Raw genomic sequence first — 56,516 nt, 5'->3', positions numbered from 1 at the left:
ACGCAGCCGTGGCCAGCCGCCAGCACGAGCAGCAGCCGCGCACCAAGGTGGCCGTCATCATGGGCGGCTACTCCTCGGAGCGGCACATTTCGGTGGAAAGCGGCCGGAACATCTTCGAGAAGCTGTCCTCCTCGGCCAAGTACGAGCCGGTGCCGGTGTTCCTGACGGGCTCCTCCGAGAGCTACGAGCTGTACGTGCTGCCCGTCAACGTGATGCTCAAGGACAACGCCGACGACATCCGCGACAAGGTGAAGCACTACGAGGCCGGCCACGGGCAGCACCCGATTCTGGAGCGCATCCGGCAGCAGGCCACCAACATCACCCACACCTACGCCGCGCAGTCGGTAGCCACGCCCGAGAAGCTGAGCTTCGAGCAGCTGGCCCAGCGCGTCGACGAGGTGTTCATTGCCCTGCACGGCCGCCCCGGCGAGGATGGCGCCCTGCAGCAGCAGCTGGAGCGCGTGGGCCTGCCCTACAACGGCTCGGGCGCCGAGTCGAGCAGCATCACCATCAACAAGTTCGAGACGAACAAGCGCCTGCGCGAGGCCGGCCTGCGCGTGGCCGAGCACCGCATGGCCGCCCGCCTGGAGTGGGAAGCCGACGCGGAAGCCTTCTACAGCGCCCTGGAAAGCCAGTTTCACTACCCCTTCATTGCCAAGCCCGCCGACGACGGCTGCTCCTCGGCCGTGAAGAAAATCAAGAACCGGGCGGAGCTGGAGGCCTTCTGCCGCCTGATGTTCCGCGACCAGGAAGATTTGCTCGAAGACGCGGCCAAAGTGCTGAGCCTGGGCTTCAAGGAGGAATTTCCGCGCAAGGATGCCTTCCTGGTCGAAACGCTCATCAGCCGCGACGGGGCCCGGCACTTCCTCGAAGTCACCGGCGGCCTGCTCACGCACCGCCGCCCCGATGGTGGCCGCGACATTGAGGTGTTCGAAGCATCGGAGGCCCTGGCCACCGGCGAGGTGCTGAGCCTGGAGGAGAAATTCTTGGCCGGCGAAGGCCAGAACATCACTCCGGCCCGCTACGCTGCCGATGCCGAGGAGCGGCAGCGCATTTCGGAGGAGGTAAAGGCCCAGCTGAAGCGCGTGGCCGAGGTACTCAACATCGAAGGCTACGCCCGCATCGACGCCTTTGTGCGGGTGCGCGAGACGGGCGCGGTGGAAGTCATCATCATCGAGGTCAACTCCCTGCCCGGCATGACGCCCGCCACCTGCATCTTCCACCAGACCGCGCTGGCCGGCTACACTCCCTACGACTTCATCGACCGCATTCTGGAGTACGGCAAGACTAGGGTATGAGGGTAAGAGCGTAAGAGTTTAGGAGTTATCGTTCTGACAACTTGTAACCTCTTATCCTAAAAAGACTCTTACCCTCCTAGCCCCATCCCCTCCTACCCTAAAAAACCCTCCCTGCCGAATGGCTTTCCTCAAATCCGATACCTGGCTGGACCTCGTCAAGCACCTGCTGGTGATTGTGGGCGTCTCGCTGCTGCTGCTGTTCCTGTTCTTCTTCGTGTACCTGCCCATTACCACCAACCACGGCGAAACCATCGTGGTGCCGAAGGTGACGGGCATGCAGCTCGACGCGCTGGAAGACTACCTCGACGAGCGTGATTTGGCCTACTTCGTGGACGACAGCACCTACCGGCCCAACCTGCCCCCCGGCATGGTGCTGACCCAGGAGCCCAAGCCCGGCGAGAAGGTGAAGGAGGGCCGCAAGATTTACATCCAGGTGGCCATGAAAAACCCGCCCGTCATCAAGATGCCCAAGCTGACGGAGGGCTCGGTGAAAAACGCCCAGATGATTCTGAACAGCTACGACTTGGTGGTCGGCAAAATCACGCTGGTGCCCGATCTGCAGCAAAACCAGGTGCTCAAGCAGGAAGTCAACGGCAAGGAAATCAAGCCCGGGGACCCGATTACCAAGGGCACCAAGGTGGATTTGACCGTGGGCGACGGGCTGGGCAACCAGGAATTCCCGGTGCCTAACGTGGTGGGCATGCCCGCCGACGAGGCCACTACCCTGCTGGCCGGTCAGGGCCTGCAGATCGGGGAAACCTTCTACCAGGCACCCGAGGAAGGCCAGACCGAGGGCACCGTGGTGAAGCAGCGCCCCGAAGCGGCCAGCGGGGCTACCATCCGCTCGGGCCAGCTGGTGGACCTTTGGGTAGCCGGCAAGGAGCCCCTCAAGGCCGTCGACTAACGCCCGCCCCTAAGTAACGAGCCGCCCGGTCAGCCGGGCGGCTTTTTTTGGACCTATCATGGAGCGGATAAATCGGCGGCGGTAAAATCTTTTCGCCTGCTGCCTCGTTTGGGGTGCGTAACTTACCCGCTCATGAAATATCAGCTACGCCTACCTTTTCTCGTCTGCAGTCTGCTGCTCAGCTTGGGCTACTCCCCGTTGGTACGGGCGCAGCAGGCCGCGGTGCAGCCCCTTCTGGCCGACCCGGGCCGCGCCCGGCAGGGCCGGCCGGCGGCGGCCCTGCGCGGCAACGCCACCACGCTCACACTGCCCTTCTTCGAGGACTTTGCCGGACAGCGCGAAGGCGGCCCCAGCCCGGACCGCTGGCAGGGCGGCCAAGTGCTGATAAACGAGCGGTTTGCCCAGGCCCCGCCCTCCCGCGGCGTGGCCACCTTCGACGGGTTCGATGCGCTGGGGCGGCCCTACGCGGCCATCAGCACCTACGGCCCCACCGACTCGCTCACTTCCCACGCCATCGATTTGAGCGGGCGCAATCCGGCCGACAGCGTGTTGCTGAGCTTTTTCTGGCAGGCCGGCACCATCGTCCGCAGTCCGTCAAGCAACCTGTCCTCGCGGCGGGTGGGCATTCAGCTAGAGTTTCTCTCGAACACCGGCACCTGGGACAAGGTCTGGGAGGCCCTCAGCACCGGCGTGCGTACCCCTTTCCAGCAGAAGTTTGTGGCCGTGGATCAGGCCAAGTACCTGCACGCGGGCTTCCGTTTCCGCTTCAGCACCTCGGGCAGCCGCTCCGGCACCTTCGATGCCTGGAACCTGGACTACATCCTGCTCGACCGCGGCCGCAGCGCCCGGCGAGTGTCGTACTCCGACGTGGTACTCAGCGCCCCGCTCACCTCGCTGCTGAAGCGCTACTCGGCCATGCCCCCCTGGCAGTTTAATGCCGCCCCGAATCCGACCTTGGAGCTGAACGACTCCACCTTCACGACCTTCAACAACCTGGATCTGGGGACGCCCCCCGTGCCCTTCTCCTGGCGCGGCGTGGTGCGCACGCTGCCCGGCGGGGCGGAGCGGCAGTTTGTGGTCGGCGACACCATCCTGAATGCGGGCACCCGGCAGTTTCCCATCCGCGGCTCCGTGCGCAACACCCCGCTGACCATTTCCGGCTCCACGCGGGTGCAGCACAGCATCTACCTAAACCTGCTGACCTCCGGCGACCTGCGCAAGGCGCCCAACGACACGGTGCGGCGCACCACCGAGTTTAGCGACTATTTCGCCTACGACGACGGCAGCGCGGAGGGCACCACCTCCATCAATCCGAACTCCAACGCGGCCACGTCGCGGGCCGTCCGCTTCAATCTGAACCGCCCGGATCAGGTGACCAGCCTGCGCGTGTACTATGCCGGCACCACCGCCGTCGGGGTGCCCGTGCCAGCCACTATTTCGGTTACGTTCAGCGTGTGGGACGTGGGCGCCGACGGGCTGCCCGCCGCCCAGCCCAAGGCCACCAAGACGCTGACGTTGCCCACCACCGTTGATAGCACCCGCTGGCGGGTCATCACCTTCGATCAGCCCGTGCCGGTGAGCGGCTCGTTCTTCATCGGCTACACCCAGCCGGCCACCAGCTTCCTGATTCGCTTCGGCCTGGATCTGAACACCCAGCAGCCCCGCCAGACTTTCTACGACCGCGACGCCAGCGCACCCTGGCTGCCTGTCGTCACCGGGTCTCCCCTGATGCGGCCGGTGATGAACGGCGTCGTCACCAGCACCCGTAGCTCCGCCGCGGAGGCCGCCGTGCGCCTCTACCCCAACCCCAGCAGCGGGCTGGTGCAGGTGCAGGGCCGCTACCTCGGCGCCACCGCCCTCGATGCCCTGGGCCGCACCGTGTGGCAGCAGCCCGCCGCCGACGCGGGCAAAGCGCAGCTGGATTTACGCCAGCTGCCGGCCGGCGTGTACCTGCTGCGCCTTACGCTGCCCGGTGGCCTAGTCAGCACCCAGCGACTGGTGCTGCAGCCCTGACGCCGCCACGGGTCGGGGCGTAACTTCCGGTTGTTTTTGCTTGTTTAGTGGCCCCAAGCGCTGCACCGCGCCTGGGTCCACTTGTTTTTCGCCTTTACCCTCTCCACCTATGAACGACATTACCCCCGCCGAACTCAAAGAGCGTCAGCAGCAAAACCAAACGCCCGTCATCATCGACGTGCGGGAGCCGTGGGAGTACGAGGAAACCCACATCGACGGCAGCCAGAACATTCCGCTGGGCGAGCTGCCGGGCAAAATCGAGGATTTGGAAGACCTGAAGCACCAGGAAATCGTGGTGCACTGCAAGGGCGGCGGCCGCTCGGCCACGGCCAAGGCCCTGCTGCAGCAGCACGGCTTCGACAAAGTGCGCAACCTGCTCGGCGGTATCACGGCCTACAACGCCGGGTAATTCCAATCAGTAGCACGTCCAATACAGAACGTCATTCCGAGCTTGTCGAGGAATGACGTTCTTTTTTATTCACCTGATTATCAGGCCACGGCCAGCTGCCCGCCGGTGGTGTAGCGTAGCTGACCGGTATCCACCAGGTCGCGCAGCAGGGCTTTCAGGGCGTCGGCCTGGGCGGGTGCAAAGCCGGACAGCAGCTCGCGCGGGGTAAGCGGCGCGGTGCGCAGCTGCGTAAGGATTTGCTCGCGCAAATCCGTGGCTACCACGGGCGGCTGCTGGCGGCGCTTCTCGGCCAGGCAATGGTCGCAGATGCCGCAGGGCGCGCTATCCAGCTCGCCGAAGTATTCCAGCAGCAACTGCTGGCGGCAGCGCGTGCCGGCGGCGTAGCGGATGACGGCCTCGGTTTTGAGCTGGTCCCGCTCCCGGGCCGCGTCGAGGGCACGGGCGTCGAGGGGCAGGCGGGCGGCGTCGTGGCGCGGGGTGGTGAAGAGTACCTGCGGCGCGTCGTGGCGGGGCTGGTACTGCACGATGCCCGACTTGTGCAGAAACTCCAGCGTTTTGCGCACGTCGGTGGTGCTCCAGCGCAGGGCCTGGCTGAGCTGGCCTTCGGAAATGTTCTTGAAGCCGCTGAATACCTCCCCGCCGTAGAAGCGCAGGATGGCCTTGATGAGCTGGTCGTGCCGCTCGTTGGCCACCTGGAAGCGGTACAGGTCGCGCGCATCGATGGGAATGAAGACCTTGGCAGGGCTGAACACGGCCTCGTTGAGCTGCACCAGCCCGGCTTTTTCCAGGGTGCGCAGGGCGTTGTGCACATCCAGAGGCTTGAGGCGGTAGGTGCTGGCGAAGGCGCCCAGGTCGAAGTCGAAGGCCACCAGCTCGCCCCCGCCCACGGCCGTGCCGGAGTAGTTGGCCAGGGCCTGGTACACGCGGCGCACCACGTCGAGCGGCGGGTGGCTCGTCAGCACGCGGCGGCGCATTTCGTCGGCGTCGTTGGGGGCCCACAGCAGCACGGCAAAGGCGTACAGCTCGTCGCGCCCGGCGCGGCCGGCTTCCTGGTAGTAGGCCTCCAGCGAGTCGGGCGCGTCCAGGTGCACCACGCAGCGTACGTCGGGCTTGTCGATACCCATGCCGAAGGCATTGGTAGCCACCACGATGCGCGTCTTGTCCGAGGTCCACTCCTGCTGCACGCGGGTGCGCTGGTCGGCGGGCAGGCCGGCGTGGTAGGCGGCGGCGCTCAGGCCGTGCTGCTGCAGCCAGGCGGCGGCGGTTTCGGTGGCCTTGCGGGTGCGGGCGTACACCACGGCCGTTTTGCCGGGCCCCACGCCCTTGAGCACCTGCAGCAGCCGTTGCAGCTTGTCCTCGGTTTCGAGCACCGAGTACGAGAGGTTGGGCCGCTGGAAGCTGCGCTGAAACGTCTGGCCCGTCGCACCGAAGTTCAGCTTCTCGCGGATGTCGCGGCGCACTTCCTCGGTGGCGGTGGCGGTGAGGGCCAGCACCGGCACTCCCGGCAGCAGCTCCCGCAACGCGCTGATCTGCAGGTAGGGCGGACGAAAATCGTAGCCCCACTGCGAGAGGCAGTGCGCCTCGTCGACGGCAATGAGCTGGATGCGCATCTTCGGCGCCCGGGCCCGGAACATGTCGGTGAGCAGCCGCTCGGGCGACACGTAGAGGAACTTCACCGGCCCGTACACGCAGTTGTCCAGCGTCTGGTCGATGTCGCGGTGGCTCATGCCCGCGTACACGGCCTCGGCCTTGATGCCGCGCTTGCGCAGGTTTTCCACCTGGTCCTTCATCAGCGCAATCAGCGGCGAAATGACCAGGCAGAGCCCTTCCCGGGCCAGCGCCGGCACCTGGAAGCAGACCGACTTGCCGCCGCCGGTGGGCAGCAGGGCCAGCGTATCGTGGCCAGCCAGCACCGAGCGGATAATGTCCTCCTGCCCCGGCCGGAAGGCGCGGTGGCCCCAGTGCTGGCGTAGAACGGAAAGAATATCTTCGGTGGGGGCGGACACGGCGGACGCGGGCTTAACAGCCGGCGAAGGTACGGACGAAAGCCCTGAAAAGCAGCCCTAGCGGCAAGCACAACGCCCGACCCGGGGCCCAGGCCGGCCGGTCCATTCTAGCGTCCGGCCCTGACCCGGGCCTGCCGGTCCATTCTAGCGTCCGGCCCTGATCCGGGCTTACGTGTCGGCACGGAGCCGAAAATGCCCGGCCGCGGGTATTGCCGCCAGGGGCGGGTGCAAGGCAGTTTTGCAGCGTTGGCGGCCCCGGCTGCCGGCCGCTGCTTTGCCATTCATCCTTCTGCTTCCTATGCTGCATTTCTCCGCTTCCGCTACCCGCCTGCTGCCGGTGGCCGCCCTGCTCCTGCTGCTGACCAGCTGCGGCAAAACCAAAGTCGACCCGACGCCGGCTACGCCCACGGCCCCGCAGGCCGCTACGCCCACCATCCGCAACACCAGTGGCACGCTGGTAGCCCTGCGCACCGACTTCACCTACTCGCTGGCCCAGGCGCCCGTACCCGTCACGCTCAGCCTCGAAACCGGCCTGGCGGCCTTCTACAACAGCACGCCCACCCCCCTGCTCGACGCCGGCGCCGTCCGCCTCAACAACAACGGCCTCGACAAACAGGGCAACAACGCCTACCTCAAAACCGCCACGCCCGGCCTGAGCACGCCCACCGACCTGGGCCTGAGCAGCGGCGCCAGCTGGAGCGTGGCGGGCAGTGGCAGCGTGCCGGCCCTGAGCTACGCGCACACCGTCAGCTTCCCCAGCTACGGCGGCACGCTGCCCAGCAGCATCGCCAAGGCCAGCGGGCTGAGCATTGCCCTCAGCGGCCAGCTCAGTGGCGCCGACTCGGTGTACGTGGTGGTGGCCGCCGGCGACAAAATGGTGCTCAAGCGGGCCCGCGGCACGGCGGCTTCGGTGAGCTTCTCGGCCGCCGAGCTGGCCGCGCTGCCCACCACCAGCAACAGCACCCTGGGCTACGTGGAGGTCATTCCCTTCCGCTACAACCTCGTCACGCTCGGCGGCCGCACCTACGCCTTCGTGAAGGAAACGGCCGCTATCAGCACCGTCACCATCCAGTAGTCACAGCGCCACTTGTACGACCATCGTTTCTCGGTAAAGCTGGAATGGCGGGCAACGCCTTCGGCCACAAACGAAAAGCCCGGCACCTTGCGGTACCGGGCTTTTCCCTATCAATACAACACTAACTTCCTTAAGCGGCCACCTGACCGTTTTCGCGGTCGTCGATGGTCTTTTTCAGGTTGGCAATGGCCTGGTTAGCACGCTCCTGATCCAGCTTGTTGATGTTAAGCAGCATCTTGGTCTTTTCCTGGCGCGTTACCACCGGGTGATTCAGCAGGCGGATGATTTCCTCTTTCTGCTGGGCCGTGGCGTAGGCCGGGTTGTTGGCAGCCGGAGCCAGCGGCTCGGCTACGGCCGGGGCGGGTTGCTCGGTCACCACGGCTTTCATCGGGGCGGGCTCGGTGGCTACCGGCTGCTTGGCTTCCGGCATGTTGCCGCCGTACTCCATTTCTTCGGCTGGGGTGGGCTCGTAGCCGGCGGCGCGGATAATCCAGGCCAGGATGTTGCGGTAGGCCTTACCGATGGCGCGCGTCTGGGCCATGGAGGCAATGGCAAACTCCTGGTAGAATTTCTTGCCCTGCTCCTTGTTCGAGCAGATGGCGAAACCGGCGCCGACGGTGTGCTGGCTGCGCAGGTCAAACAGCGTCACCTTGGCCTGGTATTTAATTTCCGAGTCGGTGCTCATGTTGATGACGTGGTCGACGATGGGCACGATGCCCAGGCGCGAGCCAGCGTACTGCCAGCCTTCCACGTTCACAAACTCTTTGCCCTGCACCGAGGTGGTGAGCTTGTTTTCCTTGATGAAGTTCGCCAAGTCTTTGGCCAAGGTCAACGTCTCATCCGAACGCGAGATGTCGTAGCTCTCGGCTTTCGGCTTGCGAATCGGTGCTTTGGTGTTGTCTTTTTGTGCCTCAGTCATGGCTTTGTCCTTTAGTCTCCTGTAGTACGTTTGTTTGTTGTAAAGGTAACGAATCGGCCCGCTGAAAGGTGCGAAAAACTACAGATTTTTTAGCATTTTTTATTATTGATTATCAACACATTACACCGAGTATTCAAAAATATAAAAGCTAAAGCCGTTAGCAGAACATTTCCCTTAGCACCGAAGTGCCCGAAAACGGCACAAAGTCAGTGGCGGCGAAGCCCTGAGCTCAACCCCTGATACGTAAAAAAAGCCGCCACGTCTATCCAACGCGGCGGCTTTCAGGCCGGCCCACTGCCTGCGCAGCGGCTTATTCCAGGATGTGCCCGTCGCGCATGGTGATTTTGCGGTCGGCCATGGCGGCCAGCTGGTCGTTGTGGGTCACGATGACGAAGGTCTGGCCCAGCTCCTTGCGCAGCAGGAAGAAGATCTGGTGCAGCTCGGCCGCGTTCTTTGAGTCGAGGTTGCCCGAGGGCTCGTCGGCAAAGATGATTTCGGGCGAATTAATGAGGGCCCGGGCCACCGACACGCGCTGCTGCTCCCCGCCCGACATTTCCGAGGGCTTGTGCTCGGCGCGGCGCTCCAGGTTCAGCATGCCCAGCAATTCGCGGGCGCGCACCCGGGTTTCCTTTTCCGAGCGGCCCGCCAGGTAAGCCGGCAAACACACGTTTTCGAGGGCGGTGAATTCGGGCAGCAGGTTGTGAAACTGGAACACGAAGCCGATGTGGCGGTTGCGGAACTTGGCCAGCTCCGAGCGTTTCAAGCTGCTCACCGACTCGCCGTCGAACAGCACTTCGCCGGTATCGGGCGTGTCGAGCGTGCCCAGCAGGTGCAGCAGGGTGCTCTTGCCGGCCCCCGACGAGCCGACGATGGACACGATTTCGGACTTTTCGATGGTGAGGTCGATGCCCTTGAGCACTTCCAGCGAACCGTAGCGCTTACGAATGTTGACGGCCTGCAGCAAACCGGCGGGGAGTTAGGAGAAAAGAAAACGGATACGGGCAAAGCTACGCAGAACCGGCCGATGCGGGTTGCCGCCTATCTTGGCCGGGATGCGCAACCGGCGGCTTATACGCAACCTCGCCCGCGGCGGCCTACTCCCGCTGACGTTGGCCCTGCTGGCGGGCCGCTGCGAACCGCCCGCGGCGGCTACCTCTACCGTAATAATTCCCCCGGCCGAACGCCTGCGCGGCGTGAGCTGGGTAGCGGCCGACTCCACCACCGAAGATGAAATTCTGGAGCTGAAGCGCAACCACGTCAGCTGGATTGCCCAGACGCCCTTCGGCTGGCAGGCCGACTCCGCTTCGCCGGAAGTGCAGCTGCAAACCGGTGGCGGCCGGCGGCGGCGCGTCTTCTGGGGCGAGGCCGACAGCGGGCTGGTGCACACGGCCCGGCTGGCCCGGCGTCACGGCATCCATACCTTATTAAAGCCCCACCTGTGGCTGCGCGCCCGCGGGCAGTGGCCGGGGCAGGTGCAGATGCGCACGGCGGCCGACTGGCAGCGCTGGTTCACGAGCTACTCCGCTTTCATCCTGCACTACGCTCGCCTGGCCGAGCAGCACCAGATGGAGGCCTTGTGCATCGGCACGGAGCTGCGGCACGCGGCAGTGGGGCACGAGGCGGAGTGGCGCCGGCTGATCGGGGAAATCCGGCGGGTGTACCACGGCCGGCTCACCTACGCCGCCAACTGGCACCAGGAGTACGACCAGATTCGCTTCTGGGACGCGCTGGACTTTATCGGCGTGCAGGCCTACTTCCCGCTCACCCCGCAGCCCCGGCCCGATACCGCCGCGCTGCGCCGGGCCTGGGCGCCGCACCTGCAGGCCCTGGCCCGGGTGCAGCAGCGCTACCGTAAGCCGGTGGTCTTCACCGAGGCCGGCTACCGCGCCATTCCGACGGCCGCCGCCGCGCCCTGGCAGTGGCCCGATGCCCGCCGCCCCGAGCCCGAGGACGACGCCACCCAGGCCGCCTGCTACGAGGCCCTGTTTCGCAGCTGCTGGCGGCAGCCCTGGCTGGCCGGCATCTTCATCTGGAAGTGGTACCCCGGCCTCCCGCCCGACGCCCCCAGCCGCCGCCGCGCCGACTACACCCCGCAGCACCGCCCCGCCGAGCAGGTCATGGCCCGCTGGTACGGTTCGGGTGAGTAGGTGATTGGGGCAAAAGAACGTCATCCTGAGCACAGCGAAGGACCTTCCTCGCACCCTGCACCGTCGTTAAGGAAAAGGCTTAACGTTCTGATAATAGGGCGTTAGCAGCTACGCTGATCAGCTGATGGCAAGTCTGAGGAAGGTCCTTCGCTGTGCTCAGGATGACGTTCTTTTGCCCCAATCACCTACTCACCTACTCACCTACTCACTCCTTTTGCCTACTTTCGCGGGCACATTTCCGGAACCCGAAAACCCACTCCCGTTCACCGTATGAACATTCACGAATATCAGGGCAAGGACATCCTTAAGCGCTACGGCGTCCGCGTGCAGGAAGGCATCGTGGCCGAAACTGCTGACGAGGCCGTAGAAGCTGCCAAAAAGCTCACCGAGCAGACCGGCACCGGCTGGCACGTAATCAAAGCCCAGATCCACGCGGGCGGCCGCGGCAAAGGCGGCGGCGTGAAGCTGGCCAAGAACCTTGACCAAGTGCGTGAGCTGTCGGAGCAAATCATCGGCATGCAGCTGGTGACCAAGCAAACCGGCCCCGAAGGCCGCAAAGTGCACAAGGTGCTGGTAGCCCAGGACGTGTACTACCCCGGCGAGTCGGAAACCAAGGAATTCTACATGTCGGTGCTGCTGGACCGCACCTCCGGCAAGAACGTCATCATCTACACCACCGAGGGTGGCATGGACATCGAGGAGGTAGCCGAGGCGCATCCCGATAAGATCCTGAAAGAGTACGTGGACCCGCGCGTGGGCTTCCGCCCCTTCCAGGCCGGCAAGATTGCCTTCAACCTGGGCCTCTCGGGCGAGGCTTACAAGGAGATGGTGAAGTTCGTGCAGGCCCTGTACAAGGCCTACGACGACACCGACTCGGCCATGTTCGAAATCAACCCGGTGCTGAAAACCTCGGACAACAAGATCCTGGCCGTCGACGCCAAGGTGACGCTGGACGAAAACGCACTGTACCGCCACAAGGACTTCGCCGCCCTGCGCGACACCAACGAGGAAGACCCGCTGGAAGTGGAAGCCTCGGCCTCGAACCTGAACTACGTGAAGCTCGACGGCAACGTGGGCTGCATGGTGAACGGCGCCGGTCTGGCCATGGCCACCATGGACATCATCAAACTCTCGGGCGGTGAGCCGGCCAACTTCCTCGACGTAGGGGGCGGAGCCAACGCCCAGACCGTGGAAGCCGGTTTCCGCATCATCCTGAAGGACCCGAACGTGAAGGCCATCCTGATCAACATCTTCGGGGGCATCGTGCGCTGCGACCGGGTAGCCAACGGGGTGGTGGAAGCCTACAAGAACATCGGCGACATCCGCGTGCCCATCATCGTGCGCCTGCAAGGGACCAACGCCGAGGAAGGTGCCCGCATCATTGACGAGTCGGGCCTGAAGGTGTACTCGGCCGTGCTGCTGAAGGACGCCGCCCAGAAAGTGAAGGAAGTACTGGCCATGCAGGAGCAACAAGCTTAAGCAGGGGCCTGACACCTTCGAGTGAGTGAAGCCCCGCCGACAGCCTCGGCGGGGCTTCTTCTTGCAAAAATAATTCTGTAAAAACAATCACATATATTTTTTTATCATATCGTACATTAGACGAGTTATATTTGAGGGCTGCGTTTTTGAATTCTGACGACACTGATAGGCTTTTGCCCAGCTAGTCAGCGCCTTAACGGCAGCCTTCACTACCGCGGCCTTTGGCGCGGCGCCAACCTCGCGGCGGCTTTCTCCGTTTGCAGGCACTCCACCCCTGTAACCATCCACCCTCATGCATAAGACATTTACGGGACTGTTGATTTTGCTTGGGCTGGGGCTGGGTCAGCTTGCCACGGCCCAGTCTGCACCTTCGACCGACGCACCGCTGCGTTTCAGCAACGCGCCCACCACCGTGGCCGCTTACGACTTCCGTTTCAGCACCCCCGACGACTTCTACCTGCAGACCCTGCGCGACCGGTACGGCCTCGAAGCCGTTGCGGCCAAGGAGCAAACCACGCTGGGCAAGGTGAAAGCGCTGAGTTTGTGGGTGCACAACCGCCTCAGCCACGACGGGCACACTTCCACGCCCAAAACCGACCCCATGGAAATCCTGGACCACGCCCTGCTCGGCAAGCCGGTGCAATGCGTGGAGTTTGGCCGGGTAATGGCGGCGGTACTGACGGCCATGGGCATGCCGGCCCGCCCGCTGTTCCTGAAAGCCGCCGACGCCGACAAGCGTAGCTCGGCCGGGGGCCACGTGCTGACGGAGGTATGGCTGGACGAGTTTCAGAAATGGGCCATCGTGGACAGTCAGTGGGACGTGCTGCCCACGCTGAACGGTACGCCCATCAGCGCCGTGGAGCTGCAGCACGCCCTGGCGAAAGACGCGCCCGGCCTGAGCGGCGAAACCTCCACCGACGCCAAGGTGCGGTACTACTTCCGCTGGCTGCAGCCCTACCTGTTTTACTTCGATACGCCGCTCGACAACCGCTACGGCGTGAAGACCATGTCGACCAGCCTGATGCTGACGCCCATCGGCGCCAAGAAGCTGACCATGTTTCAGCGGACCACCAAGCTGCACGGCATGCGCTACACCAACTCCACGGCGGTGTTCTACCCGAATCCGCTGGAAACCCACCAGGCGGCCGAACCGCCCTCCCTTGGTCAATAACTTCTGCGCCTGATAAGCAAGCGGCCCGGCTGGATAATCCAACCGGGCCGCTTGCGTTTCGGGGGCGTGAGGGATTAGCCTTTCTCGGCTACGCCGGCGTTTTCGGCGGCTTCCACCGGAATGGCCTGCCCTTTCACGCGCAGCTCCACTTCCATGTTGCCGCGGGTGCCCACCGAGTACGGGCAGATGCGGTGGGCCTGGCGCACCATTTCGATGGTCTTCTGCTCATCGAACTTCTTCAGGTCTACGTCGAGCACGGCGCTCAGGCCGTAGCCCTCCCCTTCCTGGAACAAGCTCACCGAGCAGTTGACGGTGGTGTCGGGGTCGAGCCGGTCGCCGGCGCGCTGGGCAATGACGAGCAGCGCCTGCTGAAAGCAGGACGAGTAGCCGGCCGCAAACAGCTCTTCGGGGTTGGTGGCGCCGCGCTTGCCGCCGAGGCCCTCGGGCACGGACATTTCCAGGTCGATGACGCCGGTGCTGGAGCGGACGTGGCCGCTGCGGCCACCTACGGCCTGGGCATCAGCGGTGTACAGGGTTTTCTTTTCGGATGAGGCCATACAAATGCAGTGGGTGTTTTGGTTGGTTATCAGGCTTAACTGCCGATGGGCGGCGAAGGTTACGGTTGGCATTTTGCGAAAAACCCGGCGTAAGTTTGGCCGCAGCGCATTTTTGCCTACTTTTGCCGCCCACTACCCCTCACTGGCCACATAGTACAACGGATAGTATAGGAGTCTCCGAAGCTCTTGATTCAGGTTCGATTCCTGATGTGGCCACAATCATTTATTCGGAAGCTTCAGCCGCCCGGCCGCCATTCTGGTAGCCGGGCGGCGGCTTTTTCGGGCACTCCCAGTTGGGTGGGGCAAACGTAGTAGGAGTAGGGCAATCCGAATGGTATGTGGACAGCGTAAGTGGGTCGTTAACCAACCCACACCCAAAACCCCACTACCATGTTGAAGCAGATGTTTGCCGCCGCCCTCGTGCTGGCTCTCGGTACCGGCTTGTCGTCTACGGCCCAGGCCCAGACCAAAGTGAAAGCCAAGGAGGACCGGGTGAAGATGAAAGACAAGGACAAAAAGGCCATAAACGGCACCACCGGCGGTAGCATGGGCGCCGCGGGCAGCATGAGCGGTTCCTCGGCCGGCGTGATGGTGGGCGGCGCCATGATGACGCCCGACAAGGACATCGTGGCCAACGCCCTGGGTTCCAAGGACCACACCACGCTGGTTACGGCCGTGCAAGCCGCCGACCTGGTGCCGACGCTGCAGGGAGCCGGACCGTTCACGGTATTCGCCCCGACCAACGCGGCCTTCAGCAAGCTGCCCGCCGGCACGGTGGAGACGCTGGTAAAGCCCGAAAACAAGCAAAAGCTCACCACCGTGCTGACCTACCACGTAGTGCCCGGCCGCTACCTCGCTTCTGACCTGCAGGATGGGCAGAAGCTCACCACCGTGGAAGGCGAAACGCTGACGGTGATGAAAAAAGGCGGCAGCGTGATGCTGCACGACAGCAAGGGCGGTATGGCCACCGTGACCATTCCGAACGTGGTATCGAGCAACGGCGTGACCCACGTGGTGGACACGGTGCTGATGCCGGCCCGCTAAGTCGACAATTCCGACACCTCAAAAAAGCCTTTCCAACGCGCTGGAAAGGCTTTTTGCATTTTCAAAACGGCATCAGCCGGCCCGGGAGTTATCCAGATTGGCGTCGGTGCGTATAAGGGGCACACAGGTTCCTTTCCTAACCTCCCAACCAAGACTCCCATGTTTAAGAAAACCATTTCCGCACTTGCCCTGGCCCTGGCCTTCTGTACCGTGGCCGAAGCTCAAACTACCAAAACCTCGGACGACGGCACCAAGACCAAGTCCAAGGAAATGGGCACCAAAACCAAGACCAAGGACGACGACAACGGTAACCAGAAGGTGAAGGGCAAAACTGAGGCCGGCGACAAGATGAAGGCCAAGATGAAGCCCATGAACGGTACCACCGATGCCTCCATGGACGCCAGCGGCACCAGCGGCTCGATGATGAACTCGTCGACTACCACCACGACTACCGAAACGACGACTATGCCGGCTTCGGGTACTATGGCCGCTCCGGCTTCCGGCACGATGTCGACTACGCCCGCTTCGACGACCACGCCGGCCACCGGCACCATGACGACCGACCCGTCGATGAACTCGACGGGTACGATGTCGACCACGCCGGCCTCGGGCACGATGAGCACGCCTTCCTCGACTACGACCATGGACGCCACCACCCCGGCGCCGGCCGACGACATGCGCGTGGGACGCCGCATGAAGCCCGATAACAGCGGCAAAATGAAAGAGAAGAAGAACAAGATGAAGGACAAGTCGGGCATGTAAGCCGGCCTGCCTGCTACCCGCCGCGGCGGTTCACGAAAGCTTAATCGTGAACCGCCGCTTTTTTTGGGCCCTACATGCTGGTGCAAGCCAATGATTTTCGGACCTTTGCGGTCCTTTTGCTTTCCCCAACACCTTCTTTCTCTGCATGAAGCACTTCTTCGCTGCCCTGCTGGTATCGGGTCTGACCGTGGTTTCGGCCGCGGCACAGGTACGCCCGCCGGCCCCGCCCGCCAACCTGCAAGGCGTAGCCCTGCGCGACTGGCTGCGCCAGAACTGGTACGACGGCCTGCGCGTGGATTTGGGCTACAGTGACGCCCGCGGCAAGATGTACAACTACGTGGACGTGTTCAACGGCCAGCTGACCTGCGTGTACTCGGGCTACTCGGTGCCCAAAACCATCGACTCGACCAGCACCAGCACCGCCAACGTGGGCCGCATCAACTGCGAGCATACCATTCCGCAGTCGTGGTTCAACGAGGTGAGCCGGATGCGCTCCGACATCCACCACCTCTACCCCACCTACGACACCTGGAACTCCAACCGCGGCAGTGACCCGTTCGGCGAAATTCAGGATTCGCGGACCACGCTCTGGATGCGCGGCACCACCAGCCAGAGCAGCATTCCCACGAGCAACATCGACGAGTGGAGCGAGGACACGAACACCATGTTCGAGCCGCGCGAAGACCACAAGGGCAACCTGGCCCGCTCGGCCTTCTACTTCTACACCATGCACGCCAACGAGGCGTTCGACACGGGCAAGGGCGTGATTACGGCTCTGGCCGACCTGCAGACTCTGTACCAGTGGCACCTGGCAGACCCGGTGGACGCCCACGAGCGGGAGCGGAACCGCCGCACGGCCAAGGCCCAGGGCAACTTCAACCCCTACATCAGTGACCCCTCGCTGGTGGCCCGGGCCTGGGGCTTCCTGCCCGTCGGCCCGACGGTAACCTTCGCCGCCGCCAGCGGCAGCATCGTGGAAGGCAACACCGGCACCAGCACCTACACGGCCACGCTGACGGTGAGCCCCGCCCCCACCAGCACCGTGACGGTGCAGGTGAGCGTGGACGCGGCCAACTCCACCGCTACCGCGCCCGGCGACTACAGCTTCGCGACCCAGACGGTAACCTTCAACGCGGGCCAGACCTCGCAGACGGTGTCGGTGACCATCAACGGCGACACCCAGCCGGAACCCAACGAAACCGTGCGCCTGGTGCTGGGTGCCACGTCTACGGGGCTGTCGGTGGGCGCGCCGAACGCGCACGACCTGACCATCACCAACGACGACGGCCAGCCCCCGCTGGTGAGCTTCGCCTCGGCCACGGGCAGCATCGTGGAGGGCAACGCGGGCACGAGCACCTACACCGTGAACGTGACGCTGAGCGGGGCCGCGCCCACCGGGGCCTTCACCCTGCCCATCACGGTGGATGCGGCCGGCAGCACGGCCGGTGCCGCCGACTACACCCTGAACACGACTTCACTGAGCTTCGGCGCGGGCGTGGCCAGCCAGCCGGTGACGCTGACCATCAACGGGGACACCCAGGTGGAGCCAAATGAAACCGTGCGCCTGGTGCTGGGCACGCCCAGCGGCGGCGGAGTGAGCATCAGCGCCCCCACCAGCCACGTGCTGACCATCACCAACGACGACGGCCCGGTGGTGGGCCCCGGCGGCCCGGGCAACTGCCAGGAGCTGTTCTTCTCGGAGTACGTGGAATCGAGCGGGGCTACGCGCGCCGTGGAAATCTACAACCCCACGCCTAATGCGGTGAACCTGACGGGCTACCGCCTGCTGCGCTTCGCCAACGGCAGCCGCACCCCGCAGACGCCCTACTCGCTGTCGGGCACCATTGCCCCGGGCGGTACCTACGTGGTGGCTACCACCGGCTCGGTGGCGGCCGTGACGGCCGTGGCCAACGTGACCAACAACGTGGTGGACTTCAACGGCGACGACGCCATGGCCCTGTTCAATGGCACCGACACGCTGGACATCATCGGCGTGATTGGGCAGCAGCTGAACTGGCCGGTGACGGGCGGCACCACCCTAAACAACACCCTGCGCCGCCTGCCCACCGTGGGCGCCGGCAGCCTGCGCTGGAGCAGCGCCGCCGCTGGCTGGACGGCCGTGGGCGTGGACGACTTCTCGGGCCTGGGCAGCCACAGCAGCACTGCCTGCGCCACCACGGGCACGGTGAAAACCCTGGCCCTGGGCGCTGGCATCCAGGTATTCCCGAACCCCGCCACGGCCAGCGTGCAGCTGCGCCTGCCGGGCCTGACGGGCCGCCACGCGGCCAGCATCGGCCTCTACGACGCGCTGGGCCGCGAGGTGCTGCGCACGGAGCGCAGCCTCAGCGGCGCCGAACCTACCGCCCTGGCCCTGCCCGCGCTGCCGGCCGGCCTGTACTCGGTGCGCGTGACGGTGGCCGGCGTGCAGTACACCGCCCGCCTGGCCGTGCAGCGCTAAGCCTTACTGCTCAGCCAGCCACCCGCGGCTGCTTAACCGAAAAAGCCTTCCTGCCTGGTGCGGGGAGGCTTTTTCATTAACAATCAACGCAATATAATTCAGTGCTTCGTTCTGACTATTAGCGCAATACCGGCGTTGCAAATACCCTGACCTGCGCCGTAACTTGCAGGGGCGGATGCCCGGCTGCCGGGCGCCCGTCTGTACCGCTCTTCCTGCACTTTCCCACCCATTTGCGTATGCAACAATCTTACTCCCGCCGCAGCCGGCGCTGGCCGCTGCTGCTGGCCTTGCTGCTGCTGTTTGGCCTGACGGGCCAGGCCCAGCAAACCCACAAAAAAGTAGTACTCCAGGCCTTCTGGTGGGACTACTGGAACTCCAACTACCCCGCCGGCTGGGCCAACTACCTGGTAGACCTGGCCCCGCGCCTCAAGAGCATGGGCATCGACGCGGTGTGGATTCCGCCGACCTCGAAAAACAAGAACGCCGTGTCGGACGTGGGCTACTCGCCCTTCGACCACTACGACCTGGGCGACAAGTACCAGAAGGGCGGCACCGGCACCCGCGTGGGCACCAAGGACGAGCTGCTGCGCCTGATTGCGGTGCTGCACGCCAACGGCATCGAGGTCATTCAGGACGTGGTGCTCAACCACGCCGACGGGGCCGGCACCAACACCGGTGCGGGCGGCCAGGACCCGGAGCCGAATTACTCCCTGCCCACCAACTCGGGCTACAAGACCTTCCGCTACGCCTGCTACGCCACGCCCCTGCCCGAAACCGGCGAAACGGCGGCCGAATACCTCGTGCGCCAGGGCCGCTGGACCAAAAACTACCCCAACTTCCACGGCCACCTCGGGCACAACGACACGGGCCAGCCCATGACCGCGCCCTACTTCGGGCCCGACTTCTGCTACGGTGACGACGGCGGCTCCGACGGCTACGGCCCGAGCACCAACTCCGGCTACAACCCCACCCAGGGCCCCGGCTACTCCCGCGACCAGGCCCGCAGCTGGCTGCTGTGGCTCAAGAAGCAAACCGCCGTCGACGGCTTCCGCTGGGACGCGGTGAAGCACTTCAGCTACGCCGCCCAGCAGGACTGGAGCTACAACCTGAAGTACCTGGCCGGCTGGGCCAACGGCGGCGAGGCCATGTTCAACGTGGGCGAGTACGTGGGCGGCAAAAACGAGCTGGACGGCTACGTAAACGACGTGCGCTACCGCAACAACGGCTCGGAGTTTCTCATGGGCACCTTCGACTTCGGGCTGCGCGAGGGGCTCAACAACATGGTCAACGGCAACGGCGGCTTCGACATCGGCACGCTGCCGGACTACCAGCAGGCCCAGGCCGTGGCCCAGTACGGCTCGGGCGCGTCGGCGGTGTACGTGCACCGCACGGTGCCCTTCGTCAACAACCACGACACCTTCCGGCCCCAGCTGTCGGCCACCGGCAACTACACCGGCTGGAATACCGGCTCGGAGCTGGCCCCGCACATCGACCCGTTCAACCCGCGCCTCTCGGTCGCCTACGCCGTGGCCTTTGCCTTCGACGGCAGCCCGCAGGTATTTTTTGAGGACCTGTTCAACGTGGGCGGCACCGGGAAGCGGTTTTCGCACCTGCCGTCTTCCACCACCGACCTGCCCGTGCGCGACGATTTGGTGAACCTGATCTGGTGCCACCAGAACCTGCGCTTCAAGGACGGTGCCTTTAAGAAGCGCGGGCAGAGCCCCGACCACCTCATCATCGAGCGCAGCGCCAAGGCCCTCATCGGCATCAACGACAACTGGGACACCTGGCAGCAAACCTGGGTTGATTCGGACTTCGCGCCCGGCACCGTGCTCAAGGACTACTCCGGGGCCAACGGCTCGGCCACCTACACCGTGCCGCAGGACCAGCGCGTGCCCGTGAACACGCCGCCCTGCAACGGCTCGGCCCTGGGCGGCCGGCGCGGCTACTCGGTGTGGGCGCCGGTGGGCCAGGATGCCAACAACGTGCTGCCGGCCCGCGCCACCGCCACCACCCAGGAGTGGGAGCTGGCCGACGACCTGGGCGACCGGAACTGCCAGAGCCTGGGCCAGGGCGGCCGCCTGCCCGATAACTCCACCAACCAGCGCGTGGTGGGCAAAATCTACGTGCAGGCCGGCCAGGCGGTGAGCTACGAACTGTACCCCGAGCTGCCCAACACCGGCCGCCAGCTGACGTTTGGCCTCTACGACTTGCAGGGCAGCCGCCTGCACACGGCCAGCGGTGCGGCTACCATCACCGGCACCTACACGCCCGCCACTACCGGCTGGCTCGCGCTGAAGCTGCGCAACACGGCCGCCACCTACGGCGGCCAGCGCTGCTACGTGAAGGTAACCTACACGGCCCCGACCGGCCCCGACGCCCGCACCACCCTGGCCGCCAATACCGCCGCCATCTGGACCGGCAACGACAACAGCACCGACCCCACCAACTGCCGCAACTGGGAAGGCGGCCTGCTGCCCGCAGCCGGCGTCGACGTGCTGGTGCCCGCCGGTAGCAGCGTGATGCCCGACCTCAGCGGCGGTACCCTGCTGGCCCGCCACCTGACGGTGGAAGCCGGCGCCGCGCTGACCCTGGACGCCGGCACGACCCTGCGCCTGACGGGTAACCTGACCGCGGCCGGCACCCTGACGGCCGGCGGCACCGTGGAGCTGGCCGGCAGCAGCACCCAGACGCTGAGCGGCCCGGGCCTGAGCTTCGCGGGCCTGACCATCAACAACCCCGCCGATGTGCGCCTGCTCAGCCCGGTAAGCGTGACGGGCGCGCTGACGTTCAGCAGCGGCCACCTCGTCCTCGACGACCAGAACCTGACCCTGACGGCCACCGCCACCATCAGCGGGGCCGACCAGAGCCGCTACGTGGTGACCAAAAACGACCCGGCCAGCGGCGGGGCCGTGGTGCGCCCGGTGGCCGTGGGCACCACGGTGCTCTACCCGGTGGGCACGGCTGCCAGCTACACCCCGCTTAGCCTGCTGAACACCGGCAGCACCACGGCCACCGTGCCCGTGCGCGTGGCCGGCGCGGTGCTGCAAAACGGCACCAGCGGCGCCCCGCACGCCCAGGCCACCGCCTTCGTGAACCGCACCTGGGACGTGAGCCCCAGCGGCCCGCTCACGGCCGATATGACCTTCCAGTGGAACAGCAGCGACGAAAACGCCGGCTTCGACCGCAGCCGGGCCGCCGTGATGCACTACAACGGCAACGGTAGCTGGGGCTCCTACGCCTCGTCGGCCGTGAGCGGTAGCGGGCCGTACACGCTGACGGCGGCGGGCGTGAGCAGCTTCTCGCCCTTCAGCGTGGGCACCAGCGGCACGGTGTTGCCGGTGATGCTGCTGCGCTTCGCGGCGGAGCGGCAGAGCGGCGGGGCGGTGCTGCTGCGCTGGGCCACGGCCCAGGAGCAGGACAACGCCTATTTTGAGGTGGAAAAATCGACCGACGGGCGCAGCTTCCGTGCCCTCGGGCGGGTGGCGGGCCAGGGCACCAGCAGCCACCGCCACGACTACCAGCTCCGCGACGCGGCGGCCCCGCAGGCGGCTTACTACCGCTTGCGCCAGGTGGATACCGACGGCCGGGCCACGCTGAGCGCGGTGCAGTACGTGGCCGGCGGCACGCCGAGCCTCACGCTCACGCCCAACCCCACCACCGGCGAGGTGCGCCTGCTCGGCCTGCCCGCCGACGCCAGCCTGCAGCTCACGCTGCGCACCGCCGCGGGCCGCACCGCTTACGAGGGCCGGCAGCTGACGCCCGCCGCGGCCGAGCAGCAGCTCAGCGAAACGCTGCGCCGCCTCGCGCCCGGCGTCTACATGCTCACCATCGGCCTCGAGGGGGGCCCGCAGCAGCACCTGAAAGTGCTCAAGCAGTAACGCCAGCCGCGGACTAATACTTACCGCAGCAACGGCCGCTCCCGGTTTCGGGGGCGGCCGTTGGCGTTGGGTGGGTAATGGGTAGTCGGACAAAAGCTATCCGTCCTATTACCAATTACCTCCTACCAACTACCTGGCTCAGTCGACGGCTTCGGTTTCGGGGGCGTTCGGGTCCAGCAACTCCTGGTACTCCTGGTGCTGCTCCACAAACTTGCGCATGTAAGGGCAACCCGTGCGCACGCGCAGGCCCTCGGCGCGGGCCCAGTCGAGGCCGGCGCGGGCCAGGGCTTCGGCGGCGCCCTTTCCGCGCAGGTGCTCATCGACGAAGGTGTGCTGGAAATCGACCACCCCGCCGGCGGGGCGGCTGTAGGCCAATTCGCCCTCGTAGCCGTGGGCCGTCAGGTAAAAAGTCTGGTCTTCGGATTGGTGTTCGACGTGCATGGAGGCTGGCATTCAGAGCGGAGTGGCGTTGGTACGGAATAGCGGCTTGCTGAGTACGCACCGCGGCCCTCGTCCGTTCGGGCCGGTTTTGCGTACAAGCCAGGGCCGGTGCTCCCACCACCGGCTGCCAAAGCTCTTACCCCCTATGAATCAAACTCCTACCTCCCCAGGCCCCGCCGGGTCGGCTCAGTCCCCCACCGCCCCGGCCAGCCCCGCTTCCCCTGCCTCCCCGACCGCCCTGGCTTCGGTGGCTACCCGCCCGGCCCTGCGGGTGCGCTACTGGGAACACATGGACCCGGCCAGCCGCAGCCTCTACCCCGTCGACTAATTCCTTTTCCGCCCCTTGAGTTTATGAGCAAGTCCACGCCTGAACCCGCCCCCGAGTCCCAGCAGCCCCATAACGCCGGCGCCCTGCCGCCCCAGCCCAATCCGGAAGGCACCACGCAGTCGATGCTGGACCGTGAAACCTACGGCCAGATTCTGGACCAGCCCGCCCCCGACGCGGACACCTCCGATTTGACCTCGGCCATCAACCAGCCGGCTTCCCAGCACCTCGGCAACGAGGAGCGCGTGCCCGGCGAGGAAAACCGCAACGTGCGCGCCGACTAAGCCGCCCTGCCTCCCGTAGCCGCCCCGGCGGGCCGCTTCTTCCCGATGGGTTGGAGCAGGCCCGCCGGGGCGGCGGCGTTCAAGGCTAAAAGTTAAGGTCCCCTGCTCAGCTGATTCCGCGCATCAAGCGGCGTGGGGCTGGGGGTGGTTGGAGAACCAGAGTTAGAAATTACTGTCTATAGTCAGCACGCGAGATGTCTCGCGGGGCTCGACATGACAGATGATTATAGCCTAGGCTTTTCTAGCTCTGGTTTTTCAACTATCCCCCAGTCCCACGCCCCTTGGTGCGCGAAATCAGCTGAGCAGGGGAACTAGCTGTTAGCTCTGCCTTGGCCGGCGCTTGAAACCAAGCAACCAGGTTTACAATCAACCACTTTCATCCCCTTGCCGCAGCCGAATTCGGCCACTGCCGCGCCGGCTGCGTACAGCCAGTAGTACGTTCCATCTTCAATCCCACGCAACCATGGCATCGAATTCCAAGTCCGGCGGCGCCGATAAGCCCGAGCGCCAGCAGCCGGCCGACCACGCCGCCGACCGCCCCGACGCGGCCCAGGAAAACAACAACACCGAGGGCGGCAGCACGGCCATGCTCAACCGCGAAACCCACGGGCAGATTATGGCCCGCAACGTGGCCGACCGCCTCTATTCCGACGGCAGCGACGACACGGCCACCCCGCGCCCACCCACGCTCAGCGACGATACGGCCGGCTTCGACCCGGAAAACCGCACGCACTAACCCCCTTGCTGCCCCAAGCCGCCCGGCCGCTTCCTCCGCGAATCGGCCGGGCGGCTTTTTGGCGCCCATGCGGTAGATATGGCCCGCACCCTGTTTCTTCGTAGCATGAGTATTCAGCCCCTGATGGAAGCGCACTGGCCCGCGGTCAGCGCCATTTACGCGGCTGGCATTGCCACCGGCAACGCCACCTTTGCCACCACCGTGCCCGCCTGGGACGAGTGGCACCGCGGCCACCTCGCGCATAGCCGCCTAGTGGCCCTCGACGAGGCCGGGCAGGTGCTGGGCTGGGCGGCGTTGTCGCCGGTGTCGGGGCGCTGCGTGTACGGGGGCGTGGCCGAGGTGAGCGTGTACGTGGCGCCCGCAGCGCGCGGCCGGGGCCTGGGCCGGGAGCTGCTGCTGGCCTTGATAACCGAATCGGAAGCCAACAGCATGTGGACGCTGCAGGCCGGCATCTTCCCCGAAAACGAGCCGAGTGTGCGCCTGCACGAGGCCGCCGGCTTCCGGCTGGTGGGTCGGCGGGAGCGAATCGGGCGCATGGCCGACGGGCGCTGGCGCGACACGCTGCTGCTGGAGCGCCGCAGCGCCCTGGTAGGCACCGAACAGGCCCTGGAGGTGACGGACGGGCGCTATGCGTAACCGGGCCTGGCAAGCGGCTTTGCTGTCCGAAGTCCTGGGCACGGCCTTTCTGATGCTGCTGGGCACCGGCGCGGTGGTGGTCGACGAGCTGCGCGGGGGCATCGGGCACGGCGGGGTGGCGGCGGCCTTCAGACTGGTAGTCGTAGCGCTGATTTACACCTTCGGCGAAGTATCGGGCGCGCACCTGAACCCGGCCGTGACGCTGGCTTTTGCCGCGGCGGGGCGTTTCAGCTGGCGCCGAGTGCCGGGCTACGTGCTGGCCCAGACGGTGGGCGCCCTGGGCGGCAGCCTGCTGCTGCCCAGGGCTGTTCCCCACGGCCAGCACGCTCGGGGCCACGCTGCCGGCGGGCTCGGCGGGGCAGTCGTTTGGGCTGCTGACCTTGCTGCTGATGCTGGTGGTACTGCGCGTATCGACCGGGGCCAAGGAGAAGGGCATTACGGCCGGGCTGGTGGTGGGCGCCGTGGTGGCGCTGGAAGCCCTGGTGGCCGGCCCCATCTGCGGGGCCTCAATGAACCCGGCCCGCTCCCTGGCGCCGGCCCTCGTCAACGGGCAGCTGCAGCACCTGTGGGTGTAGCTTACGGCCCCGGTGCTGGGCGCTTTGCTGGCCGTGCCGATGGCGGGCCTGCTGCAGCCCGAAGCCGAGTTAGCGCCCGAGGCCGCAACGGCCGCCGCGCCCGTTCCGCCCCCTACGGGCAGCCTGAGCCCGCGGAAACCTGTCGAAAATCAGCCGGGCTGAGGCCGGGCTACTGCGGCGGAACTCGTAAACTGCGGCCCCGACCGCGCCACCGTCGGCGCGGCCCCATTTCGCCCCGCTCATGCTGACCCTGCTCGTCCTGACCGACTTCTCGGCCGCCGCCGACCACGCCCTGCATTATGCCGCTGCTCTGGCCGCGCCTGGCGGCGCCCAGCTGGTGCTGCTGCACGTGCGCCCCAGCCTGCTCAGCCCCGATGCCCTCACGGCCGGCTCCGTGGCCGAAACTGAGGACGAGGCCCACGCCCTGCTGCGCCAGCGCCTGCAGACGCTGCCCGCCGCCCTGCCCGCCAGCGCCGCCGTGGTGAGCGGGGAGCTGGCCGCCGAGGTGACGGCCGCCGTACGCCAGCGCGGCGCCGATTTGCTGGTGCTCGGCCGCCCCGAGCTAGGCCCGGTGCCCGACGAGCTGGTGCGCACCACTTCCCTGAGTCTGCTGCGCCACCTGCCCTGCCCGCTGCTGCTGGTGCCCCAGGGCAGCGCCGCCGCCGTGCCCCCGCAGCGCGCCCTGCTGGCCGTCGACGAGCAGCCGCTGCCCAGCGTCCGCAGCACGGCCGGATTGGCGCCGCTGCTGGGCCAGGCCGCCCTCACGGTCGCCTTCGTGGCCGACGACGCGGGCGCCAGCAACCCCGCCCGCGCCTTCGACAATGCCCGGCAGGCGGGGCTGCTGGCCGGTTTTGGGCCGGCCGAAGCGCAGGGCTACGCCCACCCGGAGCCCGCGGCGGGGCTGGCCGCGGCGGCCCGGCAGCTGCAGCCCGATTTGCTGGTACTGGTGGCCCGGCGCCGCAGCTTTCTGGGCCAGCTGTTTCACCAGAGCGTGACGGCGGCCGTGGTGCGCGAGGCAACTCAGCCCGTGCTGGTGCTGCCGGAGCACGCCGACTAAGCGCTTCGGGTCGCCGCGGGTAGCCAGAATTCGGGCAAATCCGTTCTAACTTTACCGCAATGTTACCTCCGGCTGCCGCCCCCGGCAGCCGGTTCATTTTCCGGCATTACCTGGCTTCTATGCGCAACTTTTCCTCTCTCCTGCTGGCCTTGTGGCTAACCATCGGGGCGGCTCAGGCCCAGATTCCGCAGAACCCCGCCCCGGCCGCGCCCGACACCACCAAGAAGTACGTGGACCCGGTAAACGAGCCGGTGGCCAAGCAGCCCTGGTACAAAAGCAAGCTGTTCAAGGCGACCATCGTTCCGGCCCTGCTCATCGGCTACGGGGCCAGCACCATCAACGGCAACGGCATCTACAGCAGCTACGACGCGCGCCGCGACATCCGGCGGGCCTTCCCCAACTTCCACACCAAGGTCGACGACTACCTCATCTTCGCGCCCTACGCCGAGCTGGCCCTGGTGCAGATTGCCGGGGTGGAAGGCCGCAACGACCGGCTCAACACCCTGCTGGTCATCCTGAAATCGGAGGCCATTTTCGGGCTGACGACCTTCGCGGTGAAGAACACCACCAAGGTGCTGCGCCCCGACGGCTCGACGCGCAACTCCTTCCCCTCGGGCCACACGGCGCAGGCTTTCCTGGCCGCCAGCATCGTGCACACCGAGTTCCGCGACAAAAGCCAGTGGTACGGCATCGGGGCCTACACCATTGCCACCGGCGTGGGCGCCCTGCGCATGCTCAACAACCGCCACTGGCAGTCGGACGTGGTGGCCGGGGCGGGCGTGGGCATCCTGTCGGCCCACATCGGCTACCTCACCCACCGCAACCGTTGGGGCCGCAAGCCCCTGCCCGGCAAATACGGCGTGATGCCGCTGCTCTACCCCGGCGCCACCGGCCTGACGGTGGTCTGGCGGCCGCAGTAGGGTTAGGGTAGGAGAAAAGAACGTCATCCTGAGCAGAGCGAAGGACCTTCCTCGCACCCCGCACTGCCGCTGATGCCAACGTGCAGACGTTGCTCTGTCAGAACGATAAGAGCGCAGCCACCAACGCCCCAGAAGTTGGTGGCTGCACTGTTTACGGCCCTCAGTAGAGCGTATGCACTTCATAGGTTACGGCGGTGCAGGGTGCGAGGAAGGTCCTTCGCGTTGCTCAGGATGACGTTCTTTTTTCCCCCTCACAACTCTTACCCCCACACCCTCCTACCCTCCTACCCCTCCCATAACCCCTGCCGGACCTGGGCCGTTAGCCAAGGCTCACGACCAATCATTTACTCCATGAATGCCACTGAATCGCGCCGGCAGTTTCTGCGGCAGGCCGGGCTAGGCGTGGCCGCGGCGGCCCTGACCGGGCCGGCCGCGGCGGCTTCGCTCTCCCCTTCTGTTATGCAGGACGAAAACCAGAAAAAGCTCGGCTTCGCCATTGTAGGCCTGGGCAAATACGCCACCGAGCAGATGATGCCCGCCTTCAAGGACTGCAAGCACGCCCGCATCACGGCCCTGGTGAGCGGCTCGCCCGATAAGGCCCGTAAGCTGGCCGCCGAGTACGGCGTCGATGCGAAGAACATCTACAGCTACCAGAACTTCGACTCCATCAAGGACAACCCGGCCGTCGACGTGGTGTACATTGTGCTGCCGCCGGGCCTGCACGCCGAGTACACCATCCGGGCGGCGCAGGCGGGCAAGCACGTGCTCTGCGAAAAGCCTATGGCCAACACGCCCGAGGAATGCCAGCGCATGATCGAGGCCTGCAAAAAGGCCGGCAAGAAACTGATGATTGCCTACCGGGCCCAGTTCGAGCCGTTCAACCTCGACGCCATCGAGCGAATCCGCAAAGGCGAGCTGGGCAAGCTGCGCATGGTCACCGCCGACCACGGCCGCCAGGTGCAGCCCGACAAGGACCAGGCCGACACGTGGCGGGTGCAGAAAAAGCTGGCCGGCGGCGGCTCGCTGATGGACATCGGCATCTACTCGCTCAATGCCGCCCGCTACCTCACCGGCGAGGAGCCGGTGGAAGTGACGGCCCAGGAGTACTCCGACAAATCGGACCCGCGCTTCAAGGAGGTGGAAGACGTGATTCACTTCACCCTGCGCTTCCCCAGCGGCGTGCTGGCCAGCTGCACCAGCGCCTATAGCATCGAGGGGGTGAAGCGGTACCGGGCCTACGGCGACAAAGCCTGGCTGGACCTGGACCCGGCCACCGACTACTACAAGCACCAGATGAAAATCGGGGACAAGGACGGGGAGCGGCAGCCGCAGATCAAGGAGGGCAACCAGTTTGCCGCCGAGCTGGACCACATGGCCGAGTGCGTGATGCAAAACAAGACGCCCAAAACGCCCGGCGAAGAAGGCCTGCGCGACATCAAGCTCATCATGGCCATCTACGAGGCGGCGCGCAAGGGCAAGCCGGTCAGGGTGTAAGCACGGATTGGTGCGGATTTGGCTGCGCCTTCCTTCGGGTCACGGATGTTAGCTCCGCTGACCTTTGGTTGTGGACGATTATCGTCCGAACGACGTGGTGCCACGGCTTTGAGCCGTGGCACCACTGTTTTTAAGCTGCTGATAGCCCCGGGGAATGCCCCGCCGCGGGGTGTCCCGTCGGCTTTGACTTTGCGGCCTCAGCCTTCCCCGAGGCCGTAGCGTTTGCGCGAAGCCGTACGGTGCAGCGACCAGCCGCTGAGGCTGAGGCCGCCGTAGTAGTTGCGGCCGGGGGCGGGCTGGAAGTAGCGGCCCCCAAAGGCGTTCAGGTCGTTGCCCAGGGAGTAGCGCCGGTCGGTGGCGTTGTCGACGCCGAGGTAGGCATCCAGCGTCAGCAGCCCGAACAGCTCGGTGCGCCAGCCGCCGCGGGCCCCGAAGGTCCAGTAGCCGGCGGCGTAGTCGGTGTTGGCGTCGTTGAGGGGCAGGCGGGCCTGGTGGCTCACGGTGGGGCTCAGGTAAAAGCCCGGCTGCCCGGACAGGTCGAAGCCGGCGGTGAGCGTGTGCGGGGCCGTGCCGGTGAGGCGCTTGCCGCTGAAGTCGGTGCCGCCCGAGGCGTAGCGGCCGAAGCGGTAGTGCTGGTAGGCGTAGCTGCTCCACAGGCGCAGGCCGTAACCGTCATTGGCCAGAGCCCGTTTGCTGGCTCCCAGCGGGTACTCCGCGTTTACCCGCCGCCACAGCCAGCCGCTCAGGGCCACTTCCACGCCGCGCTGCCGGGTGTGGCCCGCGTTGTAGAACAGCTGCTGGCCCAGGTCGTTGGTGCGCACCACGATGGTATTGCGCAGGCGGAAGTCGTAGGCGGCCACGTCGAACTTCAGGCGCTGGTTCAGCACTTCGCCGCGCAGGCCCACTTCGTAGCTGCGGCCGCGCTCGGCCTGCAGCGCCTGGTTCAGGGAGCCGTCGGAGGGGCGGATTTCCTCTTCCGTGGGCGGGGAGAAGCCGGTGCCCACGCTGGCGTAGGCCGAAATCTGCGGGGTCAGCTCCTTGAGCAGGGCCAGCCGGGGCGAGAGTTCGGGGCGAAACGTGCGGGCTATATCGTAGGGCTGCGGGGGCGCGTTGAGGGCGTCCTGCAAGCGGCGGATGCGGTAGCGCAGGCGGTTGTAGCTGGCCCCGGCCGTGAGCAGCCAGCCGTGGGGCAGCTCCCAATCGGCCTGGGCGAAGGCGAAGCCGGTGAGCGTGCCGATTTCGTCGTCGTAGCGCAGCGGCCCGGGCTGGCCAGCGCGGTTCTGGTAGTTGCGGCTGCTCTCGAAGGAAGTCTGCACCTCGGCGCCGGCGGCGAGGCGCAGCAGCTGCCCGGCCAGGCGCGTGCGGTAGTCGAAGCGGCTGCGGGCGCCGGTGCCCACCTGCGTGTTCCGCTCGAAGTCGACCAGGTAGGGCGTGCGAATGACGCTGCCGGTGCCGTAGACGGTGGTTTTGCCCGTCAGCCGCTCCGAGAAGCGCACCTCGTGGGTGGCGCCGAGCAGCAGGGTGCGCGAGGCGTAGTAGGTGCGCTGGGCCACGGTGCCGGGCGCGGTGGCGGTGCCCGGGCGGGCCTGCCGCGGGTCTTGCTCGAACTGCGCCCGGGTAAGGCCGCCCGGCAGCTGGTAGCGCAAATCGGTGTAGAGCAGGTGCAGGCCCAGCGTCTGGCATTCGGTGGCGGCCAGCTCGCCGTCGAGGGCCAGCACGTCGCGGCGCAGGGCACTCTGCTGGCGGTAGCCCCGCAGCTCCTGCCGGACGTAGTGGGCCCGCACGAAGCCCTTATCCGTAGCCGTTTCGGCGGTGGCCTGGTAGCGGCGCAGGCCAAAGGAGCCGACGGCCACTCCCAAACCGGCGCGGGTCTGGCCGGGCGTGGGGCGCTTGTTGCTCAGCAGCACAGCCCCACCGGTGCCGGCCCCGTAGGCGCTGCCGGCCGGGCCCTTGATGACCTCGATGCGGCCGAGCTGGCTGGGGTCGAGCAGGTTGAGCGGGGTGCTGCCGCTGGCCTCGGTGAAGGGAATGTCGTGGTAGTACACCTTCACGTTGCGCACTCCGAACGGGGAGCGGAGCGTGCTGCCGCGCACGCTGAGCCGGTAGCTGGCCGTGGCCCGCTCTTCCAGCCGCACCCCGGGCAGGGTGTTGACGGCCTGGGTAAGGGCCGCCTCGCTGAAGCGCCCGATGACGCCGGCCTCGACCACGCCCACGGCGGCGGCGGTGCGGCGCAGCGGTAGCCGCTGCCCGTAGCCCGTCACGGTAGCCTCGGGCAGCAGCCGGGGCGGCGGAGCCGGGCGGGTGGTGTCGGGCGGCAGGGCCGGGGATTGGGCCAGCAGAACGGCGGGCAGCGTAGTCAGAAGCAGCAGAAGCGGCGCGGAGCGGTAGGGCATGCAACAGGTAAGGAGTACGCCTGCGCCAACGGGAAAGCGGCGGGCGGGGTTGGCTACGAGCGTAACCGGCGGGCCGCTTCCGGGTTTTGTGCTATTTGACACCGCTTTCTATGCGGGGTAGCAGGGGCAGTTTCCGAATAGGCACCGTATAGGCACTCCGAAAGCAGAGCGAAGGGAGCATTTGGTAAAAAGACAATATCCTGCCTTCCTACCGGATGCCTATACGCCCCGGGCAGCTTACGGCGTTAGGGGAGGCATGTACGTGGTTCGACGACACTCGCGCAGGTTGTTTTTCCCGGCGGGGCTGCTGGCTTTGGCCTGGCTGCTGTGCCTGGGCTGCGCGCTGCTGGCCGCGCGGCCGGAGCTGCAACGGTTCCGGCAGCGGGTGTTGCAGGTGAGCATGCCGCCGCTACAGCAGGCATCCACCAATTTTGAGAGTGTACGGGTTTCTTTTTTCCCGGCGGAGATATACGCCTCGCCAGCCCGGCTCGACACGATGCACCCCTGGCACACCGTGCAGTTCAACGGCAACGTGTGGCAGGACGACCTGAACCTCCGCACCGCTAAGTTTGTAGCCCGGCAACTGCACGCCGACCCGGACCACGACCGGGGCCTACGGATTCAGTTCGGCCAAGGCAGCCAGTACCGCAACCTGGTGGCTATGCTGAATATGTTTCAGGTGGTTGGGCTGAAGAAGTACTGGTTTGATACGCAGCACCGGCCAACAGTCATGTATCCGACGGCTTTGTATTCGTACACCGTGCCGGGGTACCATGCCTCATACCCTAGCTTGACTTGCGAGGTCCTTCAATACCTTCCACCGCCCCCACCCTGGCAACAGCAGTTGCGCGCTGAACTGCTGGCCGCGTTTGAGCCCGCCACCTGGCGCCCCCTGTTCCGCCCCAACTGGCGCTACTCCACCCTGCTGCTGCTCCTGCTGCCGCTGGCCGCCGCCTGGCAGCTGCGCCGGCTCCGGGCCGCTAACTCCGCCCGCTGATGCCGCGCCGTGCCCGCCGCCCCCTGCGCTTTACCCTGAGCGCGCTGCCGCTGACGCTGCTGTTGCTGCTGGCCCTGCAGCGGCTGGCGGGGGTGGCGTTTCCGGCGCCGCGGTACGTGATGCAGCTCAGTATGCCTATCCTATGGGCCAAGGCGCTGGCCAGTATGCAGGAGGACCGGGCACGGGGCTATCCGCCCATCGTCTTCACCCTTCCGCCCGATCTGGACCAGCGCCGCCGCTGGCACCGCTACGCCCTCATCGGCAACGCGGGGCACGACGCGGCCATGCTGCGGGCGGTGGCGGAGCGGCTGCAGCGCGGGCAGCGGTATCCGGCCGAGCAAAGCAACGTGCGCATCAGCTTCGGGCCGGGCACGCGGTATGGGCGCCTGGTGGATGTGCTGGATCTGATGCCGCAGCTGGGCCAGAAGAAGTACGCCCTCGACCTGTACCGCCCCGAGCCGGTGCTGTACGTGTTTGCCCCGCGCCGCCGCGGCGACGGGTGGTAGCGCCGCGCCGCGCAACCCCGCGGCCCAATTGGGAGTTTGAACGAACCTCATCCGTCAAGCTCTACCAATGCCGCAACCAACCGCCGCCCCGCTCCTCCTCGCCGCCACCCTGCTGCTGGCCCTGCCCGCCGTGGCTCAGAACGTGCCGCCCGAGGCTACCCCTTTTAAGATGACGGGCAACATCTACCTGCCCAAAAAGCTGCCCGCCACGCCCGAGCGCCTGGCTACGCTGAAGGTGCCCGCCGGCTTCAGCATCCGCCCCTACGCCGAGGGCCTCGACATGCCGCGCATGCTGGCCGTAGCCCCGAACGGCGACGTGTACGTGTCGAACCGGGTGAAAGGGACGGTGACGCTGCTGCGCGACGCCGACCACGACGGCAAGGCTGAAGTGCAGCGGCAGGTGCTGCAGAAGCCGCACGCGCACGGCCTGGCCCTGAAAGACGGCAAGCTGTACGTGGCCGCCGTGCGCGAGCTGTACGTGGCCGACGTGAAGGCCGACGGCACGCTGGGCGAACCGAAAACGCTGTATAAGGACCTGCCCGACGCCGGCCAGCACGCCAACCGCACCCTGCGCTTCGGGCCCGACGGGCAGCTGTACCTCTCGGTGGGCAGCACCTGCAACGCCTGCGACGAGGACAACCCCGAAAACGCCACCCTGCTGCAAATCAAGACCGACGGCTCGGGCCGCACGGTGTACGCCCGCGGCCTGCGCAACACCATCGGCTTCGACTGGCACCCCACCACCGGGCAGCTCTTCGGCATGGACCACGGCATCGACTGGCTCGGCGACGAGGACCAGCGCGAGGAGCTGAACCAACTCCGGCAAGGCGCCCACTACGGCTGGCCCAGCATCATTGCCGACGGCAAGCCCTACCCCGCCAACAAGCCCAAGAGCGGCGACTCCTACGAGCAGTTCGACGCCAAGTGCGTGCGGCCCAGCCTGCTCTACGAGGCCCACTCGGCCCCGCTGGCCCTGAGCTTCGGGCGCGGCACCAGCTTTCCGACCGAGTACCAGCAGGACGCCTTCGTGACCATGCACGGCTCCTGGAACCGCGCCCAGCCCTCGGGCTACAAAATCGTGCGGGTGCGCTTCAACGCCCAGGGCCAGCCCGAGCGGTTCGAGGACTTCGCCACCGGCTGGCTGAACCCGGCCGACAAAACCGAGTTTGGCCGCCCCTGCGCCCTGGTGCCCGCCCCCGACGGCTCCCTGCTCGTCTCCGACGACGACAACGGGGTCATCTACCGCATCAGCTACACGGCCACCCGGCAGGCCCCGCTGCCGGTGAAGAAGGCGAAGGGGTAAGATGGTAGTAGGACGTCATCCTGAGCAAAGCGAAGGACCTTCCTCGCACCTTGCACCGCCGCTGATGCCACTGTGCAGACGTTAATCAGCACCAACTGACAAGCGCAGCCACCACGGCCCGGATGATTGGGCGTCGGTAGCTGCGCTTTGTAGTTGGTCGGCCCCCGTGGCTAAGCTTCTGCACTTCGTAGGCAGCGGCGGTGCAAGGTGCGAGGAAGGTCCTTCGCTTTGCTCAGGATGACGTTCTGATATCCCCGTAACTTACCCGCCCTATGAAAAAACTCGCCGGCAACCTCACGTTTCAGGTTCTCACCGCCATTCTGCTGGGCGTGCTGCTCGGGGCGCTGTTTCCGGCAGTGGGCGCGGCCATGAAGCCGGTGGGCGAGACGTTTATCCGCCTCATCAAGATGCTCATTGCGCCCGTCATTTTCCTGACGGTGGTGCTGGGCATTGGCAGCATCGGCAGCCTCAAGAAAGTGGGGCGCGTGGGCGGCAAGGCCCTGCTGTACTTTGAAATCATTACCACCCTGGCCCTGGTTATCGGGGTGGCGGCGGCCAACCTCCTCCGGCCCGGCGCGGGCGTGGATACCTCGGCCGCCACGGCCAAGGCGGCCGAAACGCAGAAGTACGCCGAGCAGGCCGCGGGCATGGACTGGGTGGGCTTTTTCACCCACATCGTGCCCGAAAACCTGGTCGGCGCCTTCGCCCAGGGCGACGTGCTGCAGGTGCTGCTCATTGCGGTGCTCTTCGGCCTGGCCCTCACCCGCCTGCCCGAGACGGTGAGCCGCCCGCTCATCAGCACCTTCGACCGGCTGAGCCACGTGCTGTTCGGCATGCTGGCCATGGTGATGAAGCTGGCCCCGCTGGGCGCCTTCGGGGGCATGGCCTACACCATCGGCACCTACGGGCTGGATACGCTGCTGCCGCTGGCCAAGCTCATGGCTTCGGTGTACCTCACCATGGCCGTGTTCATCTTCGGCGTGCTCGGCGCGGTGGCCCGTTACTATAAGTTCAGCATCCTCAAGCTGCTGGGCTTCATCAAGGAGGAGTTGTTGATTGTGCTCGGCACCTCGTCGTCCGAGTCGGCCCTGCCCCGGCTGATCGACAAGCTGACGGCCTTTGGCTGCTCCCGCTCGGTGGCCGGGCTGGTCATCCCCACGGGCTATTCCTTCAACCTCGACGGCACCACCATCTACCTCTCGATGGCCTCAATTTTCCTGGCCCAGGCCTTCGGCATCCCGCTCAGCCTCTCGCAGCAGCTCACCATCATCGGCATTCTGATGCTCACCAGCAAGGGGGCGGCGGGCGTCACCGGCTCTGGCTTCGTGGTGCTGGCCTCCACGCTGGCGGCCACCAAGGTCATTCCCGTCGAAGGCATGGCCCTGCTGCTGGGCGTGGATAGGTTTATGTCGGAAGCCCGCGCCATTACCAACATCATCGGCAACGCCGTGGCCACGGTGGTGGTAGCCAAGAGCGAGAATGAGTTCGACGAGGTGAAAAACCGCCTGGCCCTGGCCGGCGTGGTGCACGCGGAGAGTGAGACGGTGGAGGAGTGACTGAGTGACTGAGTGGATAATAAAGCCCGTCATCCTGAGCAACGCGAAGGACCTTCCTCATACCCCGCACCGCCGCTGCCTACAAAGTGCCAACGCTCTGACGTCAACAACTTCCAACAGTAAAAGCGCAGCCACCGATGGTAGCTGCGCTTTTACTGTTCTCACGCCGGTTAGCGGCGGCGCGTTGGTATGGGCGGCGGTGCGGGGTACGAGGAAGGTCCTTCGCGTTGCTCAGGATGACGTGCTTTTTATCCGCTCGTCCTAATCACCCGCTCATCCACTCACCCTAAAACTTCGCCGCCAGGCCGACTTTCAGGTAGCTCTGGTCGTAGCCCAGCTCGGCGAAGGCACCGATGCTTTCAGTGAAGTAGTAGCGCGCGCCCAGGAACAGGCCCGAGTACACGCCGGTGGAGCTGGCGGCCATGCCGCCGAAGGTGCTGCTGCCTTCCCACTTCACGCCGGCGTGGCGGATGCCCAGGCCCAGGCCGGCGTAGGTGTCGAGCTTGTCGACCAGCGGGTAGTGAAAGGCCCCGCGCACGCCCACGATGACGTCGGTGAACTTGTAGCTGCCGTAGCCGCCGAAATCGGACTTGGCGCCCTGGTAGCCGGCGTACACGCCCACGCCCAGCGTGCCGGGCCCCAGTTCGCGCAGGCCCCGCTCGTAGCCCAGGCTAAAGGCCGGCGACACCGACACGCCCGAGCCGGCGTAGCTGTAGCGGCTGCCCAGGCCCACGCCCAGGTTTACCACGTTGTCGCCCACATTGAAGGTGCTGCCGCTGGCCTGGGCGCGCTGGGGGCCGAGGGCGGGGCCGCCGGGCTGGCCGGCCTGGGCGGAGAAAGACAGCAGGGCGCTGCCGAGCAGCAGCAAGGAGGAGGAGAGGTTTTTCATGCGGATTGGAGGTTGTCGGCAGAGGCCGTGCAGCCGGCCCCGAGGCCCGCCCGCACGGCCCCAAACCGCGGTGGAATACGCTGCAAAACTGCGTTTGCGGCCGGCCCGGGCGCAATCCGCGCTGCCGGGCATTTTTCGCCTCCGCGCCCTCCCTGATGCGCGTCCGTGCCAGCCCGGAGGCCTACTGGAGGTAGAACTCCAGCGGCAGCTCGTACTCCGAGGCCGCGGGCAGCCCTTCGCGCCAGGCCGGGCGCCAGCGCGGCATCTTCTCCACCACCCGCAGCGCCGCCTCGTCGCAGCCCGCCCCGATGCCCTTGCGCACCCGCGGGGCCTGCACCCGGCCCTGCTCATCAATGCGGAACCGCACGAATACCCGGCCCTCCACCTGGTTGCGCAAGGCCAGCGCCGGGTATTTCAGCTCCTGCTTCACCCAGCGCTGCAGGGCCTCTGCCCCGCCCTCAAAACCGGCCGGCTGGTTGGGCTCGAAATAGGCCGTGTCGTGGCCCGCGGCGGTAAAGCAGCGCCTCCCGATGAGCTGGCCCCGGCGGTAAGTTTCCAGCCGAATCAGCTGGCCCGCCGCGTTCCAGACGCGCCAGGCGCCGTGCCGCTGCCCGCGCTGGTAGGGCAGCTGCCAGCGGCGGCGGCCGTCGGGGTACCAGCTCTGGGCCAGGCCGTGCAGCTGCCCGCGCTGGTAGCTGAGCAGGGCGGTGCGGCGGCCGTCCGTCCAGCTGGTGCTCGGGCCGTGCAGCCGGCTGGCGGCCAGGTTGCTGTACGTTTCCCGGTGCAGGCGGCGGCCATCGGGGCGGTAGGTAGTCACGGTGCCGCCCGCGCCCTGCCGCTGCGTCAGGGTGTAGTAGGCGGCCGAATCGGGGGACGCGGTGCGGCGGCCGGCGGCGGTGAAGTAGGCGCGCGGCGGCGCTTGGGCGGCGGCTGGCCGGAGGGGCAGCAGGCTCAGCAGCGCGGGCAGCAGCAAAATAGCCGGGCGAAGCATGTGGAAACGGGTGGAGTGCAACATCTCCCCCTTGATGCCGCCCCAAAGTGGTTTCCATAAGCTGCCATGCCCGATTCACCCGTTTACCTCACCATTCAGGCACCCTGCCAGGAAGCCTGGGCCCGCATGACGCCCACCGCCTGCGGCCGGTTTTGCCAGAGCTGCCAGAAGGAAGTGCTGGATTTCACCGATTTGGCCCCCGCCGACATCCTCGCCATCGTGCGCAGCCGCCCCGCCGGCAGCGTGTGCGGCCGCATCCCCGCCGATACCCTGGCCGCCAGCCGGCAGCAGGCCGAGGCCGCGGCGCAGCGGCGGCCCTGGCCCGGCGCCGCCCCGCTGCGGCAGCTGCTGGCGGCCCTGGCGCTGCCGCTGCTGACGCCCCCTGCGGCCCTGGCCCAGTCGGCCGCCCCCACCCAGCTGGCCCCGCCCACGGCCCCCGACCAGCCGCCGCGCCTGCTGCGGGTGCGCGTGCTCGACGCGGCCACCAACGCCGGCCTGGGCTTGGCGCGGGTGGAGCTGTGGCGGCTCGGGGCCCCGCTGCTGACGGCGCAGACCGAAGTCGATGGCACGGTGCAGCTGGCGGTGCCGGCCGAGTACTGGGCCGAGGTGCTGAGCGTGAAGGCCGAGCTGCCCGGTTTTCCCGGCGCGGAGCGGTCTTTCACCCCGGCCGCGGTGCAGGGCGCGCTGGCCCTGCCGCTGACGGCCGGGCCGGTGCCGCTGCCGCAGGTGCGCACAGTTGGCTACATTCCGCCGCAGCGCCATAGAGCAATAATGGGCGGCATCGGGGCCATGACGGTGTACGAGCGGCCCTCCTTGCTGAAGCGCGTGGTGGTGTACCCGCCCTGGCGGCTGTACCTGCGCACCAAGCGCCTGGCCCGCAACCTGTATTTCCGGCTGCGGGACTAAACCGGGTCGGGGTCAGCGAAATGACCCGAAAGGCGCAATAAGATGGCCTTTGGGGAGCCAAAAAGCCGGTTTTCGCGTTATTGAAGGCTGATTCTTCCCTTTCGCCTTATTCCGGCGCCATGCCCACGCTCTCCCCCACCCTCCGCAAAGCCCTGCTCAACCTGCCCCAAAAGGAAAAAGACCAGCTGCTGGTGCGCCTCGTCTGCCAGGACAAGGTGCTGACCGAGCAGCTGCAGTTCCGCCTGCTCGAGGGCGACGAGGCCCTGGAGGAGCGCCGCAGCCGCCTGCGGGAGCGAATCGACGACCCGGTGCGCGGCTACCACCAGACACCCAACGACTTGCTGCTCATTCTGCGCCAGCTGCAGAGCCAGATCGGCTACCACAGCAAGATTACCGCCGACCAGTTCGGGGAAGTGGAGCTGACGGTGCGCCTGCTCAACAACGTGTTCCGGCATCAGCCCGCCGCCGTGGCCCGGCTCAGCGGCACCACCCAGCCCCTGCTCAGCCACCTGGCCCGCCGCGCCGACACCACCCTGCGCCTGGCCGACAAGCTCGACCCCGACTACCACCTGGAGCTGGCCGACGGCGTGAACGAGCTGCTGACCCACCTCTGGAGCAGCGCCGCTGCCCCCCTGGCCCGCGACCTGGGCCTGCCCCGGCAGTGGGGCAGTTTCCGCTAGGCCCGTCCCAAAATAGGACAAATTATATTATTGCCTTCCGGCGAAAAAGTATAAGATTACCACTCCAACCCGCTGCTGCGGGGTAGCTGCTTTTTCTGGCGTTTCTGGCTGCTTATCAGCACCGGGCCTGCTTCGGCAGGCTCCCGGCCGGGTTGGCTATGTCCGTATCACCCGTCTCCAAATCATACCAAAACCCATGCCTCCTACTCCTACCCTGCCCGAGCGGCTGAACCTGAAAACGGACTTCATCAGCCCCGGGGCCGGCAACCGCTCCGGCCGCGCCCTCACGCTCACCCACATTACCATTCACAACACCTCCAACGCCGACCGCGGGGCCGACGCGCTCATGCACGCCCGCTACGTGAAGGGGGCCGACGCGGTGAAGCGGCGCGTGTCGTGGCACTTCTCGGTGGACGACAAGCGCTGCGTGCAGCACCTGCCGCTGACCGAGCAGGGCATGCACGCGGGCAGCAGCCTGGGCAACGCCCGCAGCCTCGGCATCGAAATCTGCGAAAACGCGGGCATCGACCAGGCGGCGGCCAACCAGCGCGCGGCCCTGCTGGCGGCCGCGCTGCTGCAGCGCTTCGGCCTGCCGCTGGAGCGCGTGGTGCCCCACAAGCACTGGTCGGGCAAGCAGTGCCCCCACCTGCTGCTCGACGCGAAAGGCACCATCGGCGGCTTTCTGAAGCTGGTGAAAGCCGAGCTGGCCAAGCTGCCGGCCGCCCTGCCCCCGGCGCTGGCCGACGGCCGCGCCGGCACCGGGCCCGCCCTGGCCCTGGCCGCCGACGCTACGGCCGCCGTGACGCCCGCCATGACCCGCGCGGCCGCGCCCACCGACCAGCTCTTCGCCCTCGACGCGGAGGGCACCAGCAGCGACACGGTGCGGGCCAACCGGGTTATCAGTCTAGCGGGCAAGGGCAAAGCCACCGGCCCCAGCTACGTGCTCAACGCCCGCCCCGACAGCCTGGACTTCCGCGACGCCCTGTTTGTGCCCACCCTGCGCGAAGTGCCGGCTACCCGCTCGCTCGAGGAGTATCAGCACCTGGCCCAGCAGTGCGGCGTGCCCGTGCTCGACCAGGGCCGCGAGGGCGCCTGCACCGGCTTTGCGCTGGCCACGGTAGCCAACTACCTGCTCGGGCAGCGCGCCCGGCCCTGCCAGCCCGTGTCGGCGCGCATGCTCTACGAAATGGCCCGCCGCTACGACGAGTGGGAGGGCGAGGACTACGAGGGCTCCAGTGCCCGCGGGGCCATCAAGGGATGGCACAAGCACGGCGTGTGCACCGAGCAGGCCTGGCCCAGCCTGGGCCCCAACGGGCACCGGCTCACCGGGGAGCTGGCCCAGGCGGCCGGCCGCTGCCCGCTGGGGGCGTACTTCCGCGTCAACCACAAGGACCTGGTGAGCATGCACAACGCCCTGGCCGAAGTGGGCATTCTGTACGCCACCGGCATCGTGCACGAGGGCTGGCAGCGGGTGGGGGCCGACGGCCGCATCGAGCTGGGCGACACCCGGCTGGGCGGCCACGCCTTCGCCATCGTGGGCTACGACGAAGAGGGCTTCTGGCTGCAGAACTCCTGGGGCGACACCTGGGGCCGGCAGGGCTTCGCCCACCTGAGCTACGACGACTGGCTGGCCAACGGCACCGACGTGTGGGTGGTGCGCCTGGGCGTACCGGTGCAGCTGCGCACGGCCCAGGCCGTGGCCGCCGCCCGCTGGAACGGCGCCGTGAAGGCCAATTCCTACAGCTTCCCCGATTTGCGCCCCCACGTTATCAGCCTGGGCAACGACGGGGGCCTGCGCCGCACCGGCACCTTCGGCAACGACGAGGAAGAGGTGCGCCACCTGCTGCTGGAGGAGTTTCCGCGCATCACCCAGGGCTGGCAGCGCAAGCGGCTGCTGATTTACGCCCACGGCGGGCTGGTGGCCGAAAACGATGCCCTGCAGCGCGTGGCCGAGTACCGGGCCGAGCTGCTCAAGCACGAGGTGTACCCGCTGGCGCTGATCTGGAAAACCGACTTCTGGACCACCATCACCAACGTGCTGCAGGACGCGCAGCGCCGCCGCCGCCCCGAGGGCTTCCTCGACGGGGCCCTGGACTTTGTGCTCGACCGCCTCGACGACTTCCTGGAGCCGGTGGCCCGGCACGCGGGCGGGCGCATGCTCTGGCAGGAAATGAAGGAAAACGCCCGCCTCGCCACCGAAGGCCCGCAGGGCGCCCTGCCCCTGGTGCTGGAGCTGCTGCAGGAGCTTGGCCCCGAGGTGGAGCTGCACGTGGTGGGCCACAGCGCGGGCTCCATCGTGCTCGGACCCTTCCTGCAGCTGCTCACCACCGCCGGGCGCATCGGCTCCGGGCCGCTGAAGGGGCAGCAGGGCTACGGGCGCCAGGTGGCCAGCTGCACGCTCTGGGCCCCGGCCGTTACCACCGAGCTGTTCCTGGAAACCTACGCTCCGGCCATTCAGAACGGTAGCATCGGGCGCACGGCGGTTTTTGCCCTGCACGACGCGGTGGAGCAGGACGACCACTGCGCCAACATCTACCACAAGTCGCTGCTGTACCTCGTGTCGAATGCCTTCGAGGAAGCCACCGTGCGCCGGCCCTTCCCGCACGACCGCGGCACGCCGCTGCTGGGCATGGCCAAGTTCCTGACCGGGGATTTTGCCGACGCGGACGTGGCCGCTATGGTCAAGAAGGGCGACGTGGAGCTGGTGCTGGCCCCCGAAATCCGCAGCAGCACCGCCCCCGACTTCAAGCCCGAACGCCAGTCGGCCAGCCGCCACCACGGCGACTTCGACGACGACGAGCCAACCGTGCGGGCCACGCTGGCGCGCATCCTGGGCGCAGGTCCGGCCCTGAACGCGTTGAAGGCGGAACCGGCCAACAAAAACCTGTTTCGCAGCAACGCCGACTCGCTGCAGCAGCTCCGCCAAAGCCTGCCGAACCCCGTCAGCAATTCCCGGTGAGATGGTGAAATGGTGAATTGGTGATTTTGACGTGCCAACCACGTGAAACGCCCAAGTCAAACGGCCCCGGCAGCTGATGCTGTCGGGGCCGTTTCGTTTCGACCTTCTCAACCCAGCAGCCCACCAGACGCCGCGCACCCAGCACGGCACTCACTATTTCACCACCTCACCATTTCACCGCTTATTCCAGGGCGCGGAAGACGATGGGCAGGGTAATGGCGACTTTCACCGGCTGGCCGCCCACGAGGCCGGGCGTCCACCAGGGCATGATGCGCACCAGGCGCAGGGCTTCTTCGTCGAGGCCGGCGCCGAGGCCGCGCACCACTTTGGGGTCGAGCAAATGGCCGCGCTCATCCACCACGAACTGCACCAGCACCTTGCCCGAAATGCCTTTCTGCAGGGCCTCGTCGGGGTAGCGCAGCTTGTCGCGCAGAAACGCCAGCTGGGCCGCGTTGCCGCCGGGGAAGCCGGGCATCACCTCGGCCACGTGGTACACCGCCGGCGCGGCCGGGGCCGCAGTGGGAGCAGCCGCTCCGCCGTCGCTCTGCGGCGAGGCGCTGTCGGCGCTGGCCCCGTTGACGGCCAGCGTCCGGCCCGTCTGCGCCCACGCCCCCGCGCTTAAACCCAGGAACAGCAAGATAGTCAAGCAGTAGCCGTGTCGCATATCGGTGGTGTGGGGCTTAAAGTGGCAGCACCGCAAAAGTATATCCGTACCAGCCCGGATATGTGACAGCAGTGTTATGCTTCGGTTGCCCTTAGGTTGGTAACATGGGCGGGCATCTTTTCGGCCGCGGGGGCAGTACAAGGCAGTAAGCAGCGCGGCCCGGCGCCGCTGCGGCCCTTCTCTCTCTGCTTACCGTTATGAGCCATACGCCCAATCCCGACCACATGCGCGCCCCGCGCCACCTCAGCACCAGCGAGCTGCAGCAGGCCCTGGACGAGCTGGACACCAAAATCAAGACGCTGAACGCCCGCGCCAATACGACCGCCGCGGGCGCCCCGCACCATTACCACGAGCACATTGCGGCCCTGGAGGTGAAGCGCCAGCAGCTGGGCGAGCAGCTCGGCGCCGCCGACCGCGCCTCCGCCGCCGACGACGACCGTAGCGGCAGCGTGTGGACCGACCTTAAGCGCGGCATCGACACGCTGCGCGAGGACATCAGCCGTTTGTTCTAAGCCCGCCGCCCGATGTTGATTCGACGCCTAACCGGCCTGTTGCTGCTGCTGATGCTGGGCTGGGCCCTGAACGCCTGCACCGCCCAGGAAAGCTTCCAGAACGCGGAGCAGTGCCGCAAAGTGGAAATCGGGATGAGCCAGGAGCAGGTGCGCGGCGTGATGGGCGCCCCCACCGGCGACGACGCCACCGCCGACGGCGGCCACGTGTGGTCGTACCTGTTCGGCAGCGCCACCGATACGCAGCCCATCAAAATCACCTTCGCTTCCGACGGCCGCGTGGTCAGCAAGACCTGCGCCCCCGAAGCCCAGGGCGACCAACGCCCCAGCAACGACGACCGGCCGGGTGATTAGGTGATTAGGTGATTAGGTAAAACAGAACGTCATCCTGAGGCGTAGCCGAAGGACCTTCCTCCAACCCTGCACCGCCGCTGATACCAACGCACTGACGCTTTTCGGTAATAACGTCAACCACAAAGCGCCGCTCCTGACAATCGTTGGGGGCGGCGCTTTTATCGTTCTGAGTAATCGAGTCTGCCCATTGGCATGAGCGGCGGTGCAGGGTGCGAGGAAGGTCCTTTGGCTACGCCTCAGGATGACGTTCTTAATTACCTGATTCCCCAATCACCTAATCCCCCAATCACCCCCGCCGCCATTCGCCCCGGTTTTTTGGCAGTTCGGGCGGGGCGGCTGCCGTTCGGCCAGGTTTTACTTCCGCTCGGCCCGGCGAGGGGCCAATTTTGGATCATCAATCACGCCCCAAACGCCCTGATGACCATGAAACGCTTCGCTACCGCCCTCCGCCCCTTCTGCGCCGCCCTGCTGCTGACCGGCGCCACGGCCGCTACACCGGCTGCTGCCTACGCCGCCCCGGCTCCCGCCACCGTCGTGGCCGACAACCCCGCCCAGCACCCCAACTTCACGGTGCGCGTGGTGGGCAAGGGCCGGCCGGTGCTGCTGATTCCGGGCCTGACCTGCCCCGGCGCCGTGTGGGATGAGACGGTGGCCCGCTACCAGCAGCAGTACCAGTGCCACGTGGTGTCGCTGGCGGGCTTCGGCGGCGCCCCGGCCCCGGCCAGCACCGATAAGCTGATGCAGAGTGTGCGCGACCAGCTGCTTGCCTACATCAAAACCCAGCAGCTGCAGCGCCCGGCCGTTATCGGCCACAGCCTGGGCGGCTTCCTGGCCCTGTGGATGAGCACCACCCAGCCCGAGGCCATTGGCCCGCTGGTCATCGTGGATTCTTTGCCCTTTCTCTCGGCCGTGCAGAACCCGGCCATGACGGCCGAGCAGGCCAAGCCCATGGCTGAAAACATGCGCCAGCAGATGAGCAAGGGCAAAATGACCATGGCCGCCGAGCGTCAGATGGTGAGCAGCCTGGTGGCCGATACCGCCGCCCGCACCCGGGTGGCCCGCTGGGGCCTGGCCTCCGACCCGGCCACCGTGGCCCAGGCCATGTACGATTTGTCGACCACCGACTTGCGCCAGGAGCTGGGCCGCATTCAGCAGCCGGTGCTGGTACTCGGCTCCTGGGCCGCTTACAAGCCCTACGGCTCTACCAAGGAAAGCACCCGCGCCATCTTCGCCCAGCAGTACGCCCAGCTGCCCCAGCACCGCATCGAAATGTCGGAGGGCGGCTACCACTTCCTGATGTACGACGACACCAAGTGGTACCTGGATCTGGCCGGTAGCTTCCTGCAGCAGCACGCCCCGGCCAAGGGCAAAGCCAAAGGCAAGAACAGCTAAGCCCCGGAGCGGCCCGGCCGGCCAACCATCGGCCGGCCGGGCTGCACTGTATAGGCAAATCGGCTAGTTTCGGGCTCCGCTCCCGGTGGCTGGCTGCTGTCTGGCTTCCTTCCCTCCCTTATTCCCACCGCCATGTCCCCCGTTTCCCCCGTCGAGCTGTACCGCCTGGAGCTGTCGGCCAAAGCCAAAAACGGCTTCAACTTCCTGCTGGCCGGCGCCTTTGTCTGGCTGCTCATTGCCGGCATCTGGCTGCTGCCCGTCGGGGCGGGGCTGAAAGGCCTGCTCACTTTCTGCGTCGGCACGCTGGTGCTGCCGCTGGCCTACGGGCTGGGCCGGCTGCTGGGGGCCGCCTGGCAGGTGCCCGACAACCCGCTGCAGCCCCTGGGCTTGTGGCTGAATCTGGCCCAGCTGTTTTACTTTCCGGTGCTGGTGTACGCCTACATGCGGGCCCCGCAGCAGTTTGTCATGGTCTACGGCATCATCACCGGGGCGCACTTCTTCCCCTACGCCTGGCTGTACCGCACACCGGCCTACGCCGTGGGCGCCGGCCTGATTGCCGTTGGCTGCCTGGTGCTGGCCCTGGCTGCCCCCACTGCGCCCCACCTCATTGCCGGCTTCGTGGCGCTGAGTTTGCTCGGCCTGGCCGCCCTGGCCCATGCCGCTTACCGGCAGAACGCCGCCCGCTACGCCGCCGCGCGGCCGGCCGTGGCCGTTCCCGCCTGATTTTCCTTCTGACTGCCTTTCCCATGCCCGCTACCTCCTTTGCCTCGCCCCGCCGCCGACGCCTGTACTGGCAGCTGCAAGTAGGCGGCTGGACGCTCTACGGCATCGTCGGGCTGGTGCTGATTGTGGCCTTCGGTGGCAAGTACCACCCGCGCCTGCTGCTGCTGGAGCTGTACGTGGCCGGCACCCTGCTCGGGCTCAGCCACTTGCTGCGCTATTACGCTAAGCGCCGGGGCTGGCTGCAGCTGCCGGTGGGCACGCTGTTTCCGCGGCTGCTGCTGCTCATCCTGGGCCTGGCGGTGGCCAGCCAGGTTATCATCGGCCTGCTCACTGGCCTGACGATGAGCTGGAGCAGCGGCCCCGACAAGCCCGCGTTTCAGTGGATAAACCTGATTGGCTACGCCATCAACGTGGTGTTCGTGCTCTGGCTCTGGGCCCTGCTCTACTTCGGGCAGCACTACCTGGAGCGGTACCGGCAGGCCGAGGTGGACAAGTGGAAGCTGACGGCGGCCGTGCGCGAGGCGGAAATGCAGACGCTCAAGGCCCAGATCAACCCGCACTTCCTCTTCAACGGGCTCAACAACATCCGCTCCCTTATCGGCGAAGACCCGGAGCGGGCCCGCTACATGCTCAGCCACCTCTCCGAACTGCTGCGCTACGCCATTCAGCTGAACCGCACCGAGCAGGTGCCGCTGGGCCGCGAGCTGGCCGTGGTGCGCGACTACCTGCAGCTGGAGTCCCTGCAGCTGGAGGAGCGCCTGCACTACTCGCTCGACGTGCCCGCCGACTGCCTCGCCGTGCCGGTGCCGCCCATGCTGCTGCAGGTGCTGGTCGAAAACGCCATCAAGCACGGCCTGGCCCAGCGCCCCGAGGGCGGGGAGCTGCGCGTGCAGGCCCGCCGCCACGGCCCCCACGATCTGCTGCTCACCGTCGAAAACACCGGGCAGCTGGCCCCCGCCGGCACGCCCCGCCCCGACGGTACCGGCACCGGCCTACGCAACGCCCGGGAAAGGCTGCGCCTGCTCTTCGGCCCCCAGGCCGAGCTGCGGCTGGAACAGGCTACGCCCGACACCGTGGCCGCCACCGTGCGCCTGCCCATCGGCAAGGAAGAAGGAGGAATGACGAAGGAAGAAGGCGCACTGCCCCCGGCGCTGGCCGCGCTGCCGCCCTCCTTCCCGACCTCCGCCAGTTATTAGCGCCCGTCCAGCCGCCACCGCAGGCCGCCCTCTGCTGGAAAAGCGGCGGCCGTTGCCCATCTTCCCTCCTCATTCCTCCTTCTTCCTTCCCCTGTGAACGTACTCATCGTCGACGACTCCCGCCTGGCCCGCCAGGAGCTGCGCCGCCTGCTGCAGCGCCACCCCGACGTGACCGTGGCCGGCGAAGCCGCCAACGCCGACGAGGCCACCGCCCGCCTCCAGGAGCTGCGGCCCGATCTGCTGCTGCTCGACATTCACATGCCCGGCCGCTCCGGCTTCGAGCTGCTGGCCGATCTGGCCGGGCCCGCCCCGCAGGTTGTCTTCACCACCGCCTTCGATCAGTACGCCGTGCAGGCCTTCGAAGTCAACGCCCTGGACTACCTGCTCAAGCCCGTGGACGAGCAGCGCCTGGCCGCCGCCCTGGCCAAGGCCCGCGCCGCGCTGGTGGCCGAAGCCGAGGACGAAATGCCCCAGCCGGCCGCCCCGGCCCGGGAGCTGCTGCGTGAAACCGACCAGGTATTCGTCAAGGACGGGGAGCGGTGCTGGTTTGTGCGCCTGCTGGACGTGAAGCTGCTGGAGGTGGCCGACAACTACACCCGCCTGCATTTCCACGACGTGCACCCTTTGATTCCGCGCACCCTGCAGCAGCTCGAAGCCCGCCTCGACCCGGCCGTGTTTTTCCGCGTCAACCGCCAGCAAATCATCAACCTGAAGTGGGTGGAGCACATCGAACCCTGGTTTAGCAGCACCCTGAAAATCAGCCTGCGCGGCGGCGGCGAGGTGGAAGTGTCGCGGCAGCAGTCCATGCGCTTCCGCGAAGCCCTGAGCCTGTAAGAGCCCGTCCGGCAAGTTCAGGCCATAGTGCTTCGACAAGCCCAGCATGACGGCCTTTTTCCTCTCGAACGACTTGCCGGATGGGCTCTAAGAACCTGAACCAATCTGCAATCTGATTATTCATAGTTTTAATATAATTTTAACATGCTTAGTTACTATTTTACGTACATTCCATTCCTGTCCGTGCCCTAAAACCACGCGGCGGCAGCTGGCCTATGACTACCTTCAACGTGCTGATGGATTGCTCGCCGGCGGCCGACGACGCCCTGCGCTACGCCGTGCAACTGGTGCAGCACCTGCTGAGCCGTCACCTGCCCGCGCAGCTGCGCCTGCTGGCGGTGTTGCCCGCTTCGCACGACGAAGCCGCGCCCTACTTCACGGCTCTGGCTGGCTGGACGCCCCGGCAGGCCGCCGGGTACCTGCAGCGGCAGCTCCAGGCCCTGCCCCCCGCACTCCGGACCGACCCGGAAGTGGTAACCGGTGCGGTGGCGGCGGAGCTGGCCCTGCGGCTGCGCCCCAACGGGGCCGATATTCTGGTGCTGGGCCGCTCCACGGGCACCGCCGCGCCGCTGCATCACCCCAGCCTTTACCTGTGCCGGCTGCTGCCCCAGCCCCTGCTGCTGGTGCCCGCCGCCGCCTCCGCCGCCGCGCCGCCCACCCGCGTCGTGCTCGATACCGACGGGCTGCCCGTGCACCTCTCGCGCACGGCGCACCACGTGGCCGATTTGCTGCTCAGCCTCTGCCACGACTCGCGGGTGCTCTACCTTTCGCCCGGCCGGCCGGCGGTGCGGCAGCTCATCCAGCAGCTGCTGCCCAAGGCCGCCGGCATCCACGTCTACACCGCCGATGAGCCCGTGCCCCAGCCCGCCGAAGTGCTGGAGCGCCTCACCGAAATCGGGCTGCTGGCGGGCCTGCCCCACACCCTGCACACGGCCTACCACGAATCGGTGGAGCAGGGCATCATCGAGCTGGTGCAGGCTCACGCGGCCGATTTGCTGGTGTTCGTGGCCCGGCAGTTTTCCCTGCCCGAAGCCGATTTCTACCAGAGCCCGGGCGCCGGCCTGATGCAGCGCAGCCCCGTGCCCACGCTGGTAGTGCCCGAAGCGGCCCCCGTGCCCTGGACGCGCTGCGTCTGAAGGCCTGTACCGCGGTACAATTCTACCGTTTCCCGGTAAAGTTCAGGCACCTTGGTATATCCTTTTTAGGCCGAATGGAGTAAAAGCCGTAACGACCGGCCCCAGCGCCGGACAGTTGCCGCCCCACCTTTCCCAGACTCCACTCCTCATGAAACCCGTACTCTACCTTCTCGCTCTGAGCACCTTGCTCGTGGGCGCGTCCTGCTCGCGCAGCGGCGACGCCACCATGCAGAACCCGCGCAACTACAAGTCCGTCTCGGCCAAAGGCCCCAAGCGCGACAATGACCGCCGCCAGTACAAGCAGACCCGCGGCGGCAGCGTCGGCCTCGGCATCGATACCAAGGCCAACAACCCGTATCAGTTCCGCACGGTGAAAAGCAACAAGAAATTCAAGTACAGCAACGGCAACGCCAGCCGCAAAGCTGCTTCCCAGCAGTAAGTGAGCTTGCCCCCGTACGCAAACGGCCCGTCAGATTCTTCTGGCGGGCCGTTTGCGCTTGGAGGAAGTACCCCCGGGACTTTGCGCAACAAGCTATTGACCGCCGGTGGCCCGCCTGCTCACCTGGTGGCCGCCTGGCTCACGGCAAGCCCGTCCGGTTTCTTTCCCGAAGCAGCAGCGGCCTTCAGCGCTGAACGCCCCCGAGCAGCCTGGTGCTTGCGCGCTGCAGCGGGCCGGAGCGGGCATTGGGGGCACCTGGGGTATCGTTGGGCGAAAAGTTGGGCGCCATTGGCCGGGGAGCCGCTAAATTTACGTAGATAGGTCTACCCCGCTCTATCACCTCGTTTGCTAGCTATGAACCCATTCCTACGCCTGCTACTGGCCGCCACCCTCCTGCTCGGCAGCCGCGTAGCCGCGCTGGCCCAGGCCCCGACGGTAACCGCGCTGCTCCCTTCACCTACTTTGCCCGGGGCGGCCGTGCTCAAGCTGCGCGCCGGCGCCCGGCTGGCCCAGGCCGAAGCGGCCCTGCAGCAACTCGGCGCCACCCACCTCGAGCAGAAATACCCCCGCGCCCTGCCGCCCTCCCCGGAAGTACCCGGCAGCGTGGAGCTGCGCGGCATCTACCAGTTCAGCTACCCCGCGCACCTCGCGCTGAGCAAGGTGCGCCAGGCCCTGCTGGCCACCGGCGCCGTGCAGTACGTGGAGCCGCTCTACCAGCGCGCCCCCCTGCACCAGCCCAACGACCCGCTCGCGGACTCGACCATCACCAACCAGGCGGCCACGCAGTATTACCTCAAGACCATTCAGGCCTACCGCGGCTGGGACCTCACCCGCGGCGACTCCACCGTGGTTATCGGCATTACCGACACGGGCACGCGCTTCACCCACCAGGATTTGCGCCAGCAGATCAAGCTGAACTACGCCGACCCCATCGACGGCGTGGACAACGACGGCGACGGGTTCGTGGACAACTTCCGCGGCTGGGACACGGCCGACCGCGACAATAACCCTTCGGTGGGGCCGCCCTACGGCGGGCACGGCGTGCTGGTGACGGGCTGCGCCATTGCCCGCGCCGGCAACGGCAAGGGCCTGGCCGGCGTGGGCTACAACTGCCGCTACCTGCCGCTGAAAATCTACCCCAGCACCGCCACCGGGGCCTTTGGTGGCTACGAGGCCGTGGTGTACGCCGCCGACCACGGCTGCAAAATCATTAACCTGTCGTGGGGTGGCACGGGCGGCAAGTCGCAGTACGAGCAGGACGTTATCAACTACGCCGCCCTCAACCGCGACGCCGTGGTGGTGGTGGCCGCTGGCAATGCCAACGCCGAGCTGGATTTCTACCCCGCTTCCTACGACAACGTCATTTCGGTGGCCGGCGTCTCGCCCTCCGACCGGCAGGTGCTAACCTACAGCTACCGCGTGACGCTGTCGGCCCCCGGCGACCTGATCCTGACCACGTCGGCCGACCACGACAGCGCCTACGCGGCGGTGGGCGGCTCCTCGTTTGCCTGCCCCATCACGGCCGGGGCGGCGGCGCTGGTGCGCAGCAAGTACCCCCAGCTGACGGCCGCCCAGGTGGCCGCCGTGCTGCGCCGCACTACCGACGACATCTACGGCGTGCCGGGCAATACCACGCTCGTCGGTAAGCTGGGCTCGGGCCGCCTCAACGTGCGCCGCGCCCTCAACCTGGGCCCGAACCAGACGGCCGTGCGCATCCGCAGCCAGCGCCTGAGCCGCCCGCGCCTGCTGCCGGCCGATACCGCCCGCCTCACGCTTACCGTGGAGAACCTGCTGCTGCCCGCCGCCGGCCTGGGCCTGACGGTGACCTCCCTCACCCCGGAGCTGACCGTAACCAGCGGCCCGGCCACCATCGGGGCGCTGGCGACGGGGGCTACGGCGGCGGTGCCGGTGCAGCTGCGCGTGGCCGCCGGCACGCCCGTGAATACCCGCGCCGTGTTGCGCTGCCGCTTCACCGCCACCGGCGGCTACCAGGACGACCAGTACGTGGTGCTGGAGCTGAACCCCGACTACGTGGTGCTGACGGCCAACGACCTGCACCTGACCGTGCTCAGCCGCGGCAACCTGGGCTACGACGCCACCAACAACGAAATCGGGGCCAGCATCACCTACCGCAACTCGCCGGTGCTGCTGTCGGAAGGCGGGCTGATGCTGGCCACCGGTCCCACCCGGGTGATGGACCATCTGCGCAGCGCCCCGCTCTACACCACCGACAACGACTTCTTCACCCGCCAGGCCATCCGCATGCAGCCGCTGGCGGCGGCCGGGCAGCAGGCCGGGGGCATCTTCCAGGACTCCCTGCCCAGCCTCAGCCGGGGCCGCACCCTGGGCGTGCGCGTGCGGCAGCGCGCCCTGGCCTACTCCACCCCCGCCGACCGCGACTACGCCATCGTGGAATACACCGTGCGCAACGCGTCGGCCGATACGCTACGGGCCCTGCGCGCCGGCTTGTTTATGGACTGGGACTTGCCCGTCGAGTCTGGCCGCAACATGGCCGATTGGGACTCCACGCGCCTGCTGGGCTACGTGGCCGACCGCCCGCGCCAGGCCACGCTCTACGCCGGCGTGCGGCTGCTGCTGCCCGGTGCCCGGGCCGCCGCCAGCTACTACGCCATCAACAACGTCGACCAGGCCAACGCCCCGATTTACTTCGGCAACGGCTTCTCCTCGGCCGAGAAGTTTCTCACCCTCAGCTCCGGCACCCGGCAGCGCAGCACCGGCACCGTGTCGGGCACCGACGCCTCGCACGTGGTGGGCGCCCTGCTGGGCCGCCTCGCCCCCGGCGACTCCACCGTGGTGACCTTTGCCGTGCTGGCCGCCCCCACCCTCAGCCAGCTGCAGGCCGCCGCCGACGCCGCCCAGGTGCGCTACCTGCAGGTGCTAAGTACCCGCCCCGCGGCCCGGCCGCCGCTCGACTGGCAGGTGTATCCCAACCCCAGCCGCGGGGTGTTGCACGTGCAGCTGCCCTCCGCCGCTGCCACCGGCTCCGCCCTGACGCTGCTCAACGCCCTGGGCCAGCCCGTGGCCCGTTGGCGCGTCACGCAGGCCCGCTCTTCGCTCGATGTGCAGCAGCTGCCGGCCGGCGTCTACCTGCTGCGCTGGCAAAACGCACAGGGCGAAACCTCAACCCGGCGCGTGCTGCTGCAGCCCTAAGGCCGCGAATAGTTAGCTAGGCCGCCGCGGATATCTGGTTCGCGCCGAGCAGCACGCAAACACGCGAACCGCTCGCAACCTCATTTCCGCCCGTGGCTCTTCGTAAACCGGACGTCGGCTCGTCCCAAAGCGGATTTTCGCGGCTACTGGCCGCACGCCTATCAGCTGCGCACCTGCCATAGCCGTTCCCAGTCGGTAGTGCAGGGGGCCGACATCAGGTTGCGGCGGCCGCGCCAAGCGCCGTCGTCGAGGCCGGTGGCGGCGTAGCGCACGGTACCGCGGCCGAAGCGGGCATTGAGCGCATCGAGGTGGGCCATGAGCTGCCGGCGCTGCTCCAGCTGCTCGGCCGACTGCCCGAACAAGCTCAGCTGGGCCTGCCCCGGCGGCTCCAGGCCGCTGAGCGTAACGCCTGCCCGGTAGTACGCCGTGCCGGGGCGCATCAGCAATTCCAGCCGCTGCAGGGCCAGCTGAATCAGTTCCCCGGTGTCGTTGGTGGCGGTGGGCAGGGTGGCCACCGTGGTGTGCGTACGCGCGCCCGGTCCGGGCGCATGCTTGTCGGTGCCCAGCAGCACCGTGAGTACGTGGGCAGCCAGGCCGTGGCGGCGCAGCTTCTCGGCGGCCTGGCTCACGAAGGTAGCCACGGCTTCGCGCAGGGCTGCCAGGTCGCTCTGCGGCCGGCCGAAGGAGCGGGTACACGTCACGCTGTGCCGGCCGGCCGCGGGCTGCCCGGGCTCGGCGGCCAAGTCCGCCGCATCGAAATCCAGGCAGGGCTGCCCGCGCAGCTCCTGCCACAGCCGCACGCCCACCACCCCGCCCAAGTGGCGTCGCACCCAGCCCTCGGAGGCGGCCACCAAATCGGCGGCGGTACGGATGCCCGCCGCTTCCAGCTTGGGCGCGTAGCGCCGCCCGATGCCCCAGACCTTGCCGATGGCCGTTTGGTGCAGCGCCGCCCAGCGGCTGTCGTCCGAATCGAGCACCAAAACGCGCTGCCCGGCCGGCAGCTGCCGGGCCAGACGGTTGGCCAGCTTGGCCAGGGTTTTGGTCGGCGCCACCCCGATGGCCGTCGGAATGCCCACGTGCTCGTGCACGGTGGCGCTGATGCGGCGGGCGTAGGCGTCCAGTCCGGCCGCGCCGGCGTGGTAGCGCATGCCCGCCAGGTTCAGGAAGGCCTCGTCGATGGAGTACACGTCGACTTCGGGCGTGAACTCGCCCAGCACCCGCAGCACCCGCCGCGACATGTCGCCGTACAGGGCGTAATTCGACGAAAACACCTGCACGCCGTGGGCCTGCAGCCGCGCCCGGGCCAGGTGGTACGGCTCACCCATCTCGAAGCCCAGGGCCTTGGCCTCGTCGGAGCGCGAAATCAGGCAGCCGTCGTTGTTGCTGAGCACCACCACGGGCCGCTCGTGCAGCCGGGGCTGAAAAACCCGTTCGCAGCTCACGTAGAAGTTGTTGCAGTCGACCAGCGCAATCATAAGGGCGGCGTCAGGGGCGTTTGCGCGGCTTGGCCGGGCCGGGCACGGGCCGGGCTTTCTGGCGGAAGGAGTGAATCACGTGCGTCACCACCCCAAAAATCACCAGGCTGCGGCCCTCGCTGAGCCGGATGATGGGGTAGCGCGGGTTGTCGGGCTCCAGCCAGGTTTGGTCGCCCAGCCGGCGCAGGCGCTTCACGGTGTGCTCCCCGTCGAGCACGGCCACCACAATGCTGCCGTCCTGCGGCTGCAGCGCCCGGTCGACGGCAATAATATCGTCGTGCCGGATGCCGGCGCCCATCATGGAGTCGCCCGAGACGCGGGCCAGAAACGTGGAGGCGGGGTGGTCGAACAGCATTTCGTGGAGGTTAATGGGCGCGTCGAGGTGGTCGTCGGCGGGGGACGGGAAGCCGGCCGGAATGGCGCAGGCAAACAGCGGCAGCGTCTGGCCGGCCCAGTCGGTGCTAACGGAAAAGGGAGTGATGCGCAGCATAGCGGGTGTTGCCGGCCCAGATGAGCGGTCGACGCCGCTATTTACTAATTATTTTAGCATATAGTTTTCCACTGCCCGTAGAATAGTTCCGCGGCAGTTGAATTTTTTTCCAGAACCAGCAAGTTAATGTCATTTTAATCCTATTTAACCACAGGCTATCCGCAGAAAATCTTCTTTTTTTTCTACCTAATATTTTTAGTTGTTATCAAATATCCTTATTTTTGGATATGCGCAGAATGAAGAAGAGTCAGCTTCCTACTCCCCTCCCCGTGCAGCAGTATGCTCGCTGCGTGGATGCCAGCAGCCGCCCCACCGACCATATCGGGGATTGGCCCGCGCTGGGCCAGGTGTACCCGGTCGAGTACCGCACCAACGCCCGTACCGGGCAGCCGCAGGTGCACGTGCTCGGCTTCTACGCCGAGCGCCCGTACGGGGCCTTTGCTACCCGCCGCTTCGAGCCCCTGGCTGAAGTGTGGCTGAACTAACGTTTCCCTCCTTGTTCCAACCCCATCCGGCCGCCCGCAGCGGCCGTTTTTTTTTGCCAGACAGATCAGCCCGTCATTCGGAGCCTTAGCGAAGGACCTTTCTCGAACCCCGCACCGCCACTGCCTACGAAGGGCTGACGCTCTTACGTGGAGGCTAATCAAAGACAAAGCGCAGCCACCATGCCCGGGTAATAGGGCGTTGGTGGCTGCGCTTCCTGGTTAGTGCAGGGTTCGAGGAAGGTCCTTCGCTAAGGCTCAGGATGACGTTCTACTTCTATTTGGAAAGCTGCTTGCGGCGCAGCAGCACGGCGGTGCCCACGGCCAGCAGCATGGGCAGCCACAGCCACTTAAACTCGCTGAGCAACGTGGCCGCGCCGCGCAGGGAGAAGAAGCCCACGCCCACCGGCGAGACGCGCACCGGGCGCCAGGGCAGGAAAAACCGCTCGGCGCTGAACGGGGCCAGTAGGGCCACGCCCAGCCCACCGTTGGTGAGCATGTCGAGCACGGGGTGCGTGGCCGTGGCTACGGCAAACCACAAGGCCAGCGGAGCACGCGGCCGGGCGTCGGTGCGGGGCCAGGCGAGGTAGGCCAGCAGCAGGCCGGTGAGGACCGCGAAGACCAGGGAATGGGTGAAGCCACGGTGGCCCCACATGCTGGCGTAGGGGATGCCGAGCTTAAAGGTCACGGCGTCGAAATCGGGCAGGATGGCGCACAGGGCGGTGAGCCACCAGAACCGGGCGGGTTGCCGCCGGGCGCTTAGCACGCGGCCAAGGCCGGCGGCTACCAGGGCGTGGGTGAAGATAGTGGGCATAAGAATCGGTGAAGAGGCGCAAGTAAACGCCCCGGCACCGACTCTGATGCGCCTGCCGGCCCCGGCTTAGCGGTAGTGGCGGAAGATGCCGTGGTCGAAGGGCGTCCAGAGGGCGGCGCGCTGCCCGGCAACTTTCAGGGCGGCGTTGGCCCAGGAATTACAGGTGTAGAACAGGTTGTAGGTGCCGCGGGCCTCGTAAAAGGCGTCGAACTGCCCGTAGCTGTGGCCCTGAATGTGCTGCACCCGGCCGCGGCGGTCCAGCTCGAAGCTGCCGCGGATAAAGCGCACCAGGCGGGTATACTCGGGGCGCGTGAGGTGCAGACGCACGCAGTCGGGGCCCTGCAGCGGGGCGGCGTGGAAGGTGGCGTGCATGGCCGTGGTGCTCAGCCAGAACATGGCCTCGAAGGCCACCCGCGGCTGCAGCTCGGCCCAGGTAGGCGTGTTCAGGTAGAAACCCTTGTCGCCCCAGCCGAAGCCCAGGTAGGGCATGGTGCTGTCGGCGGCGGGCGTGTCGGCGTAGGCAATGAGCGGGCGCCAGTCCATCAGCTCGTGCACCACCGGCACCACGATGTCGGTGTGCACGCCGTTGGAGAGCAGGTAGATTTCCACGTCCTCGGGGCCGTTGGGCGGGCGGCGGCGGACGGGAATGCGCGAGAGGGTGGCGGCGGCGGCCAGGTACAGGCCCACGGCGCCGAGCAGGCCCCCGCCGAGGTAGGCGGCGCCTTTGGCTGCTTGCTTCAGGGTACTTGCCATTGAAAGTGCCGGCCGGTTTGCCGCGGCGGGCTGCGCCTGATACGGGCGCCGCCCCGGTTCGGCTGCCGGGCTTGGGACGAAGCTAGGCAGAAATGCGGCCCGCACCCGCACTGTGGGCCGCTGGCCACGCCGGCCAGTGCGGCGGACGGCAGAAATCGGTGCGGCCAGCGACGCACCCGCTCAGCCTTGCTAACCCAAGTTGCGGGGTACTAAAGCTGGGGCAAAAAGAAATCTGTTCCGCCCGGAACAGGGTAGGTTTGAAGTATCTGACGCTTCACTCCTTCCCCGACCATGACGGAACAGACCGTGGCAA

At 66.8% G+C, this 56,516-nt stretch carries 50 protein-coding genes, 1 tRNA gene and 1 pseudogene (1 of these 52 running past the window's edge); 39 read left to right on the top strand and 13 right to left on the bottom strand.

Going from position 1 to position 56,516, the window contains the following annotated elements:
- The 4 genes from EJV47_RS27245 to EJV47_RS27230 form a co-directional block, all read left to right on the top strand.
- Positions 1–1,298 carry the 3' portion of a D-alanine--D-alanine ligase family protein gene (locus EJV47_RS27245; protein ID WP_126696383.1) on the top strand. The gene continues 1,384 nt to the left of window position 1, outside the view, so only the last 1,298 of its 2,682 coding nucleotides appear in the window; its start codon lies off the left edge, out of view; its stop codon occupies positions 1,296–1,298.
- Positions 1,299–1,416: 118 nt separating this feature from the next.
- Entirely contained in the window at positions 1,417–2,202 is a 786-nt protein-coding gene (locus EJV47_RS27240) for a PASTA domain-containing protein (RefSeq protein WP_126696382.1), read from the top strand.
- 132 nt (positions 2,203–2,334) lie between these two features.
- Complete coding sequence (locus EJV47_RS27235) at positions 2,335–4,215, top strand: T9SS type A sorting domain-containing protein (RefSeq protein WP_126696381.1); 1,881 nt, start codon at positions 2,335–2,337, stop codon at positions 4,213–4,215.
- 109 nt (positions 4,216–4,324) lie between these two features.
- Positions 4,325–4,624, top strand: a complete 300-nt coding sequence (locus EJV47_RS27230; protein ID WP_126696380.1) for a rhodanese-like domain-containing protein — start codon at positions 4,325–4,327, stop codon at positions 4,622–4,624.
- 80 nt (positions 4,625–4,704) lie between these two features.
- On the opposite strand, the gene EJV47_RS27225 is transcribed toward EJV47_RS27230, so the two are convergent.
- On the bottom strand, positions 4,705–6,630 hold the full coding sequence (locus EJV47_RS27225) for a RecQ family ATP-dependent DNA helicase (protein ID WP_126696379.1): 1,926 nt from the start codon (positions 6,628–6,630) through the stop codon (positions 4,705–4,707).
- 298 nt (positions 6,631–6,928) lie between these two features.
- Here EJV47_RS27225 and EJV47_RS27220 point away from each other — a divergent pair, with 298 nt between their 5' ends.
- Entirely contained in the window at positions 6,929–7,705 is a 777-nt protein-coding gene (locus EJV47_RS27220) for a hypothetical protein (RefSeq protein WP_126696378.1), read from the top strand.
- 130 nt (positions 7,706–7,835) lie between these two features.
- Here the strand turns inward: EJV47_RS27220 and EJV47_RS27215 are convergent, their stop codons facing one another.
- Together EJV47_RS27215 and EJV47_RS27210 are read right to left on the bottom strand one after the other, a co-directional pair.
- Positions 7,836–8,624 carry a hypothetical protein gene (locus EJV47_RS27215; protein WP_126696377.1) on the bottom strand — a complete coding sequence of 263 codons (789 nt, stop codon included), beginning with the start codon at positions 8,622–8,624 and terminating at the stop codon, positions 7,836–7,838.
- A 310-nt stretch (positions 8,625–8,934) separates the two neighbouring features.
- A complete protein-coding gene (locus EJV47_RS27210) occupies positions 8,935–9,588 on the bottom strand; it encodes an ABC transporter ATP-binding protein (protein WP_126696376.1) in 654 nt (217 codons plus the stop codon).
- An 88-nt stretch (positions 9,589–9,676) separates the two neighbouring features.
- On the opposite strand from EJV47_RS27210, the gene EJV47_RS27205 reads away from it, so the two are divergent.
- The 3 genes from EJV47_RS27205 to EJV47_RS27195 all read left to right on the top strand — a co-directional run bounded on the left by EJV47_RS27205 (position 9,677) and on the right by EJV47_RS27195 (position 13,421).
- Positions 9,677–10,771: a glycoside hydrolase family 113 gene (locus EJV47_RS27205; RefSeq protein ID WP_126696375.1), complete on the top strand. Its 1,095-nt coding sequence runs from the start codon at positions 9,677–9,679 to the stop codon at positions 10,769–10,771.
- A 270-nt stretch (positions 10,772–11,041) separates the two neighbouring features.
- Entirely contained in the window at positions 11,042–12,250 is a 1,209-nt protein-coding gene (gene sucC, locus EJV47_RS27200) for an ADP-forming succinate--CoA ligase subunit beta (RefSeq protein ID WP_126696374.1), read from the top strand.
- Between the two features lie 292 nt (positions 12,251–12,542).
- Complete coding sequence (locus tag EJV47_RS27195) at positions 12,543–13,421, top strand: transglutaminase-like domain-containing protein (RefSeq protein ID WP_126696373.1); 879 nt, start codon at positions 12,543–12,545, stop codon at positions 13,419–13,421.
- A 74-nt stretch (positions 13,422–13,495) separates the two neighbouring features.
- Here EJV47_RS27195 and EJV47_RS27190 read toward each other — a convergent pair whose 3' ends face one another.
- Positions 13,496–13,978 (bottom strand): Ohr family peroxiredoxin, encoded by a 483-nt coding sequence (locus EJV47_RS27190; RefSeq protein ID WP_126696372.1) that lies wholly within the window; start codon positions 13,976–13,978, stop codon positions 13,496–13,498.
- Positions 13,979–14,122: 144 nt separating this feature from the next.
- On the opposite strand from EJV47_RS27190, the gene EJV47_RS27185 reads away from it, so the two are divergent.
- The 5 genes from EJV47_RS27185 (at position 14,123) to EJV47_RS27165 (ending at position 22,123) form a co-directional block, all read left to right on the top strand.
- Positions 14,123–14,194: transfer RNA gene (locus EJV47_RS27185), tRNA-Arg, on the top strand.
- Between the two features lie 330 nt (positions 14,195–14,524).
- Positions 14,525–15,022 carry a fasciclin domain-containing protein gene (locus EJV47_RS27180; RefSeq protein ID WP_243651334.1) on the top strand — a complete coding sequence of 166 codons (498 nt, stop codon included), beginning with the start codon at positions 14,525–14,527 and terminating at the stop codon, positions 15,020–15,022.
- Positions 15,023–15,181: 159 nt separating this feature from the next.
- Complete coding sequence (locus tag EJV47_RS27175; RefSeq protein ID WP_126696370.1) at positions 15,182–15,784, top strand: hypothetical protein; 603 nt, start codon at positions 15,182–15,184, stop codon at positions 15,782–15,784.
- Between the two features lie 145 nt (positions 15,785–15,929).
- Positions 15,930–18,242: an endonuclease gene (locus tag EJV47_RS27170; RefSeq protein WP_126696369.1), complete on the top strand. Its 2,313-nt coding sequence runs from the start codon at positions 15,930–15,932 to the stop codon at positions 18,240–18,242.
- A gap of 236 nt (positions 18,243–18,478) precedes the next feature.
- Positions 18,479–22,123 (top strand): alpha-amylase domain-containing protein, encoded by a 3,645-nt coding sequence (locus tag EJV47_RS27165; protein WP_126696368.1) that lies wholly within the window; start codon positions 18,479–18,481, stop codon positions 22,121–22,123.
- Positions 22,124–22,261: 138 nt separating this feature from the next.
- On the opposite strand, the gene EJV47_RS27160 is transcribed toward EJV47_RS27165, so the two are convergent.
- Positions 22,262–22,564: a GNAT family N-acetyltransferase gene (locus EJV47_RS27160; protein ID WP_165903958.1), complete on the bottom strand. Its 303-nt coding sequence runs from the start codon at positions 22,562–22,564 to the stop codon at positions 22,262–22,264.
- Positions 22,565–22,709: 145 nt separating this feature from the next.
- Between EJV47_RS27160 and EJV47_RS27155 the strand changes: the two genes are divergently transcribed.
- The 9 genes and pseudogenes from EJV47_RS27155 to EJV47_RS27120 all read left to right on the top strand — a co-directional run bounded on the left by EJV47_RS27155 (position 22,710) and on the right by EJV47_RS27120 (position 28,591).
- The gene (locus EJV47_RS27155; RefSeq protein ID WP_126696366.1) at positions 22,710–22,892 is read left to right on the top strand and encodes a hypothetical protein; all 183 of its coding nucleotides are present in this window, start codon (positions 22,710–22,712) and stop codon (positions 22,890–22,892) included.
- Positions 22,893–22,915: 23 nt separating this feature from the next.
- Positions 22,916–23,173, top strand: coding sequence for a hypothetical protein (locus EJV47_RS27150; RefSeq protein WP_126696365.1), 258 nt, complete (start codon positions 22,916–22,918; stop codon positions 23,171–23,173).
- 463 nt (positions 23,174–23,636) lie between these two features.
- On the top strand, positions 23,637–23,909 hold the full coding sequence (locus EJV47_RS27145) for a hypothetical protein (RefSeq protein WP_126696364.1): 273 nt from the start codon (positions 23,637–23,639) through the stop codon (positions 23,907–23,909).
- A gap of 105 nt (positions 23,910–24,014) precedes the next feature.
- A complete protein-coding gene (locus tag EJV47_RS27140; protein WP_126696363.1) occupies positions 24,015–24,545 on the top strand; it encodes a GNAT family N-acetyltransferase in 531 nt (176 codons plus the stop codon).
- A pseudogene (locus EJV47_RS29185) lies at positions 24,538–24,810 on the top strand (aquaporin); the annotation flags it as partial. The gene EJV47_RS27140 and the pseudogene EJV47_RS29185, both read left to right, overlap by 8 nt.
- A 124-nt stretch (positions 24,811–24,934) precedes the next feature.
- Positions 24,935–25,120, top strand: coding sequence for an aquaporin (locus tag EJV47_RS29005; RefSeq protein WP_207896014.1), 186 nt, complete (start codon positions 24,935–24,937; stop codon positions 25,118–25,120).
- A 241-nt stretch (positions 25,121–25,361) separates the two neighbouring features.
- On the top strand, positions 25,362–26,177 hold the full coding sequence (locus EJV47_RS29000; RefSeq protein WP_126696362.1) for a universal stress protein: 816 nt from the start codon (positions 25,362–25,364) through the stop codon (positions 26,175–26,177).
- A gap of 119 nt (positions 26,178–26,296) precedes the next feature.
- The gene (locus EJV47_RS27125) at positions 26,297–27,097 is read left to right on the top strand and encodes a phosphatase PAP2 family protein (RefSeq protein ID WP_165903957.1); all 801 of its coding nucleotides are present in this window, start codon (positions 26,297–26,299) and stop codon (positions 27,095–27,097) included.
- A gap of 351 nt (positions 27,098–27,448) precedes the next feature.
- On the top strand, positions 27,449–28,591 hold the full coding sequence (locus tag EJV47_RS27120; RefSeq protein ID WP_126696360.1) for a Gfo/Idh/MocA family protein: 1,143 nt from the start codon (positions 27,449–27,451) through the stop codon (positions 28,589–28,591).
- A 197-nt stretch (positions 28,592–28,788) separates the two neighbouring features.
- Here EJV47_RS27120 and EJV47_RS27115 read toward each other — a convergent pair whose 3' ends face one another.
- Positions 28,789–30,984 (bottom strand): TonB-dependent receptor family protein, encoded by a 2,196-nt coding sequence (locus EJV47_RS27115; protein ID WP_126696359.1) that lies wholly within the window; start codon positions 30,982–30,984, stop codon positions 28,789–28,791.
- Between the two features lie 256 nt (positions 30,985–31,240).
- Here EJV47_RS27115 and EJV47_RS27110 point away from each other — a divergent pair, with 256 nt between their 5' ends.
- The 4 genes from EJV47_RS27110 to EJV47_RS27095 all read left to right on the top strand — a co-directional run bounded on the left by EJV47_RS27110 (position 31,241) and on the right by EJV47_RS27095 (position 35,346).
- The gene (locus tag EJV47_RS27110) at positions 31,241–31,981 is read left to right on the top strand and encodes a hypothetical protein (protein ID WP_207896013.1); all 741 of its coding nucleotides are present in this window, start codon (positions 31,241–31,243) and stop codon (positions 31,979–31,981) included.
- Positions 31,981–32,487 (top strand): hypothetical protein, encoded by a 507-nt coding sequence (locus tag EJV47_RS27105; protein WP_126696357.1) that lies wholly within the window; start codon positions 31,981–31,983, stop codon positions 32,485–32,487. Before EJV47_RS27110 ends, EJV47_RS27105 begins: the two co-directional genes overlap by 1 nt.
- Positions 32,488–32,554: 67 nt before the next feature.
- Entirely contained in the window at positions 32,555–33,790 is a 1,236-nt protein-coding gene (locus tag EJV47_RS27100) for a PQQ-dependent sugar dehydrogenase (RefSeq protein WP_126696356.1), read from the top strand.
- 272 nt (positions 33,791–34,062) lie between these two features.
- Positions 34,063–35,346, top strand: coding sequence for a dicarboxylate/amino acid:cation symporter (locus EJV47_RS27095; protein WP_126696355.1), 1,284 nt, complete (start codon positions 34,063–34,065; stop codon positions 35,344–35,346).
- Positions 35,347–35,632: 286 nt separating this feature from the next.
- Here EJV47_RS27095 and EJV47_RS27090 read toward each other — a convergent pair whose 3' ends face one another.
- Positions 35,633–36,235 carry a hypothetical protein gene (locus tag EJV47_RS27090; protein WP_126696354.1) on the bottom strand — a complete coding sequence of 201 codons (603 nt, stop codon included), beginning with the start codon at positions 36,233–36,235 and terminating at the stop codon, positions 35,633–35,635.
- Positions 36,236–36,416: 181 nt separating this feature from the next.
- Entirely contained in the window at positions 36,417–37,226 is an 810-nt protein-coding gene (locus EJV47_RS27085) for an energy transducer TonB (RefSeq protein ID WP_126696353.1), read from the bottom strand.
- 66 nt (positions 37,227–37,292) lie between these two features.
- On the opposite strand from EJV47_RS27085, the gene EJV47_RS27080 reads away from it, so the two are divergent.
- From EJV47_RS27080 to EJV47_RS27070, 3 genes are all read left to right on the top strand, one after another.
- Entirely contained in the window at positions 37,293–38,132 is an 840-nt protein-coding gene (locus tag EJV47_RS27080) for a hypothetical protein (protein ID WP_126696352.1), read from the top strand.
- 119 nt (positions 38,133–38,251) lie between these two features.
- Positions 38,252–38,812 carry a hypothetical protein gene (locus EJV47_RS27075; RefSeq protein WP_126696351.1) on the top strand — a complete coding sequence of 187 codons (561 nt, stop codon included), beginning with the start codon at positions 38,252–38,254 and terminating at the stop codon, positions 38,810–38,812.
- Positions 38,813–39,008: 196 nt separating this feature from the next.
- Positions 39,009–41,771: an N-acetylmuramoyl-L-alanine amidase gene (locus EJV47_RS27070; RefSeq protein WP_126696350.1), complete on the top strand. Its 2,763-nt coding sequence runs from the start codon at positions 39,009–39,011 to the stop codon at positions 41,769–41,771.
- A gap of 181 nt (positions 41,772–41,952) precedes the next feature.
- Here the strand turns inward: EJV47_RS27070 and EJV47_RS27065 are convergent, their stop codons facing one another.
- Entirely contained in the window at positions 41,953–42,435 is a 483-nt protein-coding gene (locus EJV47_RS27065) for an energy transducer TonB (RefSeq protein WP_126696349.1), read from the bottom strand.
- 197 nt (positions 42,436–42,632) lie between these two features.
- On the opposite strand from EJV47_RS27065, the gene EJV47_RS27060 reads away from it, so the two are divergent.
- The 9 genes from EJV47_RS27060 to EJV47_RS27020 all read left to right on the top strand — a co-directional run bounded on the left by EJV47_RS27060 (position 42,633) and on the right by EJV47_RS27020 (position 52,189).
- Positions 42,633–42,947: a sll1863 family stress response protein gene (locus EJV47_RS27060; protein WP_126696348.1), complete on the top strand. Its 315-nt coding sequence runs from the start codon at positions 42,633–42,635 to the stop codon at positions 42,945–42,947.
- Between the two features lie 12 nt (positions 42,948–42,959).
- Positions 42,960–43,298, top strand: a complete 339-nt coding sequence (locus EJV47_RS27055) for an outer membrane protein assembly factor BamE (RefSeq protein ID WP_126696347.1) — start codon at positions 42,960–42,962, stop codon at positions 43,296–43,298.
- 423 nt (positions 43,299–43,721) lie between these two features.
- Entirely contained in the window at positions 43,722–44,690 is a 969-nt protein-coding gene (locus EJV47_RS27050; RefSeq protein ID WP_165903955.1) for an alpha/beta fold hydrolase, read from the top strand.
- A gap of 132 nt (positions 44,691–44,822) precedes the next feature.
- On the top strand, positions 44,823–45,413 hold the full coding sequence (locus tag EJV47_RS27045) for a DUF7010 family protein (RefSeq protein ID WP_207896012.1): 591 nt from the start codon (positions 44,823–44,825) through the stop codon (positions 45,411–45,413).
- 23 nt (positions 45,414–45,436) lie between these two features.
- Positions 45,437–46,609 carry a sensor histidine kinase gene (locus tag EJV47_RS27040; RefSeq protein ID WP_126696345.1) on the top strand — a complete coding sequence of 391 codons (1,173 nt, stop codon included), beginning with the start codon at positions 45,437–45,439 and terminating at the stop codon, positions 46,607–46,609.
- Positions 46,610–46,702: 93 nt separating this feature from the next.
- A complete protein-coding gene (locus EJV47_RS27035; protein WP_126696344.1) occupies positions 46,703–47,443 on the top strand; it encodes a LytR/AlgR family response regulator transcription factor in 741 nt (246 codons plus the stop codon).
- Positions 47,444–47,658: 215 nt separating this feature from the next.
- Positions 47,659–48,579 (top strand): universal stress protein, encoded by a 921-nt coding sequence (locus EJV47_RS27030; RefSeq protein WP_126696343.1) that lies wholly within the window; start codon positions 47,659–47,661, stop codon positions 48,577–48,579.
- A gap of 148 nt (positions 48,580–48,727) precedes the next feature.
- On the top strand, positions 48,728–49,018 hold the full coding sequence (locus tag EJV47_RS27025) for a hypothetical protein (RefSeq protein WP_126696342.1): 291 nt from the start codon (positions 48,728–48,730) through the stop codon (positions 49,016–49,018).
- 354 nt (positions 49,019–49,372) lie between these two features.
- Positions 49,373–52,189 carry a S8 family serine peptidase gene (locus EJV47_RS27020; RefSeq protein ID WP_126696341.1) on the top strand — a complete coding sequence of 939 codons (2,817 nt, stop codon included), beginning with the start codon at positions 49,373–49,375 and terminating at the stop codon, positions 52,187–52,189.
- Between the two features lie 161 nt (positions 52,190–52,350).
- Here EJV47_RS27020 and EJV47_RS27015 read toward each other — a convergent pair whose 3' ends face one another.
- Positions 52,351–53,664: a Y-family DNA polymerase gene (locus tag EJV47_RS27015; RefSeq protein ID WP_126696340.1), complete on the bottom strand. Its 1,314-nt coding sequence runs from the start codon at positions 53,662–53,664 to the stop codon at positions 52,351–52,353.
- Positions 53,665–53,674: 10 nt separating this feature from the next.
- Positions 53,675–54,154 carry a LexA family protein gene (locus EJV47_RS27010; RefSeq protein WP_126696339.1) on the bottom strand — a complete coding sequence of 160 codons (480 nt, stop codon included), beginning with the start codon at positions 54,152–54,154 and terminating at the stop codon, positions 53,675–53,677.
- A gap of 269 nt (positions 54,155–54,423) precedes the next feature.
- Here EJV47_RS27010 and EJV47_RS27005 point away from each other — a divergent pair, with 269 nt between their 5' ends.
- The gene (locus EJV47_RS27005) at positions 54,424–54,639 is read left to right on the top strand and encodes a hypothetical protein (protein ID WP_126696338.1); all 216 of its coding nucleotides are present in this window, start codon (positions 54,424–54,426) and stop codon (positions 54,637–54,639) included.
- 274 nt (positions 54,640–54,913) lie between these two features.
- Here the strand turns inward: EJV47_RS27005 and EJV47_RS27000 are convergent, their stop codons facing one another.
- Both EJV47_RS27000 and EJV47_RS26995 read right to left on the bottom strand, forming a co-directional pair.
- Positions 54,914–55,450 (bottom strand): metal-dependent hydrolase, encoded by a 537-nt coding sequence (locus EJV47_RS27000; RefSeq protein WP_126696337.1) that lies wholly within the window; start codon positions 55,448–55,450, stop codon positions 54,914–54,916.
- A 66-nt stretch (positions 55,451–55,516) separates the two neighbouring features.
- Complete coding sequence (locus EJV47_RS26995; RefSeq protein WP_126696336.1) at positions 55,517–56,203, bottom strand: TIGR02117 family protein; 687 nt, start codon at positions 56,201–56,203, stop codon at positions 55,517–55,519.
- Positions 56,204–56,516 lie beyond the last annotated feature (313 nt).

Origin of the sequence: Hymenobacter gummosus (assembly GCF_003970915.1) — a bacterium.
In the GTDB taxonomy this organism is placed as follows: Bacteria; Bacteroidota; Bacteroidia; order Cytophagales; family Hymenobacteraceae; genus Solirubrum; species Solirubrum gummosum.
Note: the sequence above shows the minus strand (reverse complement) of the source record. Positions and strands in the feature narration are given on the sequence as shown.

Coding starts and splice junctions, on each gene's coding strand:
- EJV47_RS27240 (WP_126696382.1), top strand. CDS start 1,417: ATGGCTTTCCTCAAATCCGATACCTGGCTGGACCTCGTCAAGCACCTG.
- EJV47_RS27235 (WP_126696381.1), top strand. CDS start 2,335: ATGAAATATCAGCTACGCCTACCTTTTCTCGTCTGCAGTCTGCTGCTC.
- EJV47_RS27230 (WP_126696380.1), top strand. CDS start 4,325: ATGAACGACATTACCCCCGCCGAACTCAAAGAGCGTCAGCAGCAAAAC.
- EJV47_RS27220 (WP_126696378.1), top strand. CDS start 6,929: ATGCTGCATTTCTCCGCTTCCGCTACCCGCCTGCTGCCGGTGGCCGCC.
- EJV47_RS27215 (WP_126696377.1), bottom strand. CDS start 8,624: ATGACTGAGGCACAAAAAGACAACACCAAAGCACCGATTCGCAAGCCG.
- EJV47_RS27205 (WP_126696375.1), top strand. CDS start 9,677: ATGCGCAACCGGCGGCTTATACGCAACCTCGCCCGCGGCGGCCTACTC.
- sucC (WP_126696374.1), top strand. CDS start 11,042: ATGAACATTCACGAATATCAGGGCAAGGACATCCTTAAGCGCTACGGC.
- EJV47_RS27195 (WP_126696373.1), top strand. CDS start 12,543: ATGCATAAGACATTTACGGGACTGTTGATTTTGCTTGGGCTGGGGCTG.
- EJV47_RS27190 (WP_126696372.1), bottom strand. CDS start 13,978: ATGGCCTCATCCGAAAAGAAAACCCTGTACACCGCTGATGCCCAGGCC.
- EJV47_RS27180 (WP_243651334.1), top strand. CDS start 14,525: ATGGGCGCCGCGGGCAGCATGAGCGGTTCCTCGGCCGGCGTGATGGTG.
- EJV47_RS27175 (WP_126696370.1), top strand. CDS start 15,182: ATGTTTAAGAAAACCATTTCCGCACTTGCCCTGGCCCTGGCCTTCTGT.
- EJV47_RS27170 (WP_126696369.1), top strand. CDS start 15,930: ATGAAGCACTTCTTCGCTGCCCTGCTGGTATCGGGTCTGACCGTGGTT.
- EJV47_RS27165 (WP_126696368.1), top strand. CDS start 18,479: ATGCAACAATCTTACTCCCGCCGCAGCCGGCGCTGGCCGCTGCTGCTG.
- EJV47_RS27160 (WP_165903958.1), bottom strand. CDS start 22,564: ATGCACGTCGAACACCAATCCGAAGACCAGACTTTTTACCTGACGGCC.
- EJV47_RS27155 (WP_126696366.1), top strand. CDS start 22,710: ATGAATCAAACTCCTACCTCCCCAGGCCCCGCCGGGTCGGCTCAGTCC.
- EJV47_RS27150 (WP_126696365.1), top strand. CDS start 22,916: ATGAGCAAGTCCACGCCTGAACCCGCCCCCGAGTCCCAGCAGCCCCAT.
- EJV47_RS27145 (WP_126696364.1), top strand. CDS start 23,637: ATGGCATCGAATTCCAAGTCCGGCGGCGCCGATAAGCCCGAGCGCCAG.
- EJV47_RS27140 (WP_126696363.1), top strand. CDS start 24,015: ATGAGTATTCAGCCCCTGATGGAAGCGCACTGGCCCGCGGTCAGCGCC.
- EJV47_RS29005 (WP_207896014.1), top strand. CDS start 24,935: ATGCTGGTGGTACTGCGCGTATCGACCGGGGCCAAGGAGAAGGGCATT.
- EJV47_RS29000 (WP_126696362.1), top strand. CDS start 25,362: ATGCTGACCCTGCTCGTCCTGACCGACTTCTCGGCCGCCGCCGACCAC.
- EJV47_RS27125 (WP_165903957.1), top strand. CDS start 26,297: ATGCGCAACTTTTCCTCTCTCCTGCTGGCCTTGTGGCTAACCATCGGG.
- EJV47_RS27120 (WP_126696360.1), top strand. CDS start 27,449: ATGAATGCCACTGAATCGCGCCGGCAGTTTCTGCGGCAGGCCGGGCTA.
- EJV47_RS27115 (WP_126696359.1), bottom strand. CDS start 30,984: ATGCCCTACCGCTCCGCGCCGCTTCTGCTGCTTCTGACTACGCTGCCC.
- EJV47_RS27110 (WP_207896013.1), top strand. CDS start 31,241: ATGTACGTGGTTCGACGACACTCGCGCAGGTTGTTTTTCCCGGCGGGG.
- EJV47_RS27105 (WP_126696357.1), top strand. CDS start 31,981: ATGCCGCGCCGTGCCCGCCGCCCCCTGCGCTTTACCCTGAGCGCGCTG.
- EJV47_RS27100 (WP_126696356.1), top strand. CDS start 32,555: ATGCCGCAACCAACCGCCGCCCCGCTCCTCCTCGCCGCCACCCTGCTG.
- EJV47_RS27095 (WP_126696355.1), top strand. CDS start 34,063: ATGAAAAAACTCGCCGGCAACCTCACGTTTCAGGTTCTCACCGCCATT.
- EJV47_RS27090 (WP_126696354.1), bottom strand. CDS start 36,235: ATGAAAAACCTCTCCTCCTCCTTGCTGCTGCTCGGCAGCGCCCTGCTG.
- EJV47_RS27085 (WP_126696353.1), bottom strand. CDS start 37,226: ATGCTTCGCCCGGCTATTTTGCTGCTGCCCGCGCTGCTGAGCCTGCTG.
- EJV47_RS27080 (WP_126696352.1), top strand. CDS start 37,293: ATGCCCGATTCACCCGTTTACCTCACCATTCAGGCACCCTGCCAGGAA.
- EJV47_RS27075 (WP_126696351.1), top strand. CDS start 38,252: ATGCCCACGCTCTCCCCCACCCTCCGCAAAGCCCTGCTCAACCTGCCC.
- EJV47_RS27070 (WP_126696350.1), top strand. CDS start 39,009: ATGCCTCCTACTCCTACCCTGCCCGAGCGGCTGAACCTGAAAACGGAC.
- EJV47_RS27065 (WP_126696349.1), bottom strand. CDS start 42,435: ATGCGACACGGCTACTGCTTGACTATCTTGCTGTTCCTGGGTTTAAGC.
- EJV47_RS27060 (WP_126696348.1), top strand. CDS start 42,633: ATGAGCCATACGCCCAATCCCGACCACATGCGCGCCCCGCGCCACCTC.
- EJV47_RS27055 (WP_126696347.1), top strand. CDS start 42,960: ATGTTGATTCGACGCCTAACCGGCCTGTTGCTGCTGCTGATGCTGGGC.
- EJV47_RS27050 (WP_165903955.1), top strand. CDS start 43,722: ATGAAACGCTTCGCTACCGCCCTCCGCCCCTTCTGCGCCGCCCTGCTG.
- EJV47_RS27045 (WP_207896012.1), top strand. CDS start 44,823: ATGTCCCCCGTTTCCCCCGTCGAGCTGTACCGCCTGGAGCTGTCGGCC.
- EJV47_RS27040 (WP_126696345.1), top strand. CDS start 45,437: ATGCCCGCTACCTCCTTTGCCTCGCCCCGCCGCCGACGCCTGTACTGG.
- EJV47_RS27030 (WP_126696343.1), top strand. CDS start 47,659: ATGACTACCTTCAACGTGCTGATGGATTGCTCGCCGGCGGCCGACGAC.
- EJV47_RS27025 (WP_126696342.1), top strand. CDS start 48,728: ATGAAACCCGTACTCTACCTTCTCGCTCTGAGCACCTTGCTCGTGGGC.
- EJV47_RS27020 (WP_126696341.1), top strand. CDS start 49,373: ATGAACCCATTCCTACGCCTGCTACTGGCCGCCACCCTCCTGCTCGGC.
- EJV47_RS27015 (WP_126696340.1), bottom strand. CDS start 53,664: ATGATTGCGCTGGTCGACTGCAACAACTTCTACGTGAGCTGCGAACGG.
- EJV47_RS27010 (WP_126696339.1), bottom strand. CDS start 54,154: ATGCTGCGCATCACTCCCTTTTCCGTTAGCACCGACTGGGCCGGCCAG.
- EJV47_RS27000 (WP_126696337.1), bottom strand. CDS start 55,450: ATGCCCACTATCTTCACCCACGCCCTGGTAGCCGCCGGCCTTGGCCGC.
- EJV47_RS26995 (WP_126696336.1), bottom strand. CDS start 56,203: ATGGCAAGTACCCTGAAGCAAGCAGCCAAAGGCGCCGCCTACCTCGGC.